Consider the following 57,671-nt stretch of genomic DNA (forward strand, 5'->3'; position numbering starts at 1 on the left):
TTCGGCTCCGGACTCGGCAAATGCCTTAAAGGTTAAGCAGTTCAGTATGACTGGTAACCTGGGTGCTTTTCTGAATCTCGTGGTGCAGAACGCGAATGTGCTTTCATCCGGATGGACTTCAGGCGTGGCCGAGGTGAGCGAAGCCAAAACATTGCAGTTTAACGGTGAAGATATACTCCAGGTCCTTACCCGGTTGGCGGACGAGTTTGGTACCGAATATTGGATAGAAAACAAAACTATACACCTGGCCAAGCGGCAGGGCAGCTCAGGTATCACCCTGGAATATGGAAAAGGTAAAGGCCTGCTGTCTCTCACAAAGAACAACAAGGATAACACGTCAGTTTACACGCGCCTGTATGCAGAAGGCGGAACACGAAACGTTCGAAGCGACTACGGTCACCAGCGCATACAATTGCCTTCAGGCACCGGTGGATACGTGGAGGATGCCGGAAAAATAGCGCAGTACGGTATAATAGAAAAATATGAAGCGTTTGAGGATATCTACCCGATGCGTGTCGGTACGATTTCGGCCGTGGATACCGATCCTACAATATTTTTCGATGCTGCGCTGGATTTTGATATCAATGCGCAGGCGGCTCCCGGCATCGATGTTAAAATAGCGTTTCAAACAGGGGCACTGGCCGGGTTGGAATTCACTATCAATAGTTACGACCATGCTACGCGAAAAATAAAGATCAACACAAACGACGACAACGGCATAGCGTTGCCGAATACTACGCTTAAGCCGGCTGTGGGCGATAAATACATCGTGCTCGATATTATCATGCCATTATCGTACGAAACGGACGCAGAGAATAGACTACTTGCTGCTGCTACCGACCGGTATGGGAAAATAAGCGACGAAGAGTACAACGGGAGATTTCTCGGCGATTGCGACCGTATCCATTTTAAAAAGAATTCGCTGGAACTTACCCTGGGGTATACGGTTAATATTAAAAGCGTACCCCTCGGCGTCGATACGGATAAGCGGGTTTCGGTGATAAAACGAGACCTGCGTGATCCCTGGAAATATCCTGAAGTTGAATTTACCGATAAGATTGAACTTTCGGCTATTTCAAAAGGGTATGCGGCTTCTCAACGTGTAAACAATGTGCTGGCAATTGTTGCCGGTACTGGCGGTGGAGCAGGGGGCGGGTCTTCGGATTTTCTTTCCCAACTTTCCGGAGCAGCCGGTTACCTGTACATCTCGAATGTAAAGGCCAAAGCAGGCTTCGCCGATGTTGCGCAGGAAGCGATTCATGCATATACTGCTGATACGGCTGCGGCCTCGGACCTGGCACGGAGCGTTCAGAGCCTCGACTATTCGCCCGGATTTACCGGTGCTGGTCATAAACTGGAGGGCGGAACGTTAGAGGTGGACTATGTTAAAGTGAGGAAGGCACTGGAGGCTTACACGCTTTTAATCCGGGAAATTACCGGAGCTGGTGGCTCTGTGGCCATTACCGATGTGGGAAAGATTCTTTCAGTAACCGGTAGCGGGCCGTACGTATGTGAATTCGATACAGATGGCGGAACTATTTTCAACCCCTTCCAGCTAAACGACATTGTCCGCTGCCAGGTGTGGGATAGCTCAAAGGCAAAGTATTATCAGGCGGTTGTTTCTGCCGTAACTGGTAGCTCGTTCACCCTGTCGATTATAGAAGGAGCCGGCGTACCGGAGGCTGGGGATAAGCTTTTCCATTTTGGAAACACCTCCAACACTGCCCGCCAGTCTCTTATCTATCTGACCAACAGCGACACCGGGGCGCCGTATATGAAATTCCTGGACGGTATAAATAGCACAAATCTTGCCGGGAAAGAAATCATACACATCGGGAAGCTGGACGGCCTTACAAGCCCGGTGTGGGGTCCGTTGTCGGGGTCCGGAGGTTGGATGAAAAACCTATACCTAGAGAATGCTCATATTTCGGGATCAATAAATGTTACAGGTGGAAATGCGGCTACCAAGGGGTATGTTGATGGGATTATAGACGGCTCTCCGGGGATCAGATATATACGCGACTGGTGCCTAAATGGATCATCCGCGCATTGGGTTGAGATTAAAGCACTGTTAGCAGACAATGGTAATGTGGCCTTAGGTAAGCCGGCCGTTCCATCTATGCCGGCTTCTACCAGTCCCGGTCACAGTCCGTTTACTGTAGTAACCGATGGCTTAGTCGATAGCAATCACTCGGCAATTTTAACGTCATCACCTCAAAATTGCCAGGTCGACCTGGGGGCTATATATGATGTCAAATCGGTAATTGTTTGGCACTATTGGATTGACGGAAGAGTGTACACCAACACAAAGACAGAAGTTTCAGCAGACGGAATTAACTGGGTGACCATATTCGATTCTGCGGTTTCCGGAACTTATAACGAGTCAAGTACAGGCCATGTGATGACTGTTCCTCCGGTGATAGGTACGGGTATCCGAGGGCAAATAGAAACAGCAAATGCAGCTATCGCCCTCTTATCTAACGACAATAAGTTGACGCCGGATGAAAAGCAGCAATTAAAAATACCCTATGGCAAAATAGTAAACGAGGTTGAAGACAGAAAGACGCTTGCTGCTTCATTAGGAGTTAGTAGTGTTGATTATAATGCAAAATGGTTAGTCCTACAAGGCTATGTAGGACCACTGCTGACCGATTTATCGACGACCAGTGATGTAGACGGAACTCTAATGCGTCAGTATTTCAGCGATTACTACATCCAGCTTTCCCTATTAGATAAAGCAATACAGGCGAAACAAAAGCAGAACACAGACACCGCTCAATCTGCTGCCAGCGCTGCCCAGGCAGTAGCCAATCAGGCCGGGTTGGATGTAGCGGCTGCAAATGCGGCTATCGCTGATATGGCCAATGATAACAAGCTGACCCCGGATGAAAAGCAGGTCCTGAAGCAGGAATATGACAAGATTACCAGCGAAAAGACTGCGATCTCGTCCCAGGCTAATGCCGTTGGACTATCTTCCTCTGATCAGGCCCCGTACAATAATTCATTTAATACGCTTACTGGCTATATCAACAGCAACGGCTTACTTACGGATCTTACAACCACATCAACCGTTAACGGAGCCACTCTTCGGAGTTACTTCACAAACTACAACGCAGAGAAGTACTGGATACTTAACTCGATATCGGTTAAGCTACGGGACACTGCAGCGGCCGCGGATACCAAAGCGACCAACGCAAACAGCGCGATCGTTGACCTTGCCAATGATGATAAATTAACACCGGTTGAAAAGCAAAAGTTGAAACAGGATTACGACGCAATAGTTGCCGAGTTTCAGCCGTTAACCAGCCAGGCTAATAATCTGGGCGTCTCATACTCGACATACCAAACAGCCTACAACAATTTCACCAGCTACGTTACCTCCAACAATCTACTGACTGACCTTACTACAACATCGCCGGTATCTGGAAGCACGCTTGCAAACAGAATGGTGACATATAACACAGAGAAGTATTGGCTGATGTCCAGCATTGCGGCCAAACAAAAAGATAATACCTCTGGTGTCGCTACAGGTCTCAACAATTCTCTGAATTCGCTTTTGGACATGAACCCGGGGGAGGCTATCGACTGGGCCAAACTGGGAAACACAACGACGATTGGAGGGTACATTAAAACCGTCCTTCTGGATGTGATTTGGTTGAAAGCACAGATCATAACGGCGACCAATATAGAGGCCGTCAACGCTACGTTGAAGCGGATTAGAACCGCGACAACCGGTCGTCGGGTGGAAATCCTGGACACTACTAATAATGTCTCTATATATGATGAAAGTAACAATAAGGCATTGGAAATGGCCTACAATGCGGCTATTTCGGATTATTATTTCTATATAGATATTAACGCTAACATTACAGCCGATAAATTCCAGGGCACCAACCGGACGCAAAACTGGTCGCAATATAATTCCGGAAGCTATGACAGTCGTACCGGCGCCGAAGCCGATTTCACGAACGGGTTTCCAAGGGGGTACGATTGGAGGAAGAGGCAGTTTGTTTCCGGCAGTACATACCGGTATTGGTTCCGATTTATGACACATGGCTTCCGGGTGGGAGACCCGGACGGTGATATCGAGGTGGCAATGGGGGGTGACCTTCCGAATACTACAGCCTATGATAAAGGGATCATTACTGGTAATTTGACGGTGATGGGAAAAATGAAGACATCGATCCTTGACCACCGAGGGGCGAGCTACAATATTGGTTTTGGACATGTAAATGTGATATGGGGGAACTTCACACTTCCGATGGCGTCTTCTGGAGGGTTGTATACCGCAGCCCGTCTCAACCAGGTGTATGAGGGCACCCAAGTGGTGCTATGTAACAAGTCCGGAAGTGCCGTAACGATCAATACTGACCCGTCGGGTAGCTGGATTGAAAACAGAACCGGTACGTTGGTTTCATCGTTTACCCTCAATTCCGGGCAAACCGGGTGGTTTCAATTCTTGCGTCGGGCGCAGGATGGAATACTGTGCTGGTCTGTAATCATGGTAAACTAATAACTTCTAAAAGCATTATTAACCAATTTCGCTAAAGAATTTCAAAACTAACAAAATTGCACATATGAGACAAGTTACTACAGACAGCAGGAAGCGGGTTGAAACTGATTCTATAACAGGATACAACCTTACATATAATTATGATGTCGATAATGGCAAAGTGAAGAACCTAACATGTAACGCCATTCCGAGCAATATAGCAAACTTAAGCGAACCATCGGGGCATGCATTTTTTAATCGATCCGAAACCGGCGCATTAAGTGTTTATTTTAATATCATCCCAACGGACTCGGACCTGGCGGCTCATGTATCCCAGGAGTTTTCCGATATCGTTTCGGAGAACGAAACACCCATTACACAATAATGAACTTTTTTATAGATAACTGGCAGGCCATTTTATCAGGTGGTACGGGTGTTGTCGGAGGTATCTCTGGTTTTTTCCTCGGTAGAAAGGGCCGAATGGCCAGGACAATGCAGGAGCAGGGCGCTGCTATGGAATTGATGCAAAAGGCTTATGACTCCTTTGTGTCGGACAGCAAGGCCCAGTACGAAGGCGTTAAATCCGAGTTGCAGGAACTTCGGTCTAAGGTTCATGGATATGAGCAACAAATTTCCACTCTAAAGGAGGAGATCCTTCAATACAAGGTGAAGGTGGGAGAATATGAGCTGGAGGTTGAACGCCTTAAGGGCGAATTGTCTAAATACAAAACAAAAAAGCAATGAGGCTAATTTTAGGGATTTTGATGGCGATTCTGCTGATCGGTTGCTCTTCTGCCAGGAAATTCAACCGCATTGCTGATAATACCAACGATAGAAAGCCAGAGGTGGTAATAAGATGGTTTGATAAGAACTATCCAAACCGGATCACTGGTGTTGATAGTGCCGATTATCTGTACGCTGTGCATGTTATGGATTCGTTGACGGCTATTAGAGACGGGAAGTTGCGTTTCCTGGACAGCGTTCTTTCCGAATTGAACGCCGATTTTATACATGCGAAGAATGACACAACCAAGCAAGGGCTACAATCTCAGGTTAAAATACTGTCGTCTCAGAACAAGGTACTGTCTCAAAAGATTGTTGAGCTGCAGTCCATGAAAAACGATCCACTACCCCCTGTAAAGATTAAGGTCGAGGACAGTGCAAAGATCAAGATAGCCAACATAGAAAAGCAAAATGTCATTGTGGTGAACGCCGGTCTTCATAAGGCCATTGATAGCTTGAAAATAAAATTGACCGATGCTAATGGTAAGAATAAGGCGCTGAAGAAAAAATATAAAGGAACGATCCCTGTTCCAGTTTCCTATTTCATTATAGGAATCTTGCTTTTAGGAGGCCTTATTTATCTTAAAATCAGATTTGGCGCCCTTAGTTCATTGATCGGTAAAATAAAATAGTATGGCGGATTTCAAGTCAGCATATAGAAAAAGTAGGAAGTGGGAAGGGGGATGGGTTAATGAGCCGGGAGACCGTGGAGGGGAGACTTATTGCGGTGTGGCCCGTAACTTTTTTCCGCATTGGCCGGGATGGGCAATAGTGGACAGGCATAAGCCATTACGCAAACAGCAGGTGATAAAGGACGCCACACTGGAGGGGCATCTTGAGACGTTTTATAAAACGAAATTCTGGGATCCACTGAGGGGTGACGAGATATACAGTCAGGCTGTTGCGGAAAGGTATTTCGACTTCGGATTAACATCCGGACCTGCGGCTAGTGTTAAGATGATGCAGCGGTCACTTGGTCTGCCTGAAAATGGCATAATGTCACCTAGCCTTATGAAATTGATTAACGATCCCACAAAACAATTATTGAAATGAGATTAATATTTTCTATGGTCGTGGCTTTACTACTGGCATGTAAGTCGGGCGGCAATAGTTCTGGGTCAAACGAGGTATTACGTGATACTATTTTTCTGCCTTCTGATCCGATACATGATACTATCTATTTGATGGATATCAAGAAATCAGATAGCCTTAAACGCGTTAATGATGCGCTGGCGCATCGCCTGTTAGCCACTGAACTTACTTTAAACCAGGCTCGGTACTATGTTAAGATTACCATTAAAAACCCAAGCCAAACGAAGTTTTTGAAAGGTTGGTTGCGCCGGGTATTGGATTTATAATTTCAAATAGAGAGAATGACAAAAGTGGATGTAGCAAGGGAGTACAGGAGCGTGTATGGTGATATGCCAACAGCAAAACTTGCCCGAATTGTGTATAAGGAGAATAAACTGACTTTCGATAGTCCGGAGAATGCCCGTGACGCATTGCGGAGAATTGAAGGCAAGAAAGGCAAGGTGAATGGCGTAAAGGTCACACATTGCGCTCCCAATAGGCCAACAAACCCATATAACCTGCCAGAATCATTCCAGGAAAAGCGGGAGCCATTTGTATTGCCTGCTGCCTGCAATAACATCCTGTTGATTTCAGATCTACATATACCATATCACGACATTGGCGCGATTACCGTTGCACTAGATTATGGCAAGACAGAGAAGATCAACACTATATTCATTAATGGAGATCTTATAGATAATCACCAGGTTTCCAGGTATGAAAAGGATCCGCGTAAACGGAGTGTAAAACAGGAATTTGATGCAGCTAAAGCTTTTTTAGTGTCACTCAGGAAGGCCTTTCCCAAGGCTTCAATATATTGGCTGAAAGGAAATCATTGTTTGCGCTGGGAGAAATTTTTATATACAAAGGTTCGGGAGATCTGGGATGACGATTATTTCAAACTGGAGGAACGATTGCGGTTGAGTGAACAAAGGGTAACAATACTCGATGATAAAACCCTGGTGAAGGCTGGTAAACTATCTATAACCCATGGCCACCACATTTTTAAAGGCATTTTTTCTCCTGTTTCACCGGCTCGTGGGGCGTACATGAAAGCAAAACAGAGTGTCATTGTAGGACATTTACATCGGGCATCGCACCATCCGGAAGTGGATTTGGATGGTAATATTGTCAGTTGCTGGTCAACGGGCTGCCTGTGCGAGTTGAGGCCTGATTACAGCCCTTTGGTTAGTAACAGTCAACACGGTTTTGCCCACATTAAAATAGACAAAGCCGGAAAGTATCATGTAAAGAATTACCAGATCATAAATGGACAGATTTACTAATGGCTATTGAAGATAAAATAGGTATTGTGTTCAACCCGCAACCTCATTATGACAATTCTATTGGCAGCCTTTATAAGGTAGCTACTGAAAGGGGGTGGAATGCTTACATTTTTGACTGTATAAAGCGCCTTGAGCGTGGTGGTAAAAAGGATCCACTTAAGCAGGAAATCGAGAAAAGTATTGATGTTCTGAAAATATGGCTTAATGAAATCGATTAAGGTTGAGTATAAGAAACTGGGCCGGCAGCGAGTTATCGGTCTGGCTTACGGAAAGGAACGTAGGATTGAGATCGATGAGCGCTTGACCGGTGAGAAATTTATAACAACCCTGATCCACGAAATAATGCATATCCAAAATTGGCACTGGGATGAGTTCAAGGTTTACGATGATGCGGAGGAGATGGGAAAAATTGTGTACAGGGAGCTTATTAAAAAGGGAGTTATTAAATAATGTTTACGGTTTTACGTAAAAAAACAGCGTCTCCAACACCATATATTGCAATATGATCAAATTGGAACCCGCCTGGATTTACACGCTGAGACCTATCACCAGGTGTTGAAGCGCCTGCATGAGGCCCGCATTGAAACGTTCGTTGCGAAGTTGGGCCGGGATGCAGGTATCCTGGTACATGAGTATGACCTGGCTATTGCCGATATTATTGTGAAGGCTGTGTTGACGGTTTAATGCTGCTTTACCTCCACCACCGCAAGGGTGCTGCCGCCTATGTCCCCGAATACAAAATCATCCCGATTTAAACCTTTTTCTTTCATTGCATCATCTACAACCTGCAGGAGGATTTCCAAGTGCTGGACAAAAGTTTCGCTTTCGGCTGTGTCCTTTAAACGCACTATGTCATTGTAGGTGTATCTTTTGCCTTTGTAATTCATTTCAGTCAGTTGTAAGGTAAAAGCCAGGGTAGAAACCACCGGCCGTGGAAAATCAATAGTTGAATATAAGATTTTTTGCTAATAAAAAGAATTATTAGCTAAATAGCTTATAATATTTTGTTAGATTTTTTGCATTAAATTCGGTGGATGATTCAAGTTGATTACCGCCCCAATGCACACCTTTACGTGACAATAGAGATGCCGGAATATATAACATATGCTTCGCTTAATTTTCACTATCGCCCTGCAGCACAGGATAGTGGCATAGAGCCGAATGCCGATATCATTCACGGGTATGTGCTGGATCCGGTTAAGGGAAGCTTAATTATTGTTTTAGCGTATGACCAGGATCTGGATATGTACTTACTTAAGGATGGGGATCAGGTAGATTCAGAAATCCTTTATCAGGTAAATGAAGCGATTAAGAATCGGTCGTATGAATGAAAGTATATTGACAAGGGGTAAGGATTCGTTTGAGTTTGAGGCATACGGTGTGATGCTCATGTGTCAGCGTATTAAGATAGGTCGCTCTGTTGTTTTTCATGTCAAATTTAACAGCAAACGATCCCAGATTACTATCACTCTTGCAAAAGGCCCAGAGAAGAATTATTTTTGGACCTCGGTGCCGGAAGGGCGCCAGCGGGAGGCAGAAGGCGTAGGGGCACTAATAGAAGAATATCTATCCAAACTGTAAGGTATGTGCTATTATAACGGGCAGAAGGTTACGCACGCGGAATTTATCCGCTTAAAGAATCTGGAAAAGAATGTTCGGAATTATGACTTCCTTAACCGGGAGGTGATTAATGGTTTCGAATTTGGTCTTTCTGCTGTTTTGGTCCCTGCAAAGGATGAGCAGGGCAATAACGATATTGAGTTGACGCAAATGGAATGGGGATTTCTTCCTGATCCGTTAAAGTGGCCATTCTGGGAAACGCGCGAGCAGGTTAATGAAGGGCGTCGACCGCATAAGGATAAATATGGCCGTTTTGTTGATGGCTTGAATTTTCTGAATGCGGTTTCTGAAGAGGTTCTGCAGAAGGGGAAGGTCTACCGAGAGGCGGCGCTGTATCGGCGATGTTTGTTTCTCTCAACCGGCTTCTATGAATGGAGGCATCACTTCCCGGTAAACAAGCGTACGGGTCAGCCAAGAAAAACGGCGGAAAAATATCCATACCGGGTAGGTGTAAAAGGGCAAGAGTATTTTTGGATTGCAGGCATTCACCATCGATGGGATGATGCCGAAACGGGGGAGGTTGTAGAGTCTGCGGCGCTGCTAACCACGGCTGCTAACCTGGCAATGGATCAGATCCACAACCGGAAACGGCGACAGCCAACGATGCTCACGGAAGATCTAGCATATAGTTGGATTTTCGACGATCTTACAGAGGAGCAAATCCAGGAAATAGCATCATATCAGATGCCATGGGAGGATATGGAATTCTATACACTGGAAAGGGGCTTTACATCTTCATTCGATCCACTCAGGCCACACACCTACACCGACCTCCCAGCACTCGATTTGCCAGGAATTGATCCGAGCGGGGCGGCGCAAGCTAAGCTATTTTAATACTTCGCTATAGTCTTCTACTTCAGATAGCGGTATCTCAAACGACACTCTTTGCATTGTTGCAATGAGATAAATGACGCCGTAAACGGCGCTGAACTTAATCGTAATAGGCTCGTTTCGGTTGACATATAGATCCCGGTTTGTAGATATCCAATCGGATATTTTTTTTCTAAATAGGCGGGCTGCGATCAGCGGGACATCTGTATCGTTCGTTTGCCGGGCAAAAAATAGCCGGTATCGGCTGGTTTTATGAAGCATGTTGCCGATGGTAAATCGATGATTGGAAGCTTGCCATGAAATTATACAGGCAAAACAATCGTCCTTTATTTGTTTCAAATGAAATTCTGCATCTTCTTTGTTGGTGTATGGAGTGAGTAAAATTGATATTTTAGGGTCATTTGATTCCAGAGCCATCCTGCGAAAGTATGTTTGTCCAACCAAATATTTCGTATTGGATATTCCAAATCCAATCAGATGATCATGGGTAAACACTTGCAGGGGTTCGATAAAAGGCAACATATAATCACATTTTCATTACAAATATTTGCTAAAATATTTAGTATTTCAAAATGATTTTTTCAGTTGCTGATTTTCATTAGGTTATAAAATCAATACGGTACGCATATTATCACTTTATCCACCGGTGTGGATTAATAGATTTTGCCCCCGAAGTTTTGAAATGGTACCTTTATTGGCAGCTCTTTTTTAAAAATTTTGGTCATTTGTGTGAAGGCAATTGATTTTAATATAATGTTATACCGCCCCAACTGGTAGAGAGAAACAGAAATGTTTCGCCCTTCACACTCTACCAGTTGGGGTTTTTTATTTCAAAATGAGTAAAATTGAAACTATTGTAGTTCAGGGATATCCTATTGATGTAGAGGGCGACTATATCAGCCTTACAAATATGGTAAAATCTAAGGGTGATGATGGAATTCCGTCTGAAGTTATTAAGAATTGGTTAAACACTCACAATACAATTGACTTTCTAGCTGCATGGGAGTCAATTAATAGCAATATTTTTAAAGTGGTGGGATTCCACCATGTTAAAGAGAATCTTGGTAATAAGGTTTTGAGTGTGAAATCTTGGGTAGAAGCTACGGATGCTGTTGGTATTTATGCAAAGTCAGGTAGGACTGGTGGAGGAACATTTGCTCACAAGGATATTGCATTTGAATTTGGGGCCTATATCAGTCCCGTTTTCAAACTCTACCTCATTAAGGAATTCCAACGACTGAAGGAAATGGAAAGCCGGGCAGGAGACATCGAGTGGAATACTCGCCGCCTCTTGAGTAAAGCACAGTATGTGGTTCAAACAGATGCGGTCAAGCAGTACAAGATACCGGCTCTCAAAATTCCGCAGAATTTGGAGTTTCTGGCGTATGCTGAGGAGGGCGATATATTGAATCTTGCCATGTGGGGATTTACGGCTAAGCAATGGAGGGAAGCCAATGTTGACTTGGCGGCAAAAGGGCACAATGTAAGGGAATATGCAAGTATTAATGAGTTAATGGTGTTGTCCACTTTGGAAGGGATTAATGCATCATTGATCAAAGATGGGATCAGCTTCTCCAGCCGGTTAGTAAAATTGAAAGAAATCGCGAAAGACCAACTGGCAACACTCGAGCGATCTAAGCCGGAGTACATGCTTCGTAAAGATGAATTAGGAGAGTTTACCCCATTTGTCAGAAACGATGACAAAAGCATGTTCCCAGTTAGAAATAAGTTAATAAAGAAAGCCAGCTGAATAGTACATTTGCGCCATGCAATTAACCCCTGGACAAAAAGCGAGAACTGATGTGTTGACACATTTTTTTGAGGACAATCCGCCTCAAAAGGTATTACAGCTATACCCTGGGACTACGCAGAATAATACCCCCGCGTTCGTTTCGGAATACATTAAAATGCTAAATGATGGAGAACTGGGTGAACTCATGATTGAACTTACATTAGAGCGCCTGGACAGGATCCGGAAGGTGATGGAAGATGTACACAAGTAGTCTGAATTGTAAAATATTTAACTAAATGTTTTACCTATGTTTAACAATTTTGACGAATCTCACTATTTATGGTGATTTTCGAATCCTGTCTTCCCGACATTTTGGATATTACATCCACTAAAAGCCTTACAAATGTCTTGATTTGTAAGGCTTTTTTAATTTCAGCTTGTCAAATAATTTCAAAAAACAACAAAATTCGAGTGAGTAAATCAGGATCAGGTTGAATATTTGGGGTAAAGGAACCAAGCATAAATATTAGCGAGTCTGAACAAGAAAAAAAGCGATATCCCTTACACCTCTGGCCGCAGCTTTAAAGGCCTTAATTTTAGTATTAAAAGATTCCGCTGCTGCATTATTGCCTCGGTTGTCAAAATAATTAAGTGTGCTTGTATGATGGGTCTCAATGGATTTAGCTACGGTACGGAGCACCCTTAATCTGTAAAAGTCACGATTTGATCGGACAGTAAGGAATGATTTTTTTAAATTTTCACAAGGGTTAGGATTAAAAATTTAAGCGGTGGATCCGATTCCCATATATTGTTGTATTTCCCGACACCATCCAACTAATTAGCTTTTTTTTATATGTACCACGCGCTGGGGAAAGGGAATTTCTATCCCGTTATTATTAAAGGCATCGTATATTCTTTTTCTTAACTCTCCAGAAACAGCCCACTGTTTTCCTGGTTTAGTGTCTCCCCATACTTTTATCACTACTGAAGAATCGGCGAGGTCCTGAACCCGCAGGAACTGGGGTGGGGAAATAATATGATCTTTCCAGGAAGCATCCGTTGCTAATTCATTACCGACATTATCTACTATCGTTTTTACCTGGTCTATATCCGAACCATATCCAACACCTATATCTAGGTTTACCCGGGCAAAGGCTTTTGATCCGTTAGACACCGTTTTTACTTCTCCATGTGGCACATGGTGTACATTGCCGTCCATATCGCGAAGTGTGGTAACACGCAAGGAGATCCGCTCCACCGTTCCTGAAAGGTCCGCAATTGTTATAAAATCTCCAATCCGATATTGATTCTCCATAATAATAAATAATCCGGATATGAGGTCCTTGATCAAATATTGACCGCCGAATCCAAAGGCGAGGCCAATAACACCAGCGCTGGCAATCAATGGAGCAATTTTAATTCCGAATTCACTGGCGATCATCAAACCGGCAATAAGCACAGAAATAATTTTTAGCGTAATCCGAAAAATTTGAGATAGCGTTTTTTCTCTTTGTATTTCTCCTGCAATATCATGATCTTGTCCTGCTTTAACCGCAACCTTTACAATCCGGTTGATGACCCGGAGTAGAATGAAATATACCACGATCGTTGCGATTATAATGGCAAGTATGCGCAGGCCGCTGGAAATCAGCCATGGGATGAGATTCTCCATCCATTTGTCTAACCCCGATGTGTACTTGTTTAACATAAAATCAAGTTTTTGTTTGCGGGGAATGTAGGCATTTAATAAGGGAAAACCAACCGGTAGGCGTTTTGATTATTATCGACGACATAGTTCCCAGAGATTTAGCCGTATTGTGTATTCGTTTCCTGGGTTTTTACAATGAAAGAAACTGAGCTACTTATTCAGTACCTAAAAGAGCATCCGGAAGTAAAAGATCTGCTATTTACGGGTGGGGATCCAATGATTATGAGCAACAAAATCTTCGCCGCCTATGTTGATACTATTTAAATGCACAGATATTCCTCACCTAAAAACCGTTCGCATTGGCACAAAAGCATTTGGCTATTGGCCGTATAAGTTTCTTACTGATACAGATGCAGCGGACACTTTGCAGACATTTAAAACGAATAACGTAAAAAGGGATAAATCTTTCAACAATGGCGCATATCAATCATTATAAAGAGATTGGATTTCGAAGCCGTAGAACTAGCAATCCAGGCCGTCTTGAACACAGGAGCACAAATTCGGACCCAGTCATTCCTTGTATTTCATTTTATCCTCTCTGCGTTCTATGATGTAAGGTCTTTAATTTCTATTGTACGGTTTTTTTAGCATATCATTGCCAGTGAATTTTTTGTTTCTGATATGTTGTTATTTACCAAATCGTTGACTACTCCATTCTGCGAAGCCACTGCAATGCTTGGCTCTTGCTCCGTCATGAGCTATAAGGAGCCGCTGTCGTAAATTTCAAAATGGAGTTGATGATGTTTGTTGAGGAAAACTTATACTATAGTAAGATGTCGTATAGTTCTTTATTGTTTAAAATGGATGTACTATAGTATGATCACTAATATTCTGAAATTTAATTTTTAGCTAATACAAATTGATCTATGCAACTGTTTATTCTATTTTCTGCCCTCATTACGCTAGCAGCTTTTTTTTCCTATGTAAATGTGCGGTTGTTTAAATTTCCGTCTGGTATCAGTCTGATGCTGATGGGGGTACTGGCATCACTCGGCTTGATTGTATCCGGTTATTTTTCTTCGGGGTTCAAAGCAATGATCCAGCAAAAACTGAAGCTGATCAATTTTTCTGAGTTCCTGCTCGGTATCTTGTTGAGTTTTTTGCTTTTTGCAGGCTCCATGCATGTGAAAGTACCCGAACTGCGTAAGGAGGCTAAAAGCATTCTTACATTTGCGACAATAGGAACGCTTATCTCCACTTTTTGTGTTGGGGCTATTATGTATGAGTTGGCACAATTATTTGCCGCACCCGTCCCATTCATCTATTGTCTGCTGTTCGGAGCGCTGATCTCTCCCACAGACCCAATTGCGGTTATGAGTATTCTCAAAAAGGCGCGCACCCCGCAGAAAGTGGAAATCAACATTGTTGGAGAATCTCTTTTTAATGACGGTATTGGTGTAGTCATTTTTGCTACGCTGCTGGGCATAGCAGCGTGGGGCCCGGAACAGTTCGGTGTAATGGAAATTATTAAATTGTTTGGAAGAGAAGCACTGGGCGGCCTGGTAGCGGGTGCACTTATCGGCTTTACCGGCTACCGGATGATGAAAGCGATCGATCATTTTCAAACCGAGATCCTCATTTCCCTGGCAATGGTAATGGGCGGGTACAGCCTCTGTCATTACCTTCATGTATCTGGTCCTCTGGCGATGGTGGTGGCCGGAATTATGACAGGCAACCGGGGAGCAGCAAAGGCTATGAGTGATGTGACCCGGGATTACATGGGAAAATTCTGGGAAGTAGTGGATGAAGTGCTGAATGCCATTCTTTTTATGTTGATCGGATTAGAAATTGTTATGGTAACTTTTAACCGGGAGATGATCCTTGCCGGATTAATTATTGCTCCACTGATCGTGGTATCCCGCTTAATTTCTCTATACCTGCCTTCCTTAGTATTTGGGTTTAAAAGAAAATTGGGAATCAAAACGATCTATGTAATGACCTGGGGTGGTTTAAGAGGCGGTATCTCTATTGCACTGGCGTTATCCTTGCCAACCAGCTCCTATAAAGAGGTTATCGTTTCTATTACTTTTATAGTCGTGTTATTTTCTATACTCGTTCAGGGCCTTTCTGTTGGAAAGCTGATCAGCAAATTAAAATTCTCTGGGGGGAAATAACGACTCATTGCACAATCAATCTTACCGAATCTGTCTGCAGGCGTTCTTTCAGCCATTGTTGCATTTTAAGACGTTCGTCGCGAGTGGGCGTCCTCAAAAAATTGGCAACAAATAAAGTAAGTGTATCTGTGGCAAGTGTATCTGTCCGGTAAACAATGGATCGCGATCCGGTATAGTAAGTTAGCCCGGGATATAATGCTTTCAGCTCGGCCCTGAGATCTGGTATATCCTGAGTGGATGTATGTGCTTCAACAGCAGAGTTCTGTACAGAATCCTTTTTAAATACATCTTCAAGTATGCTCGCTTTTATCTGGCTGAAGTCAATCTGTTGTTTCGCATCCAATCCCTGTCGTACAACAAGCTTCGCATCTTTCAAGCGGTACTGCTTTAGTTTTTGGGAAATAGTGTCGATAACGGGTCGCGGTAAGGTTTCCCCTATAAGCAGCAGGTCGATCTCACTGCTATCAGATCTGTAGCGAAATGTTTTATTGACCACCTGTGTGTTTTTAAACCGGAACTGATCGTTAACAAAGGTTTGTGCATTGGACTCAAAAATACTTTTATCCACTATTTTATACGCCAGGTAGATGCTTGGGATTACTGCTGCCGTAACAATAAGTAATATATAACGGGACACTTTTTTACCGTAGGATTGGTTTTCAAACTGCACTTTGCGGAAATTCAAAAATCGTACGATCAGATAGGTACTAAGGCAAATGAATACGCTATTAATAAAATACAGGTAAATCGCCCCAAAAAAATAATAGAGGTTTCCCGAAGCCAGCCCGAAACCCGCCGTACAAAGCGGCGGCATTAGTGCCGTAGCGATGGCGACCCCGGGAATTACATTACTTTTCTCTTTCCTGGTACTGGCTACAATGCCCGCCAGTCCTCCAAAAAATGCAATAAAAACATCCCATATAGAAGGTGTAGTACGGGCCAGCAGTTCACTTTGTGCATCATGCAGTGGAGTGATCCAAAAATAGATTGCCGAAGTGGTAATACTGATCAGGGTCGCCGTTAACAGATTCCGGCTCCCTTTTTTTACAAGATCAATATCGATAACGGCAATGCCCAGGCCAATGCCCATGATGGGGCCCATAAGCGGAGAGATCAGCATGGCACCGATGATTACGGCAGTCGAATTGACATTTAAGCCAATTGAAGCAATGAATATCGCAAAGATCAGCGTCCATAAATTTGGACCTCTGAATTCAACCCCTTTTTTAATGGACAGGATTACGTCCGCTTCATTTGCCTTTTCGAGATGCAGGTTAAATAGCCGTGCAATTGTTAGCCGAATTCCTCTGAAAAACTTGTTTTGATTACCCATAACCTAACAAAATAATGATTATCTTCTTCTGTTTAAAAATAGAAAACTTTATTGTTTGGGCAAAACCACAAATGATTTTGAGGAGTTTAATACCGCATTTAAAAGATTAAAGAGTATCAGGCTGACTGTCTGATTCAAAAGGATGGGTAATTGACAAAACCGCGATATCGGCTTCTTTTAAGATGTGTTCCGTATAATTTTCACCGAAGACGTTATACCATTGTTTTTCGGAAGTGGCATTAATAACAATCATATCAGCCTGTCTTTCTTTTGCGGCTACAATCACTTCAGGAGCAACATTTTTTTTGAATCGGCATTATAATCCGAAACTGAAAATTGTATATGTTGGTTTTGGGCTAGTTTAATGACTTCATTTACCTTATAAGCATCTGGTTGCCCCAGGCAAATAATGTGCAGCTCCGAATTGTCTTTTTGGATAAAAGGCCGCGAATGAATGAGTTTTTCTTTAATACCTTCAACCTCACGAACCGGGAATAAAATTTTGTAAAAATGCGTTTTTCTAAAACTAAACGGAATAGAGAGTACCGGGCACTCGATTTTCATGATAATTTCATAGGCCATCGACTCTTTGAAATATCGCTTCACTCCATTCTGTACGCCAATTAGCAAAAGGTCCGTTTTGTTTTCGGTGCAGTACTTATATATAAAAGCAACGGCATCGCCAACACGTGCAAAAACCTTGGCTTCTATGCCCAATTCATCTACAATCCCGTCGCGATACTTTTTCAAACGATCGTAGGCAGCCTGAACAAATTCCGCTTTTTTATTTCTTGATGCTACCGGAGACACCGCGTGTATAATATCCAATTCAGCATTATGCTTTTTTGCGATTACTGCGGCCTGATATACCGCGTTATCTGATTCATTACTAAAATTTGTTGCAATTGCGATCTTACGGATATGATATGTTATCATTGATTAATTTTAAGCGCTTTAGCTGAGCATTATAGGTTTCAAAAATACCAATTTTGAACTAAGATCGCTGCCTTATATTTCCGATGTATAGAATTAAAATTAGCATTCAGCTTGCTGTTAAATATCGGCCATAAACCTTCTACAACTGCGCAATAAAACTTTCTGGCTTAAATTTTCCCACATAAAGTTGGCTTATTTACCGTGGTGGCTTTGGGGAGCTTCAGATGTGTTTGTTTGAGCCTCCCAGGTGTAGTTTACTAAATAGACCCTGAATTGTGAATGCGGCAAATAGAATAGGAACAGGTTGAAAATTTGGGGCATTAATGGAATCAGGCATAAATATTACGAGTCTGAACAAAAAAAAAGTGATATCCGTACGCCTCTGGCCGCAGCTCTAAAGGCCTTAATTTTAGTATTAAAGATTCAGCTGCTGCATTATTGCCTCGGTTGCCAAAATAATTAAGTATGCTTGTATGATGGGTCTCAATGGATTTAGCTACGGTACGGAGCACTTTTAATCCGGAGTCTTCAACTTCGTTATACCAGGGTGCCAGCTTTTTGAATACTGTTATTTTGACGGTAGATGCTACAGAGCAACGCGATCCGCAATGGGCTTAATACCCTCCGGGATTGAACTCAGCGGCGGACGGTTGCGTTTTCTGATAAACGGAACGGAAGCCTATAGCATGTCTCCGGCAAACGATGCTTCATTGGAGCGTGCTGGATTCCGTGTTGACCATAACCTGGCATTGTGCGCAGATTATTTTAAAGCCGTTCGGTGGTCCGATTGTGCAAAAATGCGGAATCAAGTTTTTATCTCTGGTCCGTCCGGCGGGAATTGCCGGTTTTGAATGGCCTTGCTTTGCCGCTACAATACCGGGGGGCTTTGCCGGTGTTATAGCTTTTAGCCGGTAGTGCAAGTTGGTCATATTTAAACAACAGCAGGTAGCAGGACTTGGTGCGGGAATGGTCATGACCCGATAACAGGCCTGTTCAACGTCATGTAGGATGAAATAGCTGAGCGCCCCGCGATATCCCGGATGAATAAAGGGGGATGGTAAAATAATGTTGCTTTGTGTTAAGATAAGTATGGGGTAAGGCAGCTGTAAAGGATATCTTTGCTTTCTTTATTTCTTTAGAGAGATTGCAGGGGCTTGGAATTCTATTATTACATTTGTCAGCTATAGATTACCGTATTGGAATGTATGAATATGATGACCGGAGTTTTGTTGAGCCAGATTGGAAGGGATGATGAGCGTGCCTTCCGGCAATTGTATAACCAGTATCATCAGAAAATATATGCCATCGGGTTCTACCTGACCCGCTCCCGCACAGTGGCAGAGGATATTGTACAGGATGTATTCTTAAAAATATGGAATAAACGGGCCGATTTGCCGGAGGTCCGGCATTTTGAGGGCTGGCTCAAAGTGATTGTAAAAAACCACGCTCTCAATGTACTCGAAAAAGCGGCAAAAGAGCGCTTTACCTGCAAGGCGCAGTTCGAACAGGCCTGCGACGGGTTGGCTGATGCCCAGCTGGTGCCCAAGCTAGAACAAAAAGAGATCAACTATCTGATACAGAAAGCGATCGATCGCTTGCCGGCACAGCAGAAAAAAGCCTACCTGCTCAACAAACAGGAGGGTTTCAAGGTCGCGGAGATCGCGCAGATAATGGACCTGAGCATCCACACTGTAAAGAACCATTTGAAAGCAGCATCGGCATCCATCATCGCCTTTTGCAAACGAAATATTGAATTGATCATCACGGCCATATTGCTTTTAAAAAAATAACTTTATTTCCACTAGCCCTTTTTGTGCTGCCGGCTGTCTTAGTATATAACACAGGGTATAAAAAAAGATCAGTATTGCAGTTTACACCAGAAAAGAGGATTGAACGATTGCTTCATTTGCATGCAGAAGGTAGTGCCACACCGGCTGATACAGATGAATTGTACGGGTATTACCTGGACAGCCGTTATGCCGGCATCGTTGAAGCGCTGATCGATGCGCGCTGGGATCAGTCTTCCTTTGAAATGCTCCTGACGGGCCAGGAATCTGAGGCATTGTACCGGCGCATCAGCAGGCGGCTATCCCGCCGGCAACGGTGGTGGACTGGTCGCTGGGTGGCTGCGGCCTCCGTTATGCTTGTACTGGGGCTGGGTGGCTGGTTGTTCTGGCCCGGTGCCGGGAAAAAACAGCGTATCACCCTGCCTGTTATAACAGATGTGGCCCCACCGGCGGCATCAAATGCTGTACTTTTTTCGGATAATGGTAGCAAGCAGTTATTGAAGAGCAACGAGGCGCTTGTGGAGGCGAGTACTGTGCGGCAGCGGGGTGCGTTCAACACTGTTTTTAACCCCCGTGGCAGTCAGCCAATAGCGGTGGTACTGGCCGATGGCACCCGGTTATGGCTAAATGCCGAAAGCTCCGTAAAGTATCCGCTGGAGTTTGCCGTCTCGGAGCGCAGGGTTCAGGTAAGTGGGGAAGCCTATTTTGAGGTAGCGCATGAGGAGGGCAAGCCCTTTGTTGTAGAAATCGGCAGCGCTAGGGTAAGAGTGCTGGGAACACATTTTAACATCAATACGTTTGATAATAAAACCAAAGTAACGCTGTTGCAGGGAATGGTGCAGGTCAGCAACCTGAAAGACTCCGGGCTCATCATGCCGGGGCAGTCTGCAGTTATTACGGAGAGGCTTAATATTGCAGTCTCAGATACTGTAAGTGCCGTGGCCTGGAAGAGTCACCTCTTTAATTTTAAAGAAACGCCCCTGAATGAGATCTTACAGGAGATTGGCCGCTGGTACGATGTGGAAGTGGTATATGAAGGAAGGGTTCCGGAAGTTACGCTGTCCGGCACCATCAACCGGAATATCAATGCCTCCAAAGTACTAGAAATGCTGCATCTCAGCAGTGGCCTGGGATTTGAGATCCGAGACCGGCATATTATTGTAAAACAAAATCCATAATAAAAGGCGGAAAGTGTTGAAGCCACTTCCCGCCGTAAGGTTCAGTCAATAAAATTTTAAACCAATCTCTACTCACCAAACCTATCCCGATAGGAAATCGGGACACACAAAAGTATGAATTTTACAGGGAACGATTGCGTTTTTCGCCGGCGGCGGAGGACGGCAGCCACATTTTTCTTGCGCATGAAGCTTTTAATGATTTGTTTACTGGCAGCAACAATGTACGCTTCGGCGGCGGTCAATGGCCAAACGGTTTCTTTTTCAAAGAAGAATGCCAGTATCTCCGACATTTTTATTGAAATCAAAAAACAGACGGGTTACAATTTTCTGTATAAAGATGCCCTGCTGCGCTGGAGCCGCCCGGTAAATATAGCGGTCAGCAATATGCCGTTGGGTAAAGCGCTGGATCTAGCATTTAAAGACCAGCCACTGACTTATAATATCGTAGATAAAACCATTATTGTAAAGGAAGATGCGTATAAAAAAATGTTACTGGGAGTACCCATCGTTGTTACCGGTACGGTACTGGATGAACTGGGTAAGCCGCTTGCGGGAGCCAGTATCCTGGTGAGGGGGCAAACGCGCGGCACCAGCACCAATGCCAATGGCGAGTTTACCATCGATGTGGCCCCGGATGCCATCCTGGAAGTTTCGTCTGTAGGATATGAGCCCCAGCAGGTGAACGTGGACAAACGGGAAACCCTTACCATCGTATTAAAGGCTACACAAGGGAGCCTGGATGAGGTGATTGCCATCGGTTATGGCCGTACCACAAGAGGCAAGAATGTAACTTCTGTTTCCACCTTAAAACCGGACGCCATCACCAACCTGGGCGCCGCATCTGTGGGAGATGGACTGGCGGGCCGTGTTCCTGGTCTGATCGTTTCTGCAAGCGGCGGCGGCCCCGGGAAAAAACCGACAATCTCCATACGCGGTGGTGGCACGCCTATATATGTGATCGATAACATTATATCGAGCGAGGCGCAGTTCCAGACCCTGAATATTAATGATATCGAAAACATTTCTTTTCTGAAGGACGGACCGGCAACTGCCATCTACGGGGTAGCCGCCGGCAACGGGCTGGTGCTGGTAACCACCAAAAGAGGCACAAAGGGAAAAATGAATGTCAATTATAATTTTACCCGTTCCATTTCCCAAAACACTTATTTGCCAGAAAAACTCAATGCGTATGAGTATGTAACGTTGCAGAATCAGGTGGCGGCGGCTGAAGGAAGGGGGCCGGTGTACCAGGAAGCGGATGTGCAAAAATACCTGGACCAGAGCGATCCGTTGAATTTTCCCAATACAGACTGGCAGGCGCTTACACTAAAACGCTTTGCACCGCAGTCACAACACAATCTTTCCATGACCGGGGGCAATCAGCAAATGCAGTATTTTGCCTCGCTCGGATACCTGGATCAGGGGTCGCTGTATAAGTTCAACACAAAATGGTTAAAGCGCTATAACTACCGCCTGCATGTGACCGGTAATTTTGAAAAGATCGGTCTTAAAACAACTATCGGCCTTTACGGGGTAAATGAGATCAACCGCGATGTATTGAGCGCCTATGCGCCCAGCCAGAACTATAATGTTTGGGGACATATACAGAATCAATCTCCTATTGGTAAAGCCTATGCAGACCTGGCACATACAAAGTATGCGAACACCGGCGACCACCCAATTGTGGAAATTGATCCCCGGAGCGGCTATTTAAAAAATGAAGGCCGCGATATTAATGGCCTGATGGAAGTGCAGTGGAGCGTGCCTGGTGTAAAAGGCCTTTCATTTAGGGGGAACGGGAACCTGCGCCAGAGTCAGACTTTTATAAAGGGATGGAATGTTACCGCACCCCAGTATGCGATCGGAAGCGATGTGCCCTCACAACCCGCTTCAGCACCCAGTTTGTCTGTAACGGCTGCTACCGGGTATAATTATGTATTGCAGGGTTTTGGGGATTATACCCGCAGTTTTGGAGATCATAGCCTGTCTGTAATGGGTGGGTATGAAGAAGCCTATGGCTTTGGTGAAAGTGTAAATGCTTCCCGCAATTCTTATGTATTCCTGATGGACCAGTTATTTGCCGGCCCCCTGGGTACCGCGCGTAACGACGGAGCATCTTCCGAAAATGTGCGGAACGCCTGGCTGGGAAGGCTGAACTACGATTTTAAGGGAAAATACTTTTTTGAAGGCGCATTCCGGTACGATGGCAGCGATCTTTTTCCTAAAGGAAAGCAGAAAGGCTTTTTCCCGGGGGGAGCAATCGGCTGGGTGATCTCAAAGGAGCATTTTATGAAAGGGCTGGATAACAGCAATATCATCAACTATCTTAAAGCCAGGATCTCTTATGGATCGGTAGGCCAGATCGAACGTACCAGTACAGGAGACCCGGTGATCGGCTATTTCAGCTATATCCCTGGTTATGGCTCTGGTAGTGGTTACGTGGTGGGTGGTGTGCTGCAACCCAGTTTAACGCCCCCCTCTATTCCCAGTCCAGACATTACCTGGTATACGCAGCAATCGTTCAATACCGGGCTGGACTTTGCCACACTCAATAACCGGTTAAGCGGTTCCTTCGATTATTTTTACCTGCGTAATACGGGTTATCTCGCTTCGCTTTCAGCATCACTGTATACCGATCCGCTGGGTACGGCGCTTCCGTTCCGGATCTCGAATGGTGCATTCCGGAGAGCAGGGTTCGATTTCGGTCTGAAGTATTCGGATCATGCCGGTAAGCTGAAATACAATGTAGGCGCCAACTTTACCCGGTTTGACCAGTTATGGGAGGTAAACGCCGGGGAGGACAGTGCCACGCTGAAGAACCCGTATATGACCTCTTACCATCAGACTGGATTTTTAACCACGGGGCTGTATTCGGCAGGGCTGTATCAAAGTGTAGCAGACATCATGAACAACCCCCGCAAAAGAAATACCACGCTGGCGCCCGGCGATATCATGTACCAGGATGTAAACGGCGATGGTAAGATCGATAACGACGACTACCGGCGGATCGGGAAGAATGGCTTTCCCCGGGTGAACTACGGCTTTAACGCTGACCTGAGCTATGGCGGCTGGTTCTTTAACATGCTCTGGCAGGGCAGCGGTAAACGAAGCATCTACCTGGGCGATGTATTCCAGGGCAATAACGCCAGCAGTATCCGCTATGTATTTCAGACGGAAGACCGTTGGAGTATTTCAAATCCCGATGCTCAATATCCACGCTTACTGTCGAGCGGCGGGGTGAATGGGAGCAACAATGAAGGCAGCTCCGACTTTTGGGTGATCAATGCCGGGTACCTGCGTTTGAAAGCCCTTCAGCTGGGATACAACTTCAAAGACATCCTCGCAAAGCGCCTGCGTTTTGTTTCGGAGCTGCGTATTACGCTCAGCGGGACCAATGTAGTTACATTTTCCAAATTGCTGGATTACGGTTTGGATCCGGAAACCGGAAGTAATAATAACTACGACTACCCGGTTCAGCGGACCTTTGCCCTGTCCATTAACCTGGGCTTTTAACCGGCAAACACTTTACGGGAACAATTAATGAAAAAAGAAAACAATGAAAAAAAATATACGCATTTTTATATACACCTTGATCATTTTAACGGGCATTGTATGGTCCTGCAAAAAGCTGGGAGACTCACGGCCCCGCGACCGGTTTGCGGAAGAAGATGTATGGGCTTCCAAAAGTAATGCTATGGGATTTGTGTATGGTACCTACGGGGGGATACTTCAGGGACTCTATACCAGCCAGATCGGCACAGAACGGTGGACTAATAACCTGATAGCCACTGCAGGAACGGCGTTTACAAGGGAGGAGATCTCCAGGGATGATGATTATGGATTTAACCAGTTCGGTTATATCCGCCGGTGCAATATGATCATTGAAAAATCGGCGGCCTCGGCTACTATCCCGGATGCGGATAAAGCCGAGCTGCAGGCACACGGTAAATTTTTGAGAGCAATGACCTATTACTGGCTGGCACGTCGCTTTGGCCGGGTGGTCTTTGTAGATAAGGTGCTTACTGAAAATGAAACGGATTATGCATTACCTCAGACAGCAACAATCGCAGAAACCTATACCCTCATCATGAAGGATATTGATGCGGCAATCGCCGGTCTGCCCGTTACAGCCCCCTCGGGCCTTGCTTCCAAATGGACCGCGTATGCGCTCAAGTCGGAAGTGGCCCTGCAAGCGGCGGCCTATACAGGCGATAACAGTTATTATCAAAAGGCCCTGGATGCGGCAGATTCGGTGATCCAGAAGGGCGGATTCTCCCTGGAAACTGACTATGAAGGATTATTCAATGAAAAGAAGCGTACCTCGCCGGAGATCATTCTAGCTTTTTACCGGGATAAGAGCAATACTACCTGCGATAATACAGATATGCAGCAGATCATCCCCAATACCAATAATGATAATGTACGGTTAAGAGGAGCCACACCTGAATTTAAGGTAGATAAGATGTTTGAAGCCTGGGCACAATATTCGCCTACACAAAGCATCATGGATGCTTACCTGGCCATTGATGCTGCCGACCCTACCAAGGCCGTTCGATGGGACCAGAGCTCGCAATACCTCGCCAATATCACCAAGCGTGCTTCTGGATTTGCCGACAGCGCCGTGGTAACCGGTGCCGGTAGTATAAATAGTATTATCTACAATAATCGTGATAAAAGACTGGCCGCCTCAATCGTGTATGATTCAGTACAATGGTATGGAGAAACCGTAACAACCAACCGTAACGGGAACCTGCACCGACTCATCAACGGAAGCCTATCCTCCGGCTGCTGTATGCCGGTAACCAATTGTTTTGTCCGCAAAGGCACGTATAGCGTATCGCCCCGGCCTTTTGTGGGTATTCCTACTGACTATCACTGGGTGATCTTAAGACTGGGGAGGGTTTACCTCAACAAGGCAGAAGCTTTGCTGCGCCTGAACCGGGTCTCCGAAGCTGTGGCGGCGTTTAATATGACCCGCGTTACCCACGGAGGACTGCCTCCTTCTACAGCGGCTACGGCCACCGCAGCCTGGACTGATTACAAAAGGGAGCGGAGGGTAGATCTGTTTGAAGAGCAGGATTATTACTGGAGCCTGCTTCGCTGGGGCAAATACGGTGGTGCTGCCAACAGCGGTATTGCAGCGGGTGGTACCATTCCTGAACTGGAAGAAGCGCCAACCTATCTGGAGATCAACCGCGACAGGAATGGATACCGGATCGAAGTGCTTAACTGGACACAGAACCAGATTAGGGTATTTGATGAATCGCGCAGATACCTGCTCCCGATCCAGAATGCACAGATCATACGGCATGGAAGTCTGGAACAAAACCCTAACTGGTAACCTATTTGACTGAAATGAAACGTTCATGACAAAATCTTCATTGTATCCCCGCAGGGAGCTGAAAGTTTTATCATGGTAAGTTCCGATCGATAACTAAAAAATAAAAATATACGAATGAAAAAAATAACTTATATATTATGGATGAGCTGGATTGTTATGGGCACATCCTCCTGCTTAAAAGCCGGGCTGGACGAGGACTTGCCAAAGTTCAGGGATGCATTGATGTCTGATGTTTTTATGGAATACGTATATGAGACTGCCGGTACAGGTGCCAGCCCGGTGGTAAAAGCGGTATCCATGAATCTTTCCGGGAAAGCATTTAAGAAAAGGGAGGACACCGGTGCTGCTGTTGATTCGGCAGTATTTACGGTTTCCGTGCCTGGAGCCTCGGGTACTTTTACTGCAGAAGAGCGGGCAAAAGTGACCACGGCAAATCTTTCTTTTATGTGCAATATATCCACCGCGGCTACTATGGAGCCGGTTGATGGCGCACCTCGGCCTGGCGTACCGGGCGATTTCAGTCAGCCCAGGAAATACCGGATCACCGCAGCTGATGGCAGCAGCCGGGAGTGGGTGGTACGCATAGCAAGCTTCATAAAATAGCAATAAAGAAAAATATCACCCTGTCTTAACAGTCGCTGGGGCAGGGTGATATTTTGATCTGCCGTTTCAAACGGCCGTCTATTTAAAAATAAATACAGATGAGGAAGTGCATTTATGGGGTTATTGTGTTGCTCCTGCATCTCTGTGCAGAAGCGCAGGAGTACAGGTTACAATCGCCGGGCGGGCAGCTGACGGTAATGGTGGGCATTGATAAAAACAGTATGCGCATCCGGCTTACAAAGCAAACGGAAGAACTGGTTACACTGCATAACCCGGGTATGAACATACAGAACCATAAAATAGATTTTAATGACCGGCAGGTAAAGAGCATTCGTCGCCGTTCGGTAAACGAAATGGTGCAGCCGGTGATCCGGGAAAAAAGCGGGGCATATGCCAACCAGTACAATGAACTGGTCATTGATTTCAAGGGCTCTTACACCTTAGCATTGCGCCTTTTCAATGAAGGACTGGCATACCGGTTCCTGACGGCCGCCAAAGACAGCCTTGTGGTATTGCATGAGCAACTGTCACTTCAGTTTGCCGCTGGTGATACGGCGCGCTTCCAGGCGTCAGAGTCCATCAGTTCTGCCTATGAAACGCCGTACGAAATGCAGCCGCTATCCGGCATCGCACCCGGCCGGCTATGTAATTTTCCCTTCCTGGTACAGAAAAAAGACGGTCGTTTTTTAATGTTGACGGAGAGTGATCTTTATGATTACCCGGGGCTGTGGTTAACCGGCACCGGTACCAACAGGCTGGAGGTAACCAATCCCGCCTATCCGCAAACCCTTGACTATAGCGGCAGTATATACAACCACGGGCAGGTAAAAACACGGTCCGGTTTTATTGCACGGGTAAGCGGTACCCGGAGCTTTCCCTGGCGGATCATTGCGGTCGCCGACCAGGAAGCGGACCTCATTCAGAACAATATGGTGTACCTGCTGGCATCATCACAGACACCGGCGGCCGATTTTTCATGGGTAAAGCCGGGCGTGGTGTTGTTCGACTGGTGGGCTAAGAATAATATTTATGGAGTGGATTTCAAATCCGGGATCAACACGGCTACGGCTAAATATTTTATTGATTTTTGTGCAGCACGTGGGTTCCGGTATTTCCTGTTTGATGATGGCTGGTGTCCAAAGGAAAATATCTTAAAGGAAGTGCCGGAGCTGGATATGGCAGCAGTGGTGGCCTATGCAAAAACAAAGGGTGTGGACATCCTGCTTTGGGTGATCTGGAGCTCGATGGAAAAACAAATGGATGCGGCATTTGATCTTTACGAAAAATGGGGAATCCGCGGTATCAAAATAGATTTTATGAACCGGGATGATCAGCAGATGGTTGCCTTTTATGAAACGGTAGCCCGTAAAGCCGCCGAAAAAAAGATGCTGGTCAATTTTCATGGGGCCTATAAACCCTGCGGGCTACGGAGAAAATATCCCAATGTGCTTACCCGTGAAGCGCTGATCGAATTTGAATACAATGGCTGGACCCGGCTGGATAATCCCGTACATCATAATCTGCTGCCCTATATCCGGATGTTTACCGGGCCGATGGACTATATACCCGGCACCATGCGGAATGCCACACACGAAAATTTTCGCACGTTTGGCGACTACCCGATGATGGAAGGCACGCGGGCACATTCCATGGCATTGTTCGTGATCCTCAACAGTCCCATGACCATGTTGCCGGATGCGCCTTCTGATTATGAGCGCGAAAAAGAATGCACGGATTTTCTTGCCGGCATACCGGTTACCTGGGATGAAACGCGATTGCTTTCCGGGAAGATCGGTAAGTACACGGTACTGGCCAGACGTAATGGCGACAACTGGTTTGTGGGCGCTGTTACAGATACATTGGCACGCACGCTGGAATTAAAAACAGACTTTCTGAAACCGGGCAACTACAAGATCACCATGATCAAAGACGGGATCAACGCGGATAAACGGGCCGAGGACTATGTGCGTGCCGAAATGCCTGTTAAAGCAGGAGATGTCCTTAAAATGAATCTGGCTCCCGGCGGAGGCTGGGTGGCCCGGATCACCCCTTTATAAAAGCATATAATTGTCAATGAGCAAAAAGCAAACGATAGCACTGATTTATTTTTTATTAGTCGGAAAGCTGGTGGAGGCAATGGCACCGGCACCGGATTCATTACCCCGTTTCCGGCATGATTATGCCCATACACTGGTTATGAAAATGTTCCTGGCCAAACCCGATGGGAATGGAGGCAGTATGGTTAACATCAATTTTGAAACGGCCTTGTCGCTGATAAAACAGGTAGATGCGCTAACCCTCCAATATCCCAAGATCATTTACCTGGTTGGGGCTACCTATAATGGGCATGATGACCAGTACCCGGCGTTTTTTGAGATCAATAAAAAGCTGAAACGGCCACAGGATACCGGCGCAGCGCAAAGCCTGGCGTGGCTGATGCGGGAGGCCCGGAAATACCATACCACGGTAAGCCTGCACATTAATATGACCGAAGCCTATGACAATAGCCCATTGTGGAATACCTATGTGAAGGAAGGGCTGATCTCCCGGAATGCCGATGGCAGCATGATGGTAACGGGTAATTATAACAACCATAAGGCGTACCAGATCAATTACAGGAATGAGTGGAACAAAGGATACGCTAAGATGCGGATCGATTCTCTGTTAAAAGTAGTACCGGAACTGAAAAATGCAGGCACCATTCATATTGACGCCTGGATTGCCCGGGAAAATAAAGGCGCTTATGAAACGGTGGTCACGGAGGCCGCCTATCAAAAAAAGATCGCTCAATACTGGATCAGCAGGGGTATCGATCCTACCAGCGAATGGGCCATGGATTATATGACGGGATTGGTTCCTTACTACTGGCACTTTAATCATCGTACCCAGGAAGATTTTTTAAACACCCCCGCAGGCCTGGTTACCGGCGGACATTTTAACCCGGATCTTAAACAAAGCGATTTCGGGCTTGAATTTTTGTTTGGTACCAGTATGTATGGAGAAAACCTGTTTCCCGGGGCCATTAACAATAACCGGGAAGGTAACTGGCAGGCGGCCTTTTGTAAGGATTTTTACCTCAATACGGTACAGTACAATTTTCTGAACGGTTTAAAGCGGCTGCGTGTAGAAGGTGCAGGCAGCAGCCGGGTGGCATACTTTTCAAACGGGGTACAGGTATCGCTTAGGGACAGTACCGTATATGAAGGCAGCCGGCAGTTGCGCAGCGGAAACAGGGCCTGCTTTCCGGCAGCCTGGCGCAACGACAACAGCCTGGTCGCGTTTAGCCTTAATGATGCACCGTTCAATTACCAGGTACCCGACAGCTGGAAGGGAGTACATTCGGCCAATGTATTTATCGTGGAAGGAACCGGGTTGAAAAAGTGGAAGACGGTTCCTGTAACAGCACAGCAATTTTCTTTACAACTAAAACCAGGTATGCCGGTGCTGCTGGTGCCGGGAAAAAGATAGCAATGAAAAAAGCGAGGGATTATATACGGTTACTGTTTGCGCTGTTTATACTGATACCGGGCTTACGGCTGCAGGCACAGCGGGTGATCTCGGCTGCCGATTTTGGGGCCTTGCCCAATGATATGGTCAATGACCGTGCTGCCCTGCAAAAGGCCATTGATTTTTGTAAACAGAAAAAGATACATACCCTCCGGATCCCGCCGGGCAGGTACCGTATTGCAGATACGGTTGCCACAAGGCTGATGAAGGATGCACTCAGTGGCAGGCTGGGCCGCAATCCGCAGGATGTGGTCTTTAAACCCTATTTTCCCTATATAAGCGGGTTACAGTTTAAACGTATAGAGGGGCTTACGGTTGAGGCCGACGGCGTTTTTCTGATGGCAGAAGGCTGGATGGAACCGGTAACGATAGAAGACTGTCAGCATATTACGATCAGGGGACTTACGATCGATTATTCGGATTCGCCTCATAGTGAGGGTGGGATCATTAAGACCGGGTTCGGCTTTTTTGATATAAAACTGCCGGGAGGATATGATACAACAAAGCCATTACTGATCACGCGCATCATGTATTGGGATTCCGTTCGGAACAGGCTTTTGGGAAACCCGCTGTATTTCCCGGAACGGCAGCAATGGATGCCGGAAAATGTATTAAGGATCAGCACTGGTGCCACCGGCCCACTGCCGGGAAATATAGCGCTGATAAATCATGGCATGCATTTTCGCCCGGCCATCCTCATCCAGTCGGCAGTCAATACGTTGTTGGAACGGGTGACTATACATGCGCAGCCCGGTATGGGCATTGTAGGCAACCGTTCGGAAAATATTATCATGAACGGTCTACGGATCGTACCCCGCGCCGGCAATTATCAGTCTACCAATACAGATGCCACGCATTTTACTGCCTGTAAGGGCCTGATCCGTTTTAACGGATGTTCCTTTGAGGGGCAGGGTGATGACGCCACCAACGTACATGGCTATTATCATGATATTACAGCGCAGGTGGCACCGAATACCTATACCATTCAGCTGGATAAGGAATTTACTACGCACGCCGCGGTGCTCGATTACCCGGATGCCGGTGATACCCTCGAGCTCGTGTCAAAGCGCTCATTACAGGTGGCAGGAAGTTACCGGGTGATAAGAACGGATACTTTTCCCGGGCTTTGGAAATCGCATGTTCAGTTGGACAAGGCTTTGCCGGAAGCGATCGGTAACTATTACCTGATCAATATAAGCCGTTTGCCTCGACTGGAATTTGTGAATTCTAACGTGAGCAGCCACCTGGCGCGGGCGGTGCTGGTAAAAACAAGAAACGTTCTGATAGAGAATAATATCTTTCGTGAAACAACCGGTACTGCGGTGCATATAGGAGCAGAAGGCGATTGGAGGGAAGGTCCGGGCTCGGCCGGGATCGTTATCCGCAACAACCGGTTTATCCGTTGCGGGCGGGGCGATGGGGCTAACGGTGCTGCCACGGCCATTGCCATTAATGTAAAAGCGCCGGATGCTACGGTTCCGGGCATCCATAAGAACATAATAATTGAAGGAAACATTATAGAGGGAGAGCCGGGATATTCAGTATATGGGATTGCTGTTGCCGGAGCGCAGGGGGTTGAAGTGCGGAACAACGAGTTTGCAGATTGCAGGTATCCCTGGCAGGTACACTACTCAAAACAGGTATATTTCCGCAACAATTATCAAAAAGCAGAAAGGATAAAGGATGAAACATTGGAGTAGTATAGCAGTGCTGTTATTTTTTGCCGGGTCTTTTTTGCCGGTCCGCAGCCAGGATATTCCGGATACCCTGCAGATCGTTCACAAGCCGGTGCAGCAACAGATCCGGTGGCATTACCGGTACGATCAGACACTGGTGATGAAGCTCATGCTATCGCAGGCACTGTTTGACGGCCGGTATAAAAGAAAAGACAACGGGAAAAGTGAAGTATTCCTGGATTTTGCCGAGACGCTGGAAGTGATCAAACGTATGGACCGGCTAACGCTGGGAATGCCCAAGATCATTTACCTCACCGGCTGGCAATATAACGGGCACGATAGCAAGTACCCAGCCTGGTTTGAAGTAAATCCCCGGCTGAAACGGCAGCAGGACCCGGATGCGCTTACCAGTCTTAAATGGCTGATGCACGAAGCCGGGAAGTATCATACAACAGTGAGTATTCATATCAATATGTTTGATGCCTATGAAGACAGCCCGCTGTGGGACGAATACGTACAAAAAGATATCATCGCCAAACACAAGAACGGAACGATCCTCAAGGGAGAGTGGGGCAGTCCCGTTAGCTATACACGGGAATGGGAGCTGGGACTGGCTCAACAGCGGATCGACCGGCTTTGCCGGATGCTGCCTTTACAAAAGGCGGGCACCATACATATTGATGCTTTTCATACGAGCCCCCCGCTGCCCGAGACGGATGCGGACGGTAAAACCCGGATCAACCTGGACTTGAAACCCATCAGTCCCTATTTATCCTTTACAGTAGCGGACGAAGCAGAAACGCAAAAGAAACTATTCCGGTACTGGGCGGGTAAAGGGATTGACGTGACCAGCGAGGGCGTCGACTTTTTGCGTCCCATGTCTTTTGAAGGATATCAGCCGATGGCCTGGTGGGTGGGCCGGGGGGTGTCGTTTTATACAGACTGGCCTTCGTCTCTTTATACGGGCGGCGTAGACCGGAGTGAATGGGGCAGGTTATTTGGCACCAGCATGCACGGAGAGGATATCGTTAGAAAAGATAAAACGCGTCTGGCTGGGTTTAAGGAGGATTTCTGTACGCGTACACTGGTATGGTATTATTTAAACCGCCTGCAGCGGCAAAAACTGATCCGGAGCAATGCCAAAAAAGAGGTACAGTTTTCAGGCGGGGTGCGTACAGTGCTGGAGCAGGACAGGTTCCGCCTGACAAAGAATGGCAACACCCTTGTAGATAATGGCGATGTGTTGCTGCCTGCGTTGTGGACCGGAAAAAATATCTGGATTGCTTACAGCCGGGATGGATACCAACGCCGTGAGTGGGCGCTGCCGCCGGGGTTCAGCAATTCCGGTGCGGTAAAGGTATACTCGGTGTTGGCCGATGGCAAAGAAAAGGAGCCGCCGGTTCCTGTGCGGTCCGGCAAACTGGTACTTTCACTTAAAAAAGATCAGATGCTCGTGCTTGCTCCTTTGTAGGGTTCTGCATGTTATGTTTACCCTTCTTCAGGCTCAGGGTGACAGCATGTGCTGTTATGGTGAAGTGTGGGAATGCAGCGCTGAAGGTTTCGGAGATATGGTAAGCCTGTTCGATGTCCGGTTGAAGATCCGGGATGTCATGGTGAACCTGTCAAACCATGATTCCGCAAAAAGTAAATAATTAGATGAAAATGATCAGGAAAAATAGGTGCCGCTTTGTGTTATGCTGCACGTGTGTTTTAATGTTAGCGCTATACGGTAATGCCGATGCCGCAGTGCCGGACAGCCCGGTGGTTTATCTCGCCGATTACGGGGCCCGTTCCAACAGTTTTGAAAATGCAAGTCCGGCTGTGGTAAAGGCCCTGGAAGCCTGCCGCGGCAAACGGCAGCCCACCCTGGTGCTCCCGGGTGGCCGCATCGATCTGTGGCCGGATGGGGCCTTTAAAAAGGAATTATACATATCCAACGATACCGAGTCGGACAGTGCATCCAAGGTTAAAAATATAGGCTTCTTGCTGGACAGCATGGAGGGGCTTACTATTGAGGGCCACAATACCCTGGTGGTACTGCATGGCAAAATGATCTCCTTTGCATTGATCAACAGCCGGAAGATCACGCTGCGCAATATCGCGTTCGATTATGAGCGGCCAACCATGAGTGAAGCCACCGTAGCTTCGGTGAGTGATAGCGCTGCGGTGTTAGCGGTTCATCCGGATAGCCGGTACCAGGTTCGCAATGGTCAGGTAACGTTTTATGGAGAAGGTTGGAAGAGCAACCGGCTTCATGCCATCCGGTTTAATCCTGCCACTTCCTTTATGCATTACAGTTCGTTTCAGCCTTTTTTAAAAGCAGGTGCAAGTGAGCTGGCTCCTTTTCAGCTGGCATTTGCCGGCGATTTCAGCAAACGGGATTTCAGCAAAGGCGATATACTTACATTCCGCGATCCGTATCGCGACAACAGTGGGGGCTTTATCTGGCTAAGCAAAAACATCCGGCTGGAAGGGGTTCAAATGCACTATATGCACGGGCTGGGCATCGTGTCGCAGTTTTCGGAGAACATCAGCTTCCGGCGGGTGAGCGTAAAGCCCCGCGAAACCTCCGGAAGGGTCATTGCAGCGTTCGCTGATGCATTTCATTTCTCCGGCTGCAAAGGCACCATTGTGATCGACAGTTGTGAAACATCGGGTTTGCACGATGATCCTGTAAATGTACACGGCACACACCTGAAGATAACAGAGCAGACGGACGATACGCATGTGAAACTGCAGTTCATGCATCACCAGACCTACGGGTTTCCGGCATTTTTCAGTGGAGACAGTGTCGCGCTCATCGATCCGGAAACCCTGCAGGAGGTAGGGTACGCACGGGTCAGAAATGCAACGCTTGTAAACAAAAAGGAAATGGTGGTGGAGATGGATCGTCCCATTCCTGGAACGATCCGGCCGGGGCTTTGCATGGAAAATCTTACCTGGACGCCGTCCGTGGAGATTCGGAATTCGCTGTTTGAGCGTACCAATACCCGGGGAATGCTTATTACTACCCGGAAAAAAGTAGTGATCGAACACAATGTATTCAAACGCACCGGCATGCATGCCATCCTTATCGCTGATGATGCCGCCAGCTGGTACGAGTCTGGTCCCGTAAGAGACGTGACCATCCGAAATAATACTTTTGAATCCTGTGGGTATAACCAGGCGCCCGGCTCTTATGTGATTGCAATATTGCCTGAAAATCATAAGAAAGTCCCAGGTTATTATGTACATCGCAATATCAGCATTACCGGGAATGTATTTACGATTTTTGATGCGCCCGTGCTCATCGCTAAAAGTGTGGATGGTTTAATGGTTCATTCCAATACAATAAAAAAAGCCGACAGGTTAAATGGCCTGCAGAAACGGCCTGCATTTGAATTGCGTGATTGCAGGAACATATCCATAAAAAAGAATACAACTGACGTGCCCTGGCCGGTTCGTGTGCATTTGGCAAACACCGACCGTAGTGCAGTACAGACCGATCTAAATATTGTTACACCATGATAAAAAAGTTCCTGCTTTTCATTGCGCTGCTGCCACTGGCGATAGTCGTATACGGCCAGGTGCATGCTTACAGCGTGGCACAAACGCCCTGGCCGGAAACCCTGGGCAACCACCGGGCTGTTGTGGAATGCACGGCACAGGCACCGGCACATGTAAAACTTTTCTGGCGGCGGCATGATGTGGCCCCGGAACAAAAACGATTGCTGATCCTGGCTGCAAACGGGGACACGGTACGCAATATTTATCGTGTTGCAGTAAATGATGAAACAGCAGAATTTGTATTTGAACCGGTAAGCGGAAAAGGGACTTATTATGTATACTACCTGGCTTGGAAGGGACATAAAGGGAACGGCTCGTTTACAGGAGATTATTTAAAACCGGAAGCTGCACCCGACCCTGCCTGGATGCAGGAGCAGGGGCTGCCGGCATCGGCCGCACGGCTGCAGCTGTCGAAGGTAACCGGCCTGCAGGCGCGTACGCACTTTGATAGCTTTTATCCCATGGAGGTAACTGCAACAACAGCCGAAACGGGACAGCTGATGGCGCGGCATAACAAAAAGATGCTCCTGTTCCCTGAGGACCGGAGGAACCCTATAAGGATGCAAACCCATCTTCCCTATAAATGGATCCGGTCGGGCCCCGTGGCTTCGTTTTCCGGAACGGCCTTGCGTAATGAATACTATACGTTCCAGGTAGGCGTATTTGCGGCGGGAACACCCCTGAAGGATCTAAAAGTGCGTTTTGGAAAAACGCCGTTCCCGGTTACCTGTTTTAATACCGGAGGTTACAATTCAAAAGGCAGGGTCTTTACCAAAACTGTGGATGTGGAGCAGGGAAGGATACAGCCCCTGTGGTTTGGTGTGGATATTCCGGAAATGGCAAAACCAGGACGATATGGTTTTACGGTTGCCATTGCCGCTGAGGGGATCCCGGAACAGCAAGTTCAGGTAGTGCTGCAGGTAAACAATAAGCGCATAGCTGAGCGGGGTGATCATGAATTGTGGCGGCATAGCCGGTTGCGATGGCTCAATTCAAACCTGGGTATTGATGATGCGGTGGTAGCTCCCTATACCAGTCTGCAGCGGAAACAAAACACCATCACCGGCAGCACCACGGCAATCATTATTGGCGCCATGGGATTGCCGGGGTCGATCCGGCCTTTCGGTAATGAATTATTGGCGTCCCCCATGGCCTTTATTGTCGAAACCGATGGGGGTATTGAAAAATGGTCCGCTGGTCCGCCGGAATTTGTAAATGAATCGGGCAGCCTTATCCGCTGGAAGACCCGGGCAGAAAACAAGCGGCTATCCCTGGTGTGCACCGGAACCATGGAAGCCGATGGCTATATGCGTTTTTACATAGATCTGTCGGGTCGTACATCTGTAATGATAAAAGATATCCGGTTGCAGTTGCCATTGCAAAAGGACTTCAGTAAATATTTTATGGGAATGGGCCTGCCCGGAGGTGAAACGCCTGCAACATACAACTGGAAATGGAAGGGCCCACAGGATGCGTTCTGGACCGGTAATGTACATGCCGGCCTCTTTTGCGAATTACGGGGCACATCTTACAGCGGCCCGTTGCTCAACCTGTATCGTCCGCTTCCGCCGCCTGTCTGGTATAACCAGGATAAGGGCGGCTTTTCGTTACAGGGGCAGGATGCGGTGCTGTACGTAACCGCCTACAGTGGCGGACGGATGCTGAATGCAGCGGATACCCTGCAATATGAATTTGCATTGCTTTCCACCCCGGTGAAACAAACAGATACCCGGTCACAATTCACAGACCGCTATTATCATAATGGCAGCGATCCGCTGCCTGAAGAAGCCGATCTTAAAACGGGGATCCGAATATTCAATGTGCACCATGCCAATGCCATCAATCCCTATATCAATTACCCGTTCATTACCACCGATACCATCCGTGCGGTAGCGGATGCCTGGCATAAAAAGGGGATGAAAATGAAATTGTATTATACCACCCGGGAGCTGACCAACCAGGTGCCGGAGCTATGGGCGTTAAGAAGCCTGGGGAATGAAGTACTGGCCGATGGCAAGGGTGGTGGCTATGTGTGGTTGCGGGAGCACCTCGTGGATCATTACGATCCGCAATGGTTTACGACCATCGGGGGCTACGAGCGTTCAGATGCCGCCCTGCTTACCAGCGGCGATAGCCGTTGGTACAACTATTATATCGAAGGACTGCGCTGGCTGGTACAATACACCGGAGTCGACGGGCTGTACCTGGATGATGTATCCTACGACCGGGATATGCTCAAACGTATGCGTAAGGTAATGGACCAGGTAAAACCCGGCTGTGTCATCGATCTGCATTCCAATACCGGGTTTTCAAAAGGGCCGGCTACGCAATACACGGAGTTTTTTCCGTATATCAATAAATTATGGTTTGGCGAAAGTTTTCAATACAACAAAATGATTCCGGCTAATTGGCTGGTAGAGGTTTCGGGGCTGCCGTTCGGGCTTATGGGTGATATGTTGCATGGTGGCGGTAATCCCTGGCGGGGGATGGTGTATGGGATGACGGTACGGTATCCCTGGTATACAGAAGGCGTAAACTGTGATCCCCGGGATATCTGGAAGGTGTGGGACGGGTTTGGCATTGCGGATGCGAAAATGGAAGGGTACTGGGAGTACGCTCCTGTGATTACAACCGATAATCCACAGGTGTTGGCGACCGCCTATATACGCAACGACCGGTTACTGATCGCCATGGCCAGTTGGGCGGAGGACACGGTGGCTGTAAAGCTGCACGTGAACTGGCAGAAGATCGGCTGGACTCCCCGGAATGATCTTTTAAGAGCGACCGGCATCCGGAACTTTCAGCCGCAGCAGCAGTTTAGCCTGGAGCAGCGTATCCCGGTGGCTCCGCAAAAAGGCTGGCTACTGATTATTGATAAGTAACCGGGTTACTAAATGTAAAAGCCAGCGGGAAATGCGGCAATCGCAGAAACGTTTAATAACCTCATACAACTAAATAAACAGAACCAGGTGAAAAAGTATTTTTTGTTAGCAACGTTTTTCATTTTTCCGTCTGCGGGAGTATCGTGCGCTCAGGAGCAGGTATATGAGATCGATGCATCGCAGGTGGCGGGCCGGGAACCGCAGCTGATCCCCTTCTCCGGCATTAATCCGCAGGGAGTAAAACTTTCGGCCAATAACCGGTTTTTCTTAAAAAATGATCAGCCCTGGTTTCCGCTGATGGGCGAGCTGCATTATAATCGTGTGCCGCCGCAGGATTGGGAATCCGGTATTTTGAAAATGAAAAGCGCCGGGCTCGCTATTATTGCCACCTATGTCTTCTGGAACGAGCATGAAATTGCACCGGGCGTATGGGACTGGAAGGCCAACCGGGATCTGAGAAAGTTTGTGGAGCTCTGCAGTAAACATCATATGTATGTATGGCTGCGTATTGGCCCCTGGGCACACGGTGAGCAGCTCCATGGAGGCCACCCAGATTGGATCGCAACAATGCCCGGGAAACGCAGTAATGACCCCGCATATATTGCAGCTGCTGCAAAATTGTTCAACCAGATAGGAGCGCAGGTAAGAGGACTCTTCTTTAAAGCGGGAGGACCTGTCATCGGTATACAGTTGGAGAATGAATATGCAGGCGGACAGGCAGCACATATTTCCAAACTGAAGGAAATGGCACAGGCGTCCGGTATGCAGCCGGTGTTTTGGTCTGTTACAGCCAATACCGTTTTTGACCAGGATAAAATGGAAGTAATTCCCTTACAGGGCTCTTATTGTTACCGGGGCTGGGAGCCTGGCGGTGGCGGACCTACGGCCGATTTCCTGTATGGAGATGATCAATGGATCATGGGCGATGCGCTGGGGAAACTTTTTTATAACCCGGCATTGTTCCCGCGTGGTCTTTGCGAGCAGGGCGCCGGCAGCCAGATGACCTATCAAAACCGTTTTGTTGTGGAGCCGCAGGTAGAAGCGGCGCACCTGCAAAACCAGGTGGGCCGTGGTATGAACATGATCGGGTACTATATGTTCCACGGGGGCACTCAAACACCGGGTTTAAAAGAACCGGGGCTGCCTGAAAGCTACGACTTTCAGGCGCCCATCGGCGAGTTTGGGATCATCCGTCCTTCATACCAACAGCTGAAAATATTGCACCATTTTATCAATGATTTTGGAAGCATGTTAGCGGCTATGCCACAGGTGGAACCAGGGCACCCTGTACGCGATGTTCGCAATACGAAAGACCTGCGTTTTATAGCAAGGGTGAAGGATAACAGTGGTTTTTTATTTTTAATGAATACCCAGGTACGCATTCCCATGCCGGATAAAAAGGTTGCCGTAAGTGTAAAGCTGGAGCATGAAACCATCCGTTTTCCATCTGTTACGTTAAAAGGACAAACCAGCCTGGTATTGCCGTTTAATTTGCGGGTAGGGAATCTGTTGGTTAAATACGCTACAGCACAGCCATTGGCAAAGATCCATACTGGCAATACAACAACTTTATTCCTGGTAAAGCCGGAAGGTGTCGACCCTGAGATAGTCGTTGCAAAAAGTGACGGCAGCTTGATAAAGGCCCCGTTGCTGGTGAATAAGCCCATTGTATTTGCCGGGGTACTGCATCAGCAGCTCAGGGTGGTGCTGCTCTCCCGGCAGGATGCTGAGAATAGCTGGCGTACCACCATTAATGGAAAGGAAGTGTTGCTGGTTACGGCGGCCGATCTTATCAATGATGGTAAAAGTCTGCAGTTGCAGCAGCTTGCTGATCGTTTATTTAATCTTAAAGTATATCCCAAAGACGCTATAGATCTTAAAAAAAACAATAACATTCATACCGGGGTGTCCGGCATTTATACCTATTATAGCATTTCCGTGGCTGCTTACCGACCTGATGTTTACCCCAGGCTGAAGAAAGATCGGGCCGTTGTTTCATTGCCGGCATCCCTGCCGGAAAGGGTAAATGATCTGCTGCTGAAGATCAGTTACCTCGGTGGCAGTGCTGCAGCAAGCCAGGAGGGGCGATTGCTGACCGACAACCTGTTTAACGGAACCCCCTGGTGGTTCAGCACAGGAAGATATTGCGGAAAAGGGGATCTTCACTTTGATGTGCGAAAATGGCAAGATGAAATTATAGGAGTAGATCTGGATCGCATGCAGAGGGCAAAGGTAAAAGGTGCGGTGATCGAAAAGATAACAGTTATTCCGCAGTATAAAATCAATATCCGGTTATAGTTCAGTGGCAATAAGGCGAGCGGATGTGGGGGTAATGCTTAGCGTTCCTAGGGTTAAAACAAAATCACGATGTGCATAAACCCCGCTGCCAAAAATTACCTGCCACCGGTACGTGATGCGCTGTTTAATGAGGACTATAAAAAAAGCGGATTCGCTTGTGCGGCGGACGCAGGGACCTTTTACCGAATCCTATGCGCCGCTGGGCAACTTTATCTGGTAGGTGGCGCTGGAGTGCAGCAGGGCGCTGGGCCTTCGGCGTGCCATTGCAAAAATAACCTATACCGTAAATGGTACGGTTTACATACGCGAGGTATTTGCTTCATGCCCCGACCAGGTGATCGTGATCCGGCTAACTGCAAAAGGAAAAGATAAGCTCAATTTCACCTGTCGCTTCGATAGTAAAAAAAACCCGTAGTGCCATACAAAACGGACTGCCTGTGGAAATTGAGCGGCTGGTCCTTCCGCCGTTATTTTGTAATCTACATTGGCTTCAATAAAGCTTTGCGCTTCCTTTGTGCGGATGGAATGATTATTGTAGGATGCTTCATGGAACGCTTTAACGAAGATAAATATTTGACAAGTCTAAATTGCCCTGCTGCAAAGTCTGTTTATATAACATCAGGTACGTGAAACTATATGAACGTTGATAAAGCAGATTCATTTCAGAAAATGATACCGGTGAAATGGTTAGCGTATATTCATTTTGTTCTTCACTAAATAAATAAAAATCATGAAGCTCAGTACACTTTTAAGCATTGCCTCCATTTATATGGTTTTAGCCGGGCTTGGATTTATTTTATTTCCGCAGGCATTTGGCCGAGGAGCGGTACCCTCAGATGCTTCCCCGGCTCTGATTGCCTATCTGCGACTCATAGGGAGCCCTATGTTAGGGATCGCAGTTCTCAATTGGATGGCCAGAAAGGAAGGCCCGTCTACAGCCCGTAACGCAATTATAATAGGCAATACGGTAGGCTTCGCAGTGATAGCCGCCCTGGATATTTGGGGGCTGTTTAATGATGCAAGGCCCGCTACTAAAGTGTTTGTGGTTATACATCTGCTCTTCACGCTTGCCTTTCTCATCCTGGGCCGAAAGAACATGTTAAAGGGGTAAGCGAGACAAGAAAAGCATAACGATGTTCCGATGATTTTTAGGGCTTCTTACAGTGGTTATATAAAGCTGGAAACTGAAAGAATATAAAAGTGAAAGGTGCGGTTTTTTGAAAGTCCGAAACTGTGCCATCCATCATCAGCTGGCATTCATTCAATCTGATGATGGATGAGGGCAACGTGTTGCCGGAGGCCGATCGTGGCCGTTACTATGAAAACCAGTTAAAAATGCCAGGGAGGCAGCGGTATATATGGCAGCAAATTATAAAGAGCCATGCGGTCTTACCCTGCCTTGGAAAGACACCAGGTATGATTTCACCTTGCCGAACTGGTTCCTGGACCGTACGTTTGTGAATATTTTAAGTCTCCGGACCGGTGCATCCTTAAAGATTGTGATTGGCGCCTGATATGCGTTGCGGGCACAGCGATCGGTAATATCGAAAAGTACCTGTACCCACGCAGCAGGCGGCCTTGTTATGCGTGCTGTACCGGGTACGCATTTCCCGGGGTAGAAATGCGCCATGGACCCCCCAGGAGCTTTAAAAGATTGCCAGCTTTTTAACTTTCGGTTCATAGATGGATTTGAATATTCAATATTTTCATAAAAAAATATTTTAATTGTCATTTTTACAATTTATCTTTATGCTTCCATAACCTGCCGGGGTGGCTTGCCAGCCTCCGGACAGCTTTATGATTGCTTGATAGTTAAACCATTCAACAATGCAGCAGTTTCGCCATCAACAAAACAGATTGATCCGACAGGCCGGGCTATTGCAGCGGTTGAGGCTGGGACCGCGATCCTGGTTTCAACAGGCGTTCATCGATGCCGGCATAATAACAAAACTGGAGAAGCGCTGTAAAAACCGCGGATTACGAAGCCGGGCCGGCATGGAACAATGGGTGTATATACCGGTTCCAAAGTTTTGACAGGTTGATCTAAATGTGTTTTATGAAAAAAATATGGTCTTTATTTTTTATTGTATCGGCTACTTGCACAGCCGGTAACGCGCAAACAAAAACCTTCCGGGTGGATGTAAGCCGGCCGGTAGCGGCGGTATCGCCCACCATGTATGGCGTCTTTTTTGAAGACATTAATTTTGGGGCCGATGGCGGCATTTATGCCGAGCTGGTAAAGAACCGCTCCTTTGAGTTCTTTAAACCACTAATGGGGTGGAAGGTGGAACAAACTCCGTTTCGTGAAGGAGCTGTTACGGTACTGAACCGGAAAGGGCCAAATCCCCGTTTCCTGAGGGTGGTGCTCAATCCTGCAGCTGACCGCGGGTTTTCCTTAATGAACGAGGGATTCCGTGGTATGGGTATTAAGCAGGGCCTGCGCTATGATGCTTCTTTTATGTATGCAACCTCTGATCCCGGCATCCGCGTTCATTTTGAATTACTGGATACGGCTAATCGGGTCATCGGCTCGGGGTTGGTAACGCCCGCTGCTACAAACGGCGCCTGGAAAAAACAGGAGTTTTCATTTGTAGCCGGCCAAACAGAAGAAAAAGGAAGACTGCGGATCTCCCTGGAGGGATCCGGAACCATCGACCTGGACATGATCTCGCTTTTCCCCTCCGATACCTGGAAGGGCCGTAAAGGCGGCATGCGGGCCGACATGGTGCAGATGCTGGCTGATATGAAGCCGGGCTTTATCCGTTTTCCCGGGGGCTGTATTGTAGAAGGCTTTGATCTTTCGCAGCGGTATCAATGGAAAAAAACGATTGGCCCGGTAGAAGAGCGGCAGTTGCTCATCAACCGCTGGAACTTTGAATTTCCACACCGCGCCGCCCCGGATTATTTCCAAACCTTCGGCCTGGGCTTTTTTGAATACTTCCAGCTGGCGGAAGACGTTGGCGCGGAGCCTCTGCCCATCCTGAATTGTGGTATGGCCTGCCAGTTTAATTCGGCCGAGCTGGTACCGCTTGATGCGCTGGATCCTTATATCCAGGATGCCCTGGATTTGATTGAGTTTGCCAATGGTCCTGTTACTTCCAAATGGGGAAAGATCCGGGCAGATATGGGGCACCCGGAACCGTTTCATTTAAAGATGATGGGAGTTGGCAATGAGAACTGGGGCCCGCAATACCTGGAACGCTTACAGCTGTTTCAAAAAGCCATCAACGCAAAATATTCCAACTTTAAGATCGTGGCCAGTTCGGGCACGGACCCGGATGGCCCGCGTTTTGACCTGCTGAACAAGGCACTCCGCGCATCAAACATTGCATTTATCGATGAACATTATTACCGGCCACCGCAGTGGTTTTTCGGCAATGCGAAGCGGTACGACTCCTATCCCCGTAGCGGTACAAAGGTCTTTGCCGGGGAATATGCATCGCACCCTGCCGGTGTGGCACCCGAAAAAAAGAACAACTGGTTGGCAGCGTTATCGGTGGCTGCCTTCCTCACTGGTGTGGAGCGGAATGCAGCGGTGGTGGAGATGGCCTCCTACGCTCCGCTGTTTGCCCATACCGAGGGATGGCAATGGGCTCCGGACCTGATCTGGGTAAACAACCTGAAAGTGTTTGGGACCCCGGATTATTATGTGCAAAAAATGTATGCATTAAATAAAGGTACCAAAGTGCTTGCTCTTACCATGAACAAAGAGCCTGTAGCCGGGCAGGATAGTTTATATGCTTCCGCTGTAATAGATGCTGATGCCAAAGTGCTTGTGGTCAAAATAGTAAACGCCGCGCCGCGGGAACAGCAGGTGCAGCTGGCCGTTGATGGTGTTAAAAAGCTGGGCAGCTCTGCAAAGCAGATGTTGCTGCGAAGCGATGATCTTAACAGCATCAACTCCCTGGCACAACCGGAAAAGATCGTTCAGAAGGAAACGGATATTGTAATAAAGGGGAAGAGCCCGTTGATAGAGGTTGCGCCCTATTCATTTTACATCCTCCGTATTCCTTATTTATAATGAAAAGATGGATAACGGTTTTAGCGATTGCGTGGATGAGCGCCCCGCTGCAGGTTTGGCCGCAGGCGATAAAGACGGGCATGACGTTCAGTACCCGCCAAACACCGGTTCATGACCCTGTGCTGATAAAGCAGGGCCATACCTATTATCTTTTTGGAACGGGCAGGGGCATCAGTGTTTTTTCGTCAAAGGATCTCCAAACCTGGAAAAAGGAAAAACCGGTTTTTGAACAACCGCCTGCCTGGGCAGCAGCAGCCGTACCCGGATACGAGGGGCATGCCTGGGCGCCGGATATCAGTTATTATAAAGGACTTTATTATTTGTTGTATTCGGTTTCCACCTTTGGGAAAAACAATTCCTGTGTTGGTATGGCGGTAAATACCACCCTGGATCCTACAGATCCCGCGTTTGAATGGGAAGACAAGGGTATGATCATCCGGTCCGTTGCCGGCAGCGACCATTGGAATGCGATCGATCCCAACCTCGTGTTGCACGAAAAGGGAAAACCCTGGCTCTGCTTCGGTTCATTTTGGAATGGCATTCAGCTGGTGGCGTTGGCCTCCGATCTGAAGCCGGCCGGAGGTGTAAAGACCATTGCAAGCCGCTGCACAGGGCAGCCTGGCGCGGATTCAGTGACAGCAGGCGGCGCAATAGAAGCGCCATTTGTATTCCGGAAGAACGGCTATTACTATCTTTTTGTTTCCTGGGATTATTGCTGCAAAGGCCGTGATAGCAATTATAAGGTTGTGGTAGGACGGAGCCGGAAGATTACGGGCCCTTATGTAGATAAAAAAGGGCAGCCCATGGCGCAGAACGGCGGCTCTCTTTTGATCGGGGGAAATGGCAGCGAATGGATGGGCATCGGGCACAACGCTGTTTTTACCGATACCGACGGGACCGATTATTTTGTGGCACATGGATACGATGAAGGGGAGTCTAAACTATGGATCCGGAAACTTCGATGGGCGACAGATGGATGGCCGCTGCTGGAAGGTGTTTCGCTGTAGGGCCGGCCCGGCGCCATTAAAGCGATCTTTAAAGACATGCCAGGCAATGGCTGGCATTATTCGGGCGGTATCATGATAATTGTTGATCAGACATTTTATTTTTTAATTTGGCAGGAGCGCTTCCTGTCCGCAGCAGGAGGGTACAAAAGATAAATATTGAAATCAATGGGAAATCAGCAGATGAAACGATGGTTTTTAGCAATGTTCTGTTTTACAGCCGCGCTTGCTCCGCGGGCACAGGAACTACATGTAAAGGGTCCGGATGGGCGGCTGGATGTGGTGCTTTCCGTGGCAGAGGGCCGGCCGGCTTATGAAGTACGTTACAACGGGAAGGTGTTTCTTGAAAAATCGCCGTTGGGGCTGAACACTACGATAGGCGATTTTAGCTGCGGCCTGAAGCTCATGGATCACCGTATAAAAATGATTACCGAGGATTATACGCTTAACCGGTCCAAACATTCGCAGGTGCATTATGAAGCCAGCGAGCTGGTGGCCACTTTTGCCAATACGGAAAAGCAGGCGATGGATATTATATTCAGGGTAAGCAATCATGATGTGGCATTTTGCTATGCCCTGCCCCGGCAGGGCGGCAGGGCAGCGCTGGCTGTTCAGCAGGAATATACGGGATTCCGGTTCCCTTTGCAGACTACTACGTTCTTAACGCCACAAAGCCGGGCCATGACCGGCTGGAAGCGCACCAAACCTAGTTATGAAGAACCTTATAAAGCAGATATGCCCATGGATGCGCCATCTGCCTATGGTAATGGTTACACTTTTCCCGGTTTATTTCGCATCGGCCGGGAAGGATGGGTATTGGTCAGCGAAACCGGTGTGGATAGCCGTTATTGCGCATCCCGTTTAAGTGAATATCAATCCGGCGGTTTATACCAGATCGCGTTCCCCATGGCGGCAGAAAATGATGGAAATGGCACAGTAGCCCCGGCCTTTGCGTTGCCGGGACGCACACCCTGGCGCACCCTGACGGTGGGTGAAACACTGAAGCCTGTTGTAGAAACCACCGTGCCCTGGGATGTGGTAAAACCCTTGTATGAAACCCGCCACAGGTACCACTGGGGCAGGGGTACCTGGAGCTGGATCCTTTGGCAGGACCAAAGCATCAATTATAACGACCAGGTAGCCTATATCGATCTGGCAGCCGCAATGGGGTATGAGTATGTATTGGTCGATAACTGGTGGGATCAAAACATCGGCCGTCAACGGATGGCTTCGCTGGTAAAATACGCCCAAAGCAGAAAAGTGGATGTCTTTCTTTGGTACAGTTCCAGCGGGTATTGGAACGATATTGAGCAGGGCCCGGTAAACCGTATGGATAATCCCATTGTGCGCAAACGGGAAATGCAGTGGTTGCAAAGCCTGGGCGTAAAGGGAATTAAGGTAGATTTTTTCGGAGGCGATAAACAGGAGACGATGCGCCTGTATGAGGCCATTCTCAGTGATGCGGATGATCATGGGCTAATGGTCATCTTTCATGGAGCAACCTTGCCGCGGGGCTGGGAGCGCATGTATCCCAACTATGCAGGCAGCGAAGCCGTGCTGGCTTCAGAGAACATGGTTTTTACACAGGCTGCCTGCGACCAGGAGGCATTCAATGCCTGTCTCCATCCGTTTATCCGCAACACAGTGGGATGTATGGAGTTTGGCGGCAGCTTCCTGAACAAACGGTTGAACCGTGGCAATAATGGCGGATCCGAACGGCGTAGTTCTGATGCCTTCCAGCTTGCGGTTGCGGTACTGTTTCAAAACCCGGTACAGTTCTTCGCCCTGGCACCCAATAACCTTACTGATGCGGCGCCGGTGAGCCTTGGCTTTATGAAAGAAGTGCCTAGCACCTGGGATGAAACCCGGTATATAGACGGATACCCGGGTAAATATGTGGTGCTGGCCCGCCGGCAGGGCAGTCGCTGGTATATAGCCGGTATCAATGCCCGGCAGCAGGCAGTACAGTTAAAATTGGATCTTTCCCTGCTGGCCGGGCAACGGGTGGAACTGATCACTGATGGTCCGCAAAAGGCGCCGGCAGCTCATCGCACCACGATCAGCAAAAACGGGATTTTTGAAATTACCCTGCAACCGGGGGGAGGATTTGTTATAAGATAAACAAAACAAACAGTATGATCAGGAAGGTTATTACAGGCCTTTTGGCTTTTGCGGTCTTTTCAACTGTGGCAAGGGCGCAGGATACTTCATTGCTGAACTATTTCCGGTTGCAGGAGGTGACGCTGTTGCCGGGTCCGTTCAGGCATGCACAGGACCTCAATAAAAAGTACCTGCTGGAGCTGGATGCAGACCGGTTGCTGGCGCCATTTCGCCGCGAAGCGGGGCTGCCGGTTCAGGTGCAAAGCTATACCAATTGGGAAAATACCGGCTTGGATGGTCATATCGGCGGTCATTACCTCTCCGGGCTGTCGCTAATGTATGCATCCACAGGCGATACCCTTATCGGGAACCGGCTGCAGTATATGCTGCGCGAATTGAAAAAATGCCAGGATGCCAACGGCGATGGCTATATCGGCGGTGTGCCCGGCGGGAAAAAAATCTGGAATGAAATTAACGGCGGCCAGATCAAAGCCGGCGCATTTAGTTTGAATGATAAATGGGTGCCTTTATATAATATTCATAAAACCTATGCCGGTTTAAGAGACGCCTGGTTGCTGACCGGAAACACGGAGGCCCGGGAAATGCTGATCAACATGGCCGATTGGGCGATACGGCTGGTCTCTCGTTTATCGGACGCTCAGATACAGGAGATGCTGCGCAGCGAACACGGTGGATTAAACGAAGTGTTTGCAGACGTGGCGGTGATTACCGGCGATAAAAAATACCTGCAACTGGCCCGCCGGTTCTCACACCGGGCGGTTCTGGATCCCCTCCTGCACCATGAAGATCAGTTAACTGGTATGCATGCCAATACCCAGATACCAAAAGTGCTGGGCTTTAAACGTATTTCCGAGGTTAAAGGAAATGCTTCCTGGGGAGAGGCGGCCCGTTTTTTCTGGGAACGGGTGGTGGAGCATCGTTCCGTTTGTATTGGCGGCAACAGCACATCCGAGCATTTTAATGCGCTGGATGATTTTTCAAAAATGATCCGGGGTGTTGAAGGCCCTGAAACCTGCAACACCTATAATATGCTTCGCCTTACAAAGATGCTGTACCAAAGCTCCGGGGAACAGCAATACATCGATTATTACGAAAAAGCGTTGTACAATCACATGCTTTCTACACAGGATCCCAATACGGGCGGACTGGTGTATTTTACCCCGATGCGGCCGGGGCATTACCGCGTCTATTCCCAACCGCAAACCAGCATGTGGTGTTGCGTAGGCTCGGGGCTCGAAAGTCATTCCAAATACGCCGAAATGATCTATGCCTATAAAAAGAATGACCTCTATCTGAACCTGTTTATCCCTTCGCGCCTGCACTGGAAAGAAAAAGGCGTGACCCTGGTTCAGGAAAATGATTTTCCGGATCATCCGCAAACCCGGCTAACGGTCTACGTAAAGCAAAAGACCCCGTTCACCCTGCAGCTGCGCTACCCCGCATGGGTTGCCTCCGGCACTTTGCAAATTTTGGTGAACGGTAAAAAATATCCGGCAAAGCCGGTTAATGGCTATGTGCCCATCAACCGGGAATGGAAAAATGGCGACCGGCTTACAGTTGAGATGCCCATGCATATGCGCGTAGAATCGTTACCGGGCGCTGAGGGGTATTACGCTTTTTTATATGGCCCGGTAGTACTGGCCGCCAAAACAGATACTCTTGGCCAGTCCGGCCTGTTTGCCGATGATTCAAGGGGTGGTCATATAGCGCGGGGCCCGCAAATTCCGTTGAAAGAAATGCCCGTAATAGTAAGTATGCCCGGCCGTTTGGCCAACCTGCCGCAGCCGGTGAAGACCAAACCATTAACGTTTAAGCTTAAGCATCTCTTTCCCGCCCAATATCCCGGTGGTATGGAACTGATTCCCTTTTTTCGCTTGCATGAATCGCGCTATATCATTTACTGGCCGCAGGCAACGCCTGAAGCTGTAAAGAAAATGCAGGAAAAAATGGCAGTGGCCGAGGAGGAAATGATCAAATGGGATGCCCTGACCATTGACAAAGTAGTTTGCGGCGAGCAGCAGCCCGAGTCGGACCATTTTATACAACAGGAAGATTCATGGACGGGCTTTATAGAAGATGTACACTGGCGGGAAGCGCGGGGCTGGTTCAGTTACCGGTTAAGGAGCCAGGGGCAAACTTCCCGGCGATTGTACCTGAAATATTTTGACCCGGTACGGTTTGATGTGCTGATCAATGGCAAAAAACTGGTTACGCTGAAACCCGGTGATAGCAATGGGCTGCAGACCCGCATCGTCCCCCTGCCTCCGGGATCTTCGGATGAAGCTGTAACGGAAGTAACCATAAAGGCGGCAGATAACTTCACAACAGGGAAAATAGCGGAACTCCGCCTATTGAAGGAATGAAGAATGAAGATTTTAATAAAGAGACGGGTAATATTCCTGAGCTGATTGCGGGCCGGACCTTAAAAATGAGGTGCCCGTGCAAGCGGCCGCTTTTGTAAATAGATGTATGACACGTTAAAAAATAAAATGAAAAGATCCGGTCAATGAAGAATAGAACATTAATTGTAAAAGCAAACAGCAGGAATGCAGTAGTCATCGTTATTTTTTTTATGCTGTCCATGTTTCAAAGCCAGGGGCAGCAAAAACTGCAGCAGAAGGGTTATACAGCCTATCTGTTTACCTATTTTACCGGTAATCAAAAGCAGGAAGAAGCCATCCGTTTTGCCATCAGTGCCGATGGGTATCATTATTGGGCCCTGAATGGGAACCAGCCGGTTCTTGCTTCGGAAGCCATCAGTACCACCGGCGGTGTACGGGATCCGCATATCCTGCGCGGGGCAGATCAAAAAACCTTTTACATGGTGGCAACCGATATGGTGTCGGCCAACGGCTGGAACTCCAACCGCGCCATGGTGCTGATGCGGTCAACGGACCTGATAAACTGGTCGTCTTCGGTAGTAAACATTCCCAAAACCTTTAAGGCTTTTGAAAATGTAAACCGGGTTTGGGCCCCGCAAACCATTTACGACCCTGTAAAGAAAAAATACATGATCTATTGGTCGATGCGGGCGGGCGATGAACCCGATGTGATCTACTATGCATATGCCAATAAAGATTTTACTGCTTTGGAAACGGCACCCCTTGTATTGTTTCATAACCCGCATGGTACGGCCTGCATTGATGGGGATATTGTTTTTAAAGACGGGAAGTATTATCTCTTTTTTAAAACGGAGGGCAGCGGCAACGGGATCAAGATCGCAGTTTCGGACCAGCTTACCACCGGTTATACACTACGCGACCAATATGTACAGCAGACCAGCGATCCTGTTGAAGGGGCAGGCGTATTTAAGCTCAATGATGGCAGCGGCTATATCTTAATGTATGATGTATATACCCGGGGCCGCTACCAGTTTACAAAAACCAGCAACTTTAAAAATTTTAAAGTGGTGGATGCGGACATCTCCATGAACTTTCATCCCCGGCACGGAACGGTATTGCCCATTACCACACAGGAAGCAGAACAACTGGCCGGTAAATGGCTGCAGCCCCGGGATCTGTTCACATCGGTGCAGTCGAAGCAGATCCGGAAGAACAATATCGTGTTCGATACATCCCGTAAAAAGTTGTACCTCCCTGTGCTGCCGGGTACGCCATTGCGGCACTTTGATCCTGGGTTTACAAAACTTCCCGGAGTATCCATTGCACCGGCAGGACCGGCTGATTTTTCAAAGGGCCCTGTACGTTATGCCATTAAGGTTAAGGGCCACCAGGCAGCGGAAGTGGAGGTGCATATTGTGCAGGATCACAACCCCGTTCTCAACGGTTATTATGCGGACCCGGAAATATTGTATGCCGGGAAAACAAAACGATTCTATATCTATCCGACAAGCGATGGATTTACCGGCTGGAGCGGTAATCAATTCAAAGCTTTTTCTTCGCCCGACCTGCTGCATTGGAAAGATGAAGGTGTGATCCTGGACCTGCCCAAACAGGTAAGCTGGGCCGGCCGCAATGCCTGGGCACCCTGTATCATAGAAAAGAAAACCGAAGGGCGGTATCAATATTTTTACTATTTCACTGCAGCGCAAAAAATAGGAGTAGCGGTTGCTGATCATCCCACGGGCCCGTTTACCGACCTGGGCAAACCCCTGGTTGCAGAAAAACCACCCGGCGTAAAGGGTGGGCAGGAAATAGATCCCGATGTATTTACAGATCCGCAAACCAGTAAAAGTTATTTGTATTGGGGTAACGGGTATATGGCGGTGGCCGAGCTGAATGCAGATATGGTTTCGTTAAAGCCGGGAACCACCAGGATTCTTACGCCCGACCGCACATTCCGGGAGGGAACCTATGTATTTTACCGGAAGGGGGTTTATTATTTTATGTGGAGCGAGAATGATACCCGTAGCCCGGACTACAGGGTGCGTTATGGTACGGCAACCACACCGCTCGGTCCCATCCATGTGCCGGAAAATAATGTGGTGCTGCAAAAAAAAGCTGCCGCGGGCATTTATGGTACCGGGCATCATTCGGTATTACAATTGCCGGGCACCGATCGCTGGTACATCGTTTATCACCGGTTTACCTATCCCAATGGTATGGCTATGGGAGAAGCGGCCGGTTATCACCGGGAAGTATGCATCGATACGCTGGAATTTAATGCCGATGGAAACATCCGGGAAGTAAAGCCTTCGCATCTCGGCGTTGGCCCGGTGCATTTAAAATAGGATTGCTTAACCTCTAAAACGGATCTTAAATCATGATAAAACGGATTGTATTCTTACTGGTAATCGTTGCTGTATGCAGCCGCGCTCTGGCAGGTGCTCCCGATTCGGTCTGGCTTTTTGCCTACGCAAAAGTGCAACACGAAGGAAGGGATGGGCTGCATTTTGCCTGGAGCAACGACGGGAAAAGCTGGCATGCCATTGGCCAGGAGTTTGGTTTTGTAAGATCGGACTATGGGCGCTGGGGCAGCGAGAAGCGCATGATTCAACCGGTGCTGTTTCCCGGTACAGGGGGAACCTGGCATTGTGTATGGAACCTTACCGGCGATACCGGACCGGTTGCCTATACGGCTTCGCAGGATCTGGTGCGTTGGATCCCGCAATCTTACTATGCAGACCTGGAAACGGTGCAACCCGTATCTGCACCACAGGTGGAGGATGCCAGGAAGCGGCAAACAGAGGTGTTGGTGCTGGGCGTACCGCGAAAGGGAAGCCGGCTAAAAGTATCCTGGACCCTGGTGGATGGCCTGTTGAAAAAAGAACAGCTTACGGGGTACCGGAACCAGCTATGGGGTGAAACTACCCACGAAGACAGCGCGCGGTTTGCGACCCTGAAGCCGGTAATGGTATCCATCCGCCCGGAAATAGCGCGTTCAAAAAAGATCGGCAATATGTTGATGGGCGTGTTCTTTGAAGATATCAACTATGCTGCAGATGGCGGGCTCTACGCCGAGCTGGTGCAGAACCGGGGATTTGAATATGATCCAGCTGACAAAGAAAACCGCGATCCGGACTGGAATGCAAAAAAAGCCTGGAGTGTTTCCGGGAAGGGGCTGGATTTTGCCATTGCTTCAGTTGATCCCATCCATTCCAACAATAAGCATTATGCAGTACTGCGTACGGATGGTACCGGAGGTGCGCTGGTTAATGAAGGCTTTGACGGCATGGTTATAAAAGCAGGGGAGCGGTACGATCTTTCCCTGTTCGCCCGGTCGCTTTCCGGAAAAAATAACAAACTCGCCGTTCGGCTTAAAACAAAAGATGGTACGGTGGTCGCAGCTTCCGTGATTAACGGGTTAACACCGGTCTGGAAAAAGCAAAGCCTGGTGCTGGTGGCAAAGGAAACCGTAACCGATGCAAGACTGGAACTCATTCCGCAGGCGGAAGGTGCCCTCGCGCTGGATATGATCTCGTTGTTTCCGCGTAACACGTTTAAAGGCCGTAAGAACGGGCTGCGTGCAGATCTGGCGCAGCATATTGCAGACCTGCATCCCCGGTTTATCCGCTTCCCGGGCGGTTGTGTGGCGCATGGCGATGGCATCGAAAATATTTATAACTGGAAAAATACGATCGGTCCGCTGGAGGCCCGCAAGCCACAACGCAATTTATGGGGCTATCATCAAAGCATGGGGCTCGGTTATTTTGAATACTTCCGGTTTTGTGAAGACATCGGTGCGGAGCCGGTTCCCGTAGTGGCGGCTGGCGTGCCCTGCCAGAATTCGGCGCAGCACGGACATCCGTTGGGCGGACAGCAATGCGGCATCCCGTTAAAAGATATGAACCGTTACATACAGGATGTGCTGGACCTGGTGGAATGGGCCAACGGCGATGTGCATACCCAATGGGGGAGGCAGCGTGCCGCAGCTGGTCACCCGGAGCCCTTTCATTTAAAGTATATCGGGATCGGTAATGAAGACCTGATATCGGATGTGTTTACAGAGCGGTTCATCATGATCTATAATGCCGTTAAGAAGAAATATCCGGACGTTACAGTGATTGGAACCGTGGGGCCTTTTTTTGAAGGGTCGGATTATGATGCAGGCTGGAAGCTGGCATCCCGGCTGCAGGTGCCCATGGTGGACGAGCATTACTATGTACCGCCGGGCTGGTTTATTTATAACCAGGATTTTTATGATCAATACGATCGCAACGGGCCTAAAGTATACCTGGGCGAATATGCCGCACATCTGCCGGGCAGGCCCAATAACCTCGAAACTGCATTGGCGGAGGCGCTCCACCTGACTGCACTCGAGCGCAACGGCGATGTGGTGCGGATGGCATCCTACGCGCCCCTGCTTGCGAAAGAAGGCCATACGCAATGGAGCCCGGATCTCATTTATTTCAATAACAGCATGGTAAAACCTACCACCGGCTATTATGTGCAGCAGCTGTTTGGGCAAAATGCGGGCGAGACCTATATTCCGGCCAAGGCTGTTTTTTCAAATAACAATGAAAAAATAAAAGCCCGCGTAGCCTGGTCGATCGTGAAGGATGCAAAAACAGGAGACGTGATCCTGAAGCTGGTGAACCTGTTGCCGGTAGCTGCCCAGGCCAGATTAGACGTCAGTGCTTTGGGCCTGCATGCTGCACCTGTAACGAAAATGGTATTGACCGGGCGGCCCGATGAAAAAAATCTTAAGCCGGTAAAAACAACGGTTTCATTAAATGAACTGGAAAAAACAGAGATGCCTCCTTATTCCATTACTGTATTGCGGGCAGGAGGACCAAAATAAAAGGGGGGATTTCAAATTTTCGCTATCGCTGCGCCGATCCGCGGCGGCGGAAGGCATCTGCTAAAACAGGGAGACTTCTTGATTGCACTCGAAGCGACAGTATAATTGATCTTCTCTACCCGGTGTAATCGGTCATCAGCAAGCCAATAATATGATACGCTTTCGTCACCATGAGCGCAACAAAGTGGAGCCGAAGGGTCTTCGGACGGTCCGGTATCACAGGGATGCTTCGGCTGTGCTCAGCATGACGGAAGTATGATTGATCTTCTGTATCCGGTGTAATCGGTGATCAGCAGGCCAATGATATGATACGCTTTCGTCACCCTGAGCGAAACAAAGTGGAGCCGAAGGGTCTCCTGGCGGTCGGACAGTCCGGTATTACAGGGATGCTTCGGCTTCGCTGCGCTCCGCTCAGCATGACGGAAGTATGATTGATCTTCTCTACCCGGTGTAATTGGTCATCAGCAAGCCAATAATATGATACGCTTTCGTCACCCTGAGCGCAACAAAGTGGAGCCGAAGGGTCTCTTGACCGTCGGACGGTCCGGTATTACAGGGATGCTTCGGCTTCGCTGCGCTCCGCTCAGCATGACGGAAGTATGATTGATCTTCTCTACCCGGTGTAATTGGTCATCAGCAAGCCAATAATATGATACGCTTTCGTCACCCTGAGCGCAACAAAGTGGAGCCGAAGGGTCTCTTGACCGTCGGACGGTCCGGTATCACAGGGATGCTTCGGCTGTGCTCAGCATGACGGTAGCATGATTGATCTTCTCTACCCGGTGTAATCGATGATCAGCAAGCTAATGATATGATACGCTTTCGTCACCCTGAGCGCAACAAAGTGGAGCCGAAGGGTCTCCTGGCGGTCGGACAGTCCGGTATCACAGGGATGCTTCGGCTTCGCTCCGCTCAGCACGACGATAGTATAATTGATCTTCTCTACCCGGTGTAATCGGTCATCAGCAAGCCAATAATATGATACGCTTTCGTCACCCTGAGTTAACCATTAGCGGATCAAAATTATTGGGGTCTATGACGTGGATTATCTTTGATTAAAGCAGGCTACAGCAGTGTAGCAGTAACATCGGTTAGTGTCTAAGTACCTGTCCCTGAGTTTTGCTTCAAAGAACGGTCCATTATTGTTTGGTGATACTGTTGAGGCAGTATTCCCGTTTGGCAGCTTGCCTTTTTTCAGAACCTCTTTGAGCTGTAGCCTGCTATTTTCTAACTTTTAAAGATAATAGTTATGTCAAAGGTAATTGAGTTTGAGCAACAAAATGCAAATGCAGCCGCCATAGATATTGGCTCAAAAAAGATCTTTGTTTGCTGGGATGGGATTACCGTAAAAAGTTATGAGACTTTTACGGGCAGCTATAAGCAATGTATCGATGAGCTTAGGGCTAACGGTGTACAGCGGGTGTGTATGGAGGCCACAGGCATCTACTGGATAGCCCTGCACCAGATGCTGGAAGAAGCGGGCATGGAAGTATGCCTGGTTAATCCCAAAGAAGTAAAGCAGGTAAAGGGTAGAAAGACAGATGTAAAAGATGCCTGTTGGATACAAAAAATGTTTAGTGCCGGTCTGGTGCGCCAGAGTTATATTCCTGCCGGCAAGTTAAAAGAGTTACGAATGATGATTCGGGAGCGGGAAGATATTATTGGTATGGGAAGTACCTATGTGAATAAGATGCAAAAGGCATTGGAGTTAATGAATATTAAACTCACAGAAGTAATCTGTCAAATTAATGGTGCCAGCGGTATACGGATGATAGAGGCGATCATCAATGGAGAGCGTAATAAAGAAAAATTACTGGCACTTTGCCATGTAAGCATCCGGGAAAAGAAGGCAGATGCGGTTTTAAACGCACTTGAAGGGCATTACAATGAAAGTTGGTTATTCCTGCTGGAACAAAATTTAATTCTTTGGAAGGTGCACCAAAAACAACTCCTGCGTATTGATAAGCGTATTGAAGCATTGCTAGGTGATTTGGAGCAGGGTAGACAGTTTGTAGCAAGTGAGTATAAAGCCAAACCGGTACGGCATCATAAACCCATGATAACCGATTTGCACCAGAAATTACTAAATATTTATGGCGTAGATGCCAATTGCATTCCTGGCATCACTGATTATACACTACTAAAGCTACTGGGAGAAGTGGGGGCAGATATGAGCCGGTTTCCAACGGTAAAGCATTTTGTGAGCTGGTGCGGTCTTTGTCCCGGTCATAACCAGAGCGGTTCTAAAAGCAGGAAGTCGAAAATGAAGAATCACTCCAATGCAGGCCAAACCTTCCGCGAAGTAGCTCAGGCCTTGCTTAATAGTAAGTATATAGCTATTGGAGCCTTTATCAGGAAACTAAAGAGTAGAAAAGAGGCGCGCATAGCAATAAAAGCCGGGGCAAGAAAAATAGCTACTGCATTCTATAATTTATTAACAAAAGGAGCTCAATATATAGAGCAAGGCATTCATAAGTATGAACAACAACTCAAAGAAAGAGAACAGAAATATTTACAAAAAATGGCTTTAAAATATGGAATGAAGTTCGTTGAAATACAATCGCTTAAATAATACGTCATTGGCAGCGAAACAAAGTGGAG

The 57,671-nt window shown here is 47.6% G+C and carries 46 protein-coding genes (1 of these 46 running past the window's edge); 38 read left to right on the forward strand and 8 right to left on the reverse strand.

Annotated features, from left to right (window positions below; all coding sequences use genetic code 11):
• From LL912_RS26045 to LL912_RS00950, 10 genes are all read left to right on the forward strand, one after another.
• Window positions 1–4,513, forward strand: the 3' portion of a protein-coding gene (locus tag LL912_RS26045; RefSeq protein WP_235551669.1) for a discoidin domain-containing protein. Its footprint begins 686 nt before the window's first position; only the last 4,513 of its 5,199 coding nucleotides appear in the window; its start codon lies beyond the left edge, outside the window; it ends in the stop codon at window positions 4,511–4,513.
• Between the two features lie 64 nt (window positions 4,514–4,577).
• Window positions 4,578–4,877, forward strand: a complete 300-nt coding sequence (locus LL912_RS00910; RefSeq protein WP_235551670.1) for a hypothetical protein — start codon at window positions 4,578–4,580, stop codon at window positions 4,875–4,877.
• Window positions 4,877–5,236 carry a hypothetical protein gene (locus LL912_RS00915; RefSeq protein ID WP_235551671.1) on the forward strand — a complete coding sequence of 120 codons (360 nt, stop codon included), beginning with the start codon at window positions 4,877–4,879 and terminating at the stop codon, window positions 5,234–5,236. Before LL912_RS00910 ends, LL912_RS00915 begins: the two co-directional genes overlap by 1 nt.
• Window positions 5,233–5,907: a hypothetical protein gene (locus LL912_RS00920; protein WP_235551672.1), complete on the forward strand. Its 675-nt coding sequence runs from the start codon at window positions 5,233–5,235 to the stop codon at window positions 5,905–5,907. The genes LL912_RS00915 and LL912_RS00920 overlap by 4 nt, the downstream gene beginning before the upstream one ends.
• A gap of 1 nt (window position 5,908) precedes the next feature.
• Window positions 5,909–6,328: a glycosyl hydrolase 108 family protein gene (locus tag LL912_RS00925; RefSeq protein ID WP_235551673.1), complete on the forward strand. Its 420-nt coding sequence runs from the start codon at window positions 5,909–5,911 to the stop codon at window positions 6,326–6,328.
• Entirely contained in the window at window positions 6,325–6,633 is a 309-nt protein-coding gene (locus LL912_RS00930; RefSeq protein ID WP_235551674.1) for a putative peptidoglycan-binding domain-containing protein, read from the forward strand. Before LL912_RS00925 ends, LL912_RS00930 begins: the two co-directional genes overlap by 4 nt.
• 15 nt (window positions 6,634–6,648) lie before the next feature.
• Entirely contained in the window at window positions 6,649–7,632 is a 984-nt protein-coding gene (locus LL912_RS00935; protein WP_235551675.1) for a metallophosphoesterase, read from the forward strand.
• On the forward strand, window positions 7,632–7,850 hold the full coding sequence (locus tag LL912_RS00940) for a hypothetical protein (RefSeq protein WP_235551676.1): 219 nt from the start codon (window positions 7,632–7,634) through the stop codon (window positions 7,848–7,850). Before LL912_RS00935 ends, LL912_RS00940 begins: the two co-directional genes overlap by 1 nt.
• Window positions 7,837–8,082, forward strand: a complete 246-nt coding sequence (locus LL912_RS00945) for a hypothetical protein (protein WP_235551677.1) — start codon at window positions 7,837–7,839, stop codon at window positions 8,080–8,082. Before LL912_RS00940 ends, LL912_RS00945 begins: the two co-directional genes overlap by 14 nt.
• Before the next feature lie 45 nt (window positions 8,083–8,127).
• Window positions 8,128–8,316 (forward strand): hypothetical protein, encoded by a 189-nt coding sequence (locus tag LL912_RS00950; protein ID WP_235551678.1) that lies wholly within the window; start codon window positions 8,128–8,130, stop codon window positions 8,314–8,316.
• Here LL912_RS00950 and LL912_RS00955 read toward each other — a convergent pair.
• Window positions 8,313–8,519 carry a hypothetical protein gene (locus LL912_RS00955; RefSeq protein WP_235551679.1) on the reverse strand — a complete coding sequence of 69 codons (207 nt, stop codon included), beginning with the start codon at window positions 8,517–8,519 and terminating at the stop codon, window positions 8,313–8,315. The two genes, LL912_RS00950 and LL912_RS00955, sit on opposite strands and share 4 nt — an antisense overlap.
• A gap of 147 nt (window positions 8,520–8,666) precedes the next feature.
• Between LL912_RS00955 and LL912_RS00960 the strand changes: the two genes are divergently transcribed.
• The 3 genes from LL912_RS00960 to LL912_RS00970 are packed head-to-tail and all read left to right on the forward strand — an operon-like array spanning window position 8,667 to window position 10,086.
• Complete coding sequence (locus LL912_RS00960) at window positions 8,667–8,963, forward strand: hypothetical protein (RefSeq protein WP_235551680.1); 297 nt, start codon at window positions 8,667–8,669, stop codon at window positions 8,961–8,963.
• Window positions 8,956–9,213 (forward strand): hypothetical protein, encoded by a 258-nt coding sequence (locus LL912_RS00965; RefSeq protein WP_235551681.1) that lies wholly within the window; start codon window positions 8,956–8,958, stop codon window positions 9,211–9,213. Before LL912_RS00960 ends, LL912_RS00965 begins: the two co-directional genes overlap by 8 nt.
• Before the next feature lie 3 nt (window positions 9,214–9,216).
• Complete coding sequence (locus tag LL912_RS00970) at window positions 9,217–10,086, forward strand: SOS response-associated peptidase (protein ID WP_235551682.1); 870 nt, start codon at window positions 9,217–9,219, stop codon at window positions 10,084–10,086.
• On the opposite strand, the gene LL912_RS00975 is transcribed toward LL912_RS00970, so the two are convergent.
• Complete coding sequence (locus LL912_RS00975) at window positions 10,078–10,605, reverse strand: hypothetical protein (RefSeq protein WP_235551683.1); 528 nt, start codon at window positions 10,603–10,605, stop codon at window positions 10,078–10,080. The genes LL912_RS00970 and LL912_RS00975 overlap by 9 nt on opposite strands.
• 313 nt (window positions 10,606–10,918) lie before the next feature.
• On the opposite strand from LL912_RS00975, the gene LL912_RS00980 reads away from it, so the two are divergent.
• On the forward strand, window positions 10,919–11,833 hold the full coding sequence (locus LL912_RS00980) for a KilA-N domain-containing protein (RefSeq protein WP_235551684.1): 915 nt from the start codon (window positions 10,919–10,921) through the stop codon (window positions 11,831–11,833).
• Window positions 11,834–11,885: 52 nt separating this feature from the next.
• Window positions 11,886–12,086, forward strand: a complete 201-nt coding sequence (locus tag LL912_RS00985) for a DUF6965 family protein (protein WP_235551685.1) — start codon at window positions 11,886–11,888, stop codon at window positions 12,084–12,086.
• Between the two features lie 255 nt (window positions 12,087–12,341).
• On the opposite strand, the gene LL912_RS00990 is transcribed toward LL912_RS00985, so the two are convergent.
• The gene (locus LL912_RS00990; protein WP_235551686.1) at window positions 12,342–12,515 is read right to left on the reverse strand and encodes a transposase; all 174 of its coding nucleotides are present in this window, start codon (window positions 12,513–12,515) and stop codon (window positions 12,342–12,344) included.
• A gap of 138 nt (window positions 12,516–12,653) precedes the next feature.
• A complete protein-coding gene (locus LL912_RS00995) occupies window positions 12,654–13,523 on the reverse strand; it encodes a mechanosensitive ion channel family protein (protein ID WP_235551687.1) in 870 nt (289 codons plus the stop codon).
• Between the two features lie 866 nt (window positions 13,524–14,389).
• On the opposite strand from LL912_RS00995, the gene LL912_RS01000 reads away from it, so the two are divergent.
• Window positions 14,390–15,637 (forward strand): cation:proton antiporter, encoded by a 1,248-nt coding sequence (locus tag LL912_RS01000; protein ID WP_235551688.1) that lies wholly within the window; start codon window positions 14,390–14,392, stop codon window positions 15,635–15,637.
• Window positions 15,638–15,641: 4 nt separating this feature from the next.
• On the opposite strand, the gene LL912_RS01005 is transcribed toward LL912_RS01000, so the two are convergent.
• The 4 genes from LL912_RS01005 to LL912_RS01020 all read right to left on the reverse strand — a co-directional run bounded on the left by LL912_RS01005 (window position 15,642) and on the right by LL912_RS01020 (window position 18,418).
• Complete coding sequence (locus tag LL912_RS01005; RefSeq protein WP_235551689.1) at window positions 15,642–16,970, reverse strand: TIGR00341 family protein; 1,329 nt, start codon at window positions 16,968–16,970, stop codon at window positions 15,642–15,644.
• Between the two features lie 106 nt (window positions 16,971–17,076).
• Window positions 17,077–17,256 carry a hypothetical protein gene (locus LL912_RS01010; protein WP_235551690.1) on the reverse strand — a complete coding sequence of 60 codons (180 nt, stop codon included), beginning with the start codon at window positions 17,254–17,256 and terminating at the stop codon, window positions 17,077–17,079.
• Window positions 17,253–17,906, reverse strand: a complete 654-nt coding sequence (locus LL912_RS01015) for a universal stress protein (RefSeq protein ID WP_235551691.1) — start codon at window positions 17,904–17,906, stop codon at window positions 17,253–17,255. Before LL912_RS01015 ends, LL912_RS01010 begins: the two co-directional genes overlap by 4 nt.
• Before the next feature lie 329 nt (window positions 17,907–18,235).
• Complete coding sequence (locus LL912_RS01020; protein ID WP_235551692.1) at window positions 18,236–18,418, reverse strand: transposase; 183 nt, start codon at window positions 18,416–18,418, stop codon at window positions 18,236–18,238.
• 699 nt (window positions 18,419–19,117) lie between these two features.
• Here LL912_RS01020 and LL912_RS01025 point away from each other — a divergent pair.
• From LL912_RS01025 to LL912_RS01130, 22 genes are all read left to right on the forward strand, one after another.
• The gene (locus LL912_RS01025; protein ID WP_235551693.1) at window positions 19,118–19,696 is read left to right on the forward strand and encodes an RNA polymerase sigma factor; all 579 of its coding nucleotides are present in this window, start codon (window positions 19,118–19,120) and stop codon (window positions 19,694–19,696) included.
• 74 nt (window positions 19,697–19,770) lie between these two features.
• Window positions 19,771–20,871 (forward strand): FecR family protein, encoded by a 1,101-nt coding sequence (locus LL912_RS01030; protein WP_235551694.1) that lies wholly within the window; start codon window positions 19,771–19,773, stop codon window positions 20,869–20,871.
• Between the two features lie 183 nt (window positions 20,872–21,054).
• Window positions 21,055–24,384: a TonB-dependent receptor gene (locus LL912_RS01035; protein ID WP_235551695.1), complete on the forward strand. Its 3,330-nt coding sequence runs from the start codon at window positions 21,055–21,057 to the stop codon at window positions 24,382–24,384.
• 43 nt (window positions 24,385–24,427) lie between these two features.
• Window positions 24,428–26,212 carry a RagB/SusD family nutrient uptake outer membrane protein gene (locus tag LL912_RS01040; protein ID WP_235551696.1) on the forward strand — a complete coding sequence of 595 codons (1,785 nt, stop codon included), beginning with the start codon at window positions 24,428–24,430 and terminating at the stop codon, window positions 26,210–26,212.
• Between the two features lie 114 nt (window positions 26,213–26,326).
• On the forward strand, window positions 26,327–26,815 hold the full coding sequence (locus LL912_RS01045; RefSeq protein WP_235551697.1) for a DUF5018-related domain-containing protein: 489 nt from the start codon (window positions 26,327–26,329) through the stop codon (window positions 26,813–26,815).
• Window positions 26,816–26,913: 98 nt separating this feature from the next.
• Complete coding sequence (locus LL912_RS01050; protein ID WP_235551698.1) at window positions 26,914–28,872, forward strand: glycoside hydrolase family 97 protein; 1,959 nt, start codon at window positions 26,914–26,916, stop codon at window positions 28,870–28,872.
• 16 nt (window positions 28,873–28,888) lie between these two features.
• A complete protein-coding gene (locus LL912_RS01055) occupies window positions 28,889–30,283 on the forward strand; it encodes an endo-alpha-N-acetylgalactosaminidase family protein (protein ID WP_235551699.1) in 1,395 nt (464 codons plus the stop codon).
• A 2-nt stretch (window positions 30,284–30,285) separates the two neighbouring features.
• Complete coding sequence (locus LL912_RS01060; RefSeq protein WP_235551700.1) at window positions 30,286–32,022, forward strand: right-handed parallel beta-helix repeat-containing protein; 1,737 nt, start codon at window positions 30,286–30,288, stop codon at window positions 32,020–32,022.
• Window positions 32,006–33,469, forward strand: coding sequence for an endo-alpha-N-acetylgalactosaminidase family protein (locus tag LL912_RS01065; protein ID WP_235551701.1), 1,464 nt, complete (start codon window positions 32,006–32,008; stop codon window positions 33,467–33,469). Before LL912_RS01060 ends, LL912_RS01065 begins: the two co-directional genes overlap by 17 nt.
• A 242-nt stretch (window positions 33,470–33,711) precedes the next feature.
• Entirely contained in the window at window positions 33,712–35,505 is a 1,794-nt protein-coding gene (locus tag LL912_RS01070) for a right-handed parallel beta-helix repeat-containing protein (RefSeq protein WP_235551702.1), read from the forward strand.
• Complete coding sequence (locus LL912_RS01075) at window positions 35,502–38,426, forward strand: glycoside hydrolase domain-containing protein (protein ID WP_235551703.1); 2,925 nt, start codon at window positions 35,502–35,504, stop codon at window positions 38,424–38,426. Before LL912_RS01070 ends, LL912_RS01075 begins: the two co-directional genes overlap by 4 nt.
• 87 nt (window positions 38,427–38,513) lie before the next feature.
• A complete protein-coding gene (locus tag LL912_RS01080; protein WP_235551704.1) occupies window positions 38,514–40,724 on the forward strand; it encodes a beta-galactosidase in 2,211 nt (736 codons plus the stop codon).
• Between the two features lie 220 nt (window positions 40,725–40,944).
• Window positions 40,945–41,139 (forward strand): glycoside hydrolase N-terminal domain-containing protein, encoded by a 195-nt coding sequence (locus LL912_RS01085; RefSeq protein ID WP_235551705.1) that lies wholly within the window; start codon window positions 40,945–40,947, stop codon window positions 41,137–41,139.
• Between the two features lie 315 nt (window positions 41,140–41,454).
• Window positions 41,455–41,835, forward strand: a complete 381-nt coding sequence (locus LL912_RS01090; RefSeq protein WP_235551706.1) for a hypothetical protein — start codon at window positions 41,455–41,457, stop codon at window positions 41,833–41,835.
• A gap of 247 nt (window positions 41,836–42,082) precedes the next feature.
• A complete protein-coding gene (locus LL912_RS01095; RefSeq protein WP_235551707.1) occupies window positions 42,083–42,238 on the forward strand; it encodes a hypothetical protein in 156 nt (51 codons plus the stop codon).
• A gap of 542 nt (window positions 42,239–42,780) precedes the next feature.
• Window positions 42,781–44,745, forward strand: a complete 1,965-nt coding sequence (locus LL912_RS01100; protein WP_235551708.1) for an alpha-L-arabinofuranosidase C-terminal domain-containing protein — start codon at window positions 42,781–42,783, stop codon at window positions 44,743–44,745.
• Window positions 44,745–45,752 (forward strand): family 43 glycosylhydrolase, encoded by a 1,008-nt coding sequence (locus LL912_RS01105; RefSeq protein WP_235551709.1) that lies wholly within the window; start codon window positions 44,745–44,747, stop codon window positions 45,750–45,752. The genes LL912_RS01100 and LL912_RS01105 overlap by 1 nt, the downstream gene beginning before the upstream one ends.
• A gap of 165 nt (window positions 45,753–45,917) precedes the next feature.
• Window positions 45,918–47,870 carry a glycoside hydrolase family 97 protein gene (locus LL912_RS01110; RefSeq protein ID WP_235551710.1) on the forward strand — a complete coding sequence of 651 codons (1,953 nt, stop codon included), beginning with the start codon at window positions 45,918–45,920 and terminating at the stop codon, window positions 47,868–47,870.
• Window positions 47,871–47,884: 14 nt separating this feature from the next.
• Complete coding sequence (locus tag LL912_RS01115) at window positions 47,885–50,233, forward strand: glycoside hydrolase family 127 protein (RefSeq protein WP_235551711.1); 2,349 nt, start codon at window positions 47,885–47,887, stop codon at window positions 50,231–50,233.
• A 143-nt stretch (window positions 50,234–50,376) separates the two neighbouring features.
• On the forward strand, window positions 50,377–52,560 hold the full coding sequence (locus tag LL912_RS01120) for a family 43 glycosylhydrolase (protein WP_235551712.1): 2,184 nt from the start codon (window positions 50,377–50,379) through the stop codon (window positions 52,558–52,560).
• Between the two features lie 32 nt (window positions 52,561–52,592).
• Window positions 52,593–55,070, forward strand: a complete 2,478-nt coding sequence (locus tag LL912_RS01125) for an alpha-L-arabinofuranosidase C-terminal domain-containing protein (RefSeq protein ID WP_235551713.1) — start codon at window positions 52,593–52,595, stop codon at window positions 55,068–55,070.
• Between the two features lie 1,249 nt (window positions 55,071–56,319).
• The gene (locus LL912_RS01130) at window positions 56,320–57,642 is read left to right on the forward strand and encodes an IS110 family RNA-guided transposase (protein WP_235551714.1); all 1,323 of its coding nucleotides are present in this window, start codon (window positions 56,320–56,322) and stop codon (window positions 57,640–57,642) included.
• The last annotated feature ends 29 nt before the right edge of the window (window positions 57,643–57,671 follow it).

Source organism: Niabella agricola (assembly GCF_021538615.1).
Taxonomy (GTDB): Bacteria; Bacteroidota; Bacteroidia; order Chitinophagales; family Chitinophagaceae; genus Niabella; species Niabella agricola.

Coding starts and splice junctions, on each gene's coding strand:
- LL912_RS00910 (WP_235551670.1), top strand. CDS start 4,578: ATGAGACAAGTTACTACAGACAGCAGGAAGCGGGTTGAAACTGATTCT.
- LL912_RS00915 (WP_235551671.1), top strand. CDS start 4,877: ATGAACTTTTTTATAGATAACTGGCAGGCCATTTTATCAGGTGGTACG.
- LL912_RS00920 (WP_235551672.1), top strand. CDS start 5,233: ATGAGGCTAATTTTAGGGATTTTGATGGCGATTCTGCTGATCGGTTGC.
- LL912_RS00925 (WP_235551673.1), top strand. CDS start 5,909: ATGGCGGATTTCAAGTCAGCATATAGAAAAAGTAGGAAGTGGGAAGGG.
- LL912_RS00930 (WP_235551674.1), top strand. CDS start 6,325: ATGAGATTAATATTTTCTATGGTCGTGGCTTTACTACTGGCATGTAAG.
- LL912_RS00935 (WP_235551675.1), top strand. CDS start 6,649: ATGACAAAAGTGGATGTAGCAAGGGAGTACAGGAGCGTGTATGGTGAT.
- LL912_RS00940 (WP_235551676.1), top strand. CDS start 7,632: ATGGCTATTGAAGATAAAATAGGTATTGTGTTCAACCCGCAACCTCAT.
- LL912_RS00945 (WP_235551677.1), top strand. CDS start 7,837: ATGAAATCGATTAAGGTTGAGTATAAGAAACTGGGCCGGCAGCGAGTT.
- LL912_RS00955 (WP_235551679.1), bottom strand. CDS start 8,519: ATGAATTACAAAGGCAAAAGATACACCTACAATGACATAGTGCGTTTA.
- LL912_RS00960 (WP_235551680.1), top strand. CDS start 8,667: ATGATTCAAGTTGATTACCGCCCCAATGCACACCTTTACGTGACAATA.
- LL912_RS00965 (WP_235551681.1), top strand. CDS start 8,956: ATGAATGAAAGTATATTGACAAGGGGTAAGGATTCGTTTGAGTTTGAG.
- LL912_RS00970 (WP_235551682.1), top strand. CDS start 9,217: ATGTGCTATTATAACGGGCAGAAGGTTACGCACGCGGAATTTATCCGC.
- LL912_RS00975 (WP_235551683.1), bottom strand. CDS start 10,605: ATGTTGCCTTTTATCGAACCCCTGCAAGTGTTTACCCATGATCATCTG.
- LL912_RS00980 (WP_235551684.1), top strand. CDS start 10,919: ATGAGTAAAATTGAAACTATTGTAGTTCAGGGATATCCTATTGATGTA.
- LL912_RS00995 (WP_235551687.1), bottom strand. CDS start 13,523: ATGTTAAACAAGTACACATCGGGGTTAGACAAATGGATGGAGAATCTC.
- LL912_RS01000 (WP_235551688.1), top strand. CDS start 14,390: ATGCAACTGTTTATTCTATTTTCTGCCCTCATTACGCTAGCAGCTTTT.
- LL912_RS01005 (WP_235551689.1), bottom strand. CDS start 16,970: ATGGGTAATCAAAACAAGTTTTTCAGAGGAATTCGGCTAACAATTGCA.
- LL912_RS01015 (WP_235551691.1), bottom strand. CDS start 17,906: ATGATAACATATCATATCCGTAAGATCGCAATTGCAACAAATTTTAGT.
- LL912_RS01025 (WP_235551693.1), top strand. CDS start 19,118: ATGATGACCGGAGTTTTGTTGAGCCAGATTGGAAGGGATGATGAGCGT.
- LL912_RS01035 (WP_235551695.1), top strand. CDS start 21,055: ATGAAGCTTTTAATGATTTGTTTACTGGCAGCAACAATGTACGCTTCG.
- LL912_RS01040 (WP_235551696.1), top strand. CDS start 24,428: ATGAAAAAAAATATACGCATTTTTATATACACCTTGATCATTTTAACG.
- LL912_RS01045 (WP_235551697.1), top strand. CDS start 26,327: ATGAAAAAAATAACTTATATATTATGGATGAGCTGGATTGTTATGGGC.
- LL912_RS01050 (WP_235551698.1), top strand. CDS start 26,914: ATGAGGAAGTGCATTTATGGGGTTATTGTGTTGCTCCTGCATCTCTGT.
- LL912_RS01055 (WP_235551699.1), top strand. CDS start 28,889: ATGAGCAAAAAGCAAACGATAGCACTGATTTATTTTTTATTAGTCGGA.
- LL912_RS01060 (WP_235551700.1), top strand. CDS start 30,286: ATGAAAAAAGCGAGGGATTATATACGGTTACTGTTTGCGCTGTTTATA.
- LL912_RS01065 (WP_235551701.1), top strand. CDS start 32,006: ATGAAACATTGGAGTAGTATAGCAGTGCTGTTATTTTTTGCCGGGTCT.
- LL912_RS01070 (WP_235551702.1), top strand. CDS start 33,712: ATGTTAGCGCTATACGGTAATGCCGATGCCGCAGTGCCGGACAGCCCG.
- LL912_RS01075 (WP_235551703.1), top strand. CDS start 35,502: ATGATAAAAAAGTTCCTGCTTTTCATTGCGCTGCTGCCACTGGCGATA.
- LL912_RS01090 (WP_235551706.1), top strand. CDS start 41,455: ATGAAGCTCAGTACACTTTTAAGCATTGCCTCCATTTATATGGTTTTA.
- LL912_RS01095 (WP_235551707.1), top strand. CDS start 42,083: ATGGCAGCAAATTATAAAGAGCCATGCGGTCTTACCCTGCCTTGGAAA.
- LL912_RS01100 (WP_235551708.1), top strand. CDS start 42,781: ATGAAAAAAATATGGTCTTTATTTTTTATTGTATCGGCTACTTGCACA.
- LL912_RS01105 (WP_235551709.1), top strand. CDS start 44,745: ATGAAAAGATGGATAACGGTTTTAGCGATTGCGTGGATGAGCGCCCCG.
- LL912_RS01110 (WP_235551710.1), top strand. CDS start 45,918: ATGGGAAATCAGCAGATGAAACGATGGTTTTTAGCAATGTTCTGTTTT.
- LL912_RS01115 (WP_235551711.1), top strand. CDS start 47,885: ATGATCAGGAAGGTTATTACAGGCCTTTTGGCTTTTGCGGTCTTTTCA.
- LL912_RS01120 (WP_235551712.1), top strand. CDS start 50,377: ATGAAGAATAGAACATTAATTGTAAAAGCAAACAGCAGGAATGCAGTA.
- LL912_RS01125 (WP_235551713.1), top strand. CDS start 52,593: ATGATAAAACGGATTGTATTCTTACTGGTAATCGTTGCTGTATGCAGC.
- LL912_RS01130 (WP_235551714.1), top strand. CDS start 56,320: ATGTCAAAGGTAATTGAGTTTGAGCAACAAAATGCAAATGCAGCCGCC.